Origin of the sequence: Pseudoalteromonas sp. MT33b, from assembly GCF_014117385.1 — a bacterium.
Lineage (GTDB): Bacteria > Pseudomonadota > Gammaproteobacteria > Enterobacterales > Alteromonadaceae > Pseudoalteromonas > Pseudoalteromonas lipolytica.
Map to the genome: position 1 here is coordinate 57672 of NZ_CP059832.1, position 57671 is coordinate 115342.

Here is a 57671-nt window from a genome sequence, read left to right on the forward strand (position 1 = left end):
AATTGTTAAATAGTACCAAGTAAGATCGCTGGCATGAAATAGATCTTGGCGTAATTCTCTTAAAATAATGCGCTCTTTTAATTTGAGTCGCCATTTATTCGATTGATTATCGACCTTATTTTTTTCTGCCTGTGCAAGACGCAGCAAAATGGCATCTTCAAGGTTGGCGCTATCGTCTAATAATGCACTCAGAGTCGATAATACGGTATCTAGATTATTCATTGCCAAGTGTGCATCAGCCCATAACACCACCAAACTCACTGGTGAGTTTTTTAAATTCACAGTCGCAAGATAATCAATTGTTTGCTCAGGCTTATTTAATCTAAAAGCCATCTCGGCAAGTACATGGCGGGTATTTAAACTCATCGTCTCTTTGCGAGCGATCTTTTTTAATGCCTGAAAACTTTCTTCAAGCTTACCCGTTTGACTTTGTGCATCTAAACTACATGTGGTCACAGTTTCAATACTTGCATGGCCAATTAAGTTTAAGCACTCAGACTTTGCGTCGTCGAACTTACCTTGCACCATTAATATCTTTGCTGTTAATAATGCGGCATTCACATGATGAGGACTTAGCTCTTTTACTCTGGCTAAAAAGGCTAAAGCCTCGTCAAATTGATGCTCGCGTTGTAGTACACGCGCGTAATAATAAAGAATTTCGGGATCGTCGCTTGTATTGACTTGCTGTTCTAAGTAGCGTTTTAGGAGCCCTTGCTTACTTTCTGTTTGGCCCGCGTATTGTGTTTGTTCAAATAACGTTGCAAGCTCTTGAAGTGTCAGGGTAGCAGCAAGAGGGGTGCTTGATGTGGCAATAACGTCGTTATCGTTTGGAATGTAAGGTTCTGCGTGAGCGAATGTGTTTACAAAAATAAACGACCAGATTAAATATTTCATTGTTGCTCCTTATAAAAGCCATCCATGGCCAAATTTCTAAACCTTAGTTTCCAGTAACTAAATCATCGAAGTTTGCTTCAGCACCGGTGTTTAAGAACACACGACCATTGAGGCGTAATGGTTCGTCAGAAGCAGCTTGATTAAATGCAGCACGGCCAATAGCAGCAAAATCAACCTGTAATGCTTCAATGGTAATACTGACAGTGGCAGTTACTTGGCTGTTTACACCGTCACTGACAGCAAATTCGAAGCTATCAGCGCCGGTGGTCTCTGCATTAGGGGTATAGGTATAGCTGCCATCACTTTGCACAACCACACTGCCTAATGTGGGCTCTGATACAAGACTGTAAGTAAGAGCATCACCTTCAGGGTCAGAGCCCTCTAGCATGTCTTCGATAACAACCTCTGTTTGCGTTGTTACCATTGCATCAGTTGCACTGGGTGCCTTGTTAACTGGAACAGGCTTCATATCATCTTTGTCATCATTATCACTGTCATTACAGCCTGCAAGAACACCAGCCATAATCATCAGTGTGATTGTAGAGCGTTTTAAATTACGCATCGTAGCTCTCCTTATTTAGAACCAGCAATTGGAGTCGCAAGGTATGGGAAGCTCGCATCCATCATGGTTGCATCTAAAGGGGCACCATCTGTGAACGGTACATTACCTACACTCGCATCGTCTGATGTACATAAGCCTAAGTCGGTGTCAGTGCCATTTACTGGGATTGGGTAACACAAGCGGCCCATTACGACACGCAGTGCAATATCAACCACGTCATCACCTGGACGGCGACCATTAGGGAAACCTGCAAGGTCATCGCCCGCAACACCAAATGCTGATTGTTCAGTTTGCGGTGTTGCCGCAATCGCTGTATTTAGACGCAGCATTTCAGACGGTGTGACTGTGGCTAGTTGGTTTACACCTGGGAAGCCAGTTAAAAATGCAGTGACTAAATCATTACGAGGGAAATTAGTCGGCGCGAGTGTTTCAATATTTGTGCCTAAGGTGCTGTTCACGGCATCTTTAAATAAGATGTTAAGCAGCTCAGGCAGTGATGGATGCGTTACATAATCAGCAAATTGACCATCGTCAGCAGGTGCTGAGGTAGAGAAGGTGTCTTTGTCTTTTAAGCCAATAACAAGTTCATTAACCAGTGGGCTACCCAAACGTGATACTTGAGTTAATGCACCACCGTTAACCGCTGTTTTAGCAAATGACGCATTTGGATTTAAAATACGCGCTTGCGGAAGACTTGCTGTTGTCCAGCTACCAATCGTGCCATTACCTTCACCTGTCACACAGGCTTTAGGTACTTCAACAGCAATGGCTGTCACATTTTTCATTGCTAGGTCGTCATTATCAGCTGATTGTGTGATGCCACCAGGAAAACCACCGCCATCACCAGCACCCGGAGCACTATCACCTTCGACAGGGACATAATTTACAAGGTCAAAAGTTTTACCTAGGTTAACAACAAATGGGTCTTTACGTTGACCTACAAACACTTTACCCATACCGTCGCAGCCTGGGATTGCCACGCTGTAAATGTACTGGTCAGCGTATTCTTTGTAAGCACTCATTGAAGAGAATGTTTTGTTACCAATGTAATCAAGCGGTTTGTAAAATTCATTACTGCTATTCATTGAATTTGTTAGCATTGTTTTAGAGCCAGTACGTTGTGGGCCTTTTACAATGCTCACTGTATATGACTCGCTAAAGTTAACCGCTGCATTATTACCGGCCGCTACACCGCCGACATTCTTTAATGGCACTGCAATCGTGCGTTGATTGCCTTCTGGGCCGACTGTTAAAGCAACACCCATGTTGTCATTAGGTAACATGCTTTTGAAATTAAAAGCAAAGGTCATATCTTCGACAGCATCGCCGTCATTATCGATATGAATGCTGTAGGTTGCATCTGGGTCCATCGCAAAATAATTTGGACCGCCGTAAGCATCTTGAAGTGGAATATAGTTTGCGATGAACGTGACATAATCGCCACGGCCTTCTTCGTAACTATTAAACGCGTAAAAGTCTGTTGAGTCTAATGTTGGGAAGCGTGTGATGTTCGGTGCTTCTCGGTGACTAGATGCCTCTGTAGGCAAGCTGAACAGGGTACTACATACTACAATAGCAATTAGAGATGGAGTTACGTTCTTCATGACTTTTTCCTTAGTTTTAAAATTAAGTCATAGTGAAATACGGGCGAAGAATTTAATTGGATGCAATAATTTGAAAATTTTTTAACAAAAATGCAAAAAGCCGTGCAATGCACAGCTTTTAGATTTAAAGAATAACCAATTCGGTGGTGTATAAAACCTCGGTTGGGGAGCCATTAGGCGATCCTCCCAAGGGTTCTAAGCTAACAGCCAGGAGTGCAATGTCATTCGCATTAAATTGGGCATTTTTAGGTAGCTCAATTCGGCCTGACTTGGGCAGTAGACCTAAGGATATGGGCGCTTCTTGCCCTTTTAAAATCATCCATAACTCATAATCTTTGTCTGTGCGTGGTATAAGTGCTGTCGATGCTTTAATTGCAAGGCTGTCGTCTTGGACATCAATAAACCAAAGTGCAGATTCGGCTTGATTCTTAAAAAGTGCAATTTGTTGCGCTTGCGATGTAACCGACTCATGAGGCTGCCAAATAATAAGCGCAAGGACAATACTCGCAGCGGTGGCAATAAGCGACCATGCTTGTAGTATCGTTGAGCGTGGCTTTTTGGTTTTTAATTGCAAAGGCACAACGTTGGGGTCGATACGACTGGCAATTTTTTCCCATACGGCTTCATCGGGTGGCACAGACTCAATTGAACTTGCTAAGTTATTGAGATGTTGCTCCCACATCCATGTTGCTTCTCTTGCACGGGTAGAGGTTAACATTAAACGAGCAAAACGGTCGCGAGCGGGGCCTCTTAATGTCCCAAGAACATACTCGGCTGCTAACATATCAATAAGTGTTTGGTTTTCATAATTCATAACGTTAGGCACCTTTGTAGTTGTTGTAACCCACGTCTGATCCAGCTTTTAACTGTGCCAAGAGGGGATGCAATGTGATCAACAAGCTCGTGATGAGTCAACCCTTTATAATAAGCCAAGTGAATTACTTGTCTTTGCTGTGGATCAAGTTGTTCGATACAGTCGACCAACTTTGAATCATCTTCGTAAGCAACTTGAATAGACGTTAAATCTTCTTGTTCTTGCTCATCAGTTAAGCTCTGTTCTTTACGCACTTTGTGGTGGCGTAATAAATCGAGGCAACGGTATCTGACTATGCTTATCATCCATGACATAACAGCCCCTTTTGATACTTGATAGTCACTGGCATTGTGCCAAATTTTTACAAAGGCATCTTGCAATACTTCTTCAGCCTGAGCCCGATTACCCAGCATTTTTAAGCTAATGGCAAATAACTTAGCGCTAGTTGATTTGTACAAACTTGCAAAGGCATTTTTGTCACCTTTCGCTGTTGCACTCAGTAACGCTAATAGTTGATCGTTGTCCATAAAGTTCCTGTTTTTCTTGTTGTATAGAAGTAACGGTTTACTCACCGGTTTAGATGCACGAAACATTATTTTTAGAAAAAAGGATGTGAAATCAATGTTAACCCACCTCTTTTCTATTAATTAGGTTAGCAGGGATGTGCTTATTGGCAAATTTATAGGTTTCAAGTTATTCATAATGTGTAAGTTATTCATATGTTATTGAAAAAATGTCCTAAACTTATTTATATATAAATAGTAAATCTGCTAAGTTATTGATTTAAGGTATATCAAAAGGCGTGGTGTACTTTAAACTCTGGAGTGAAACTTGCTATGTATAAATAATTACAATAACAAGGAGTGATTATGTGGGCAGCATCAACCTATTTAGTTTTAGCCGTAGCGTTTATTATTGCTGCGTTGCGTGTAGATACGGTGTACTTTGCGCTATTTTTTTATTGGACAGCGCTTTCATTATTATTAGTGAGCGCGGCTTATTTTTTTGATATCGCGCGAATATTCCGTAAACGTGAAAATGGCATTATTCCCATGTATATACGGTGGGCGTTTATTCCATTTTTACTTGGCGCACAACTTTATAACGCGTGGTCTAGAAAACACGATAAAGTGCCGCCACTTCAACAAATAAACGAGCATTTGTTTTTGGCTTGTCGATTATTTCCATCTGACATAGACAGTATGAAAGAAATGGGGATCACAGCCGTTTTAGATGTAACCTGTGAGTTTGATGGCTTAGAATGGTCGTCTACTCAAGAAAATATCCGTTATCTAAATATTCCAGTACTTGATCACAGCGTGCCAACCCGCGCACAATTAAATCAAGCCATTAATTGGATACATCATCAGATTAAAGAAGACAGACGCGTTGTAGTGCATTGTGCATTAGGACGCGGTCGTTCTGTATTTGTTATGGCTGCTTATTTATTGAGTCAAAACAAAGATGCAGATGTGCACACGATACTTGAGCAAATTAAAGAAACACGTGAGACTGCAAATCTTAATAAACGTCAATTACGTCATTTAATAAGACGTCATAAAGCCGGTGATTTATTAATTAAAAATAAAGCTGTACTTATTGCTAACCCTGTATCGGGCACGAAATTATGGGAATCTAAAAATAAACAAATTACCGCCCGATTATCACAGTACTACGATTTAACAGTACACACGACAACGGCCGAAATTAGTGGCATTGATTTAGCAAAAGAGGCCATTAAATCACAGCCCGATGTAATCATTGCATGTGGGGGAGATGGCACTGTGACAGAGGTTGCAAGTGTGTTGGTTGATACCCCCTGTAAATTAGGGATCATTCCATTAGGTACAGCAAATGCGTTAGCGCATGTTTTAATGGGCATTCGGTCAAAAATAATTCCTGTCGAACAAGCCTGTGAGCTCATTATTGAAGGGCAGGCGAGTCGTATTGATACTGCACTGTGTAATGGCGAACGTATGCTATTGCTTGTAGGGATAGGTTTTGAGCAAAAGATGATAGAAAAAGCGCATCGTGATGCAAAAAATGAATCGGGGCAATTGGCCTATTTACAAGGTTTTTGGCACGCGCTCGGCGAGCATGAAGCTCAAGATTACACCGTAAAACTTGATAACAATGAACCGCAGTCAATTCATACCACAAGCCTGATTATCGCCAACGCAGCACCGTTCACCACCCTGCTAGCGCAATCAGCAGGGCAGCCTGATCATAAAGATGGGTTACTAGATGTTAATTGGCTTACCCCAAGTGCAGACTCGAAAGCCAGTACCTTGAGTATTGCTGAGTTGGTTTTTTCAAGCATTACTCAGACAAGTTTTGCAATTAACAGCCATCACACAAATGCTAAGCGTGTCTGTGTTACGGCAGAAAATGAATTAAGCTATGTAATTGATGGCGAGGTGAAAACAGCTGAGGAAATCGTTGTAGAAATATCACCGAAATCGCTTTCGGTGATAATGGCAGAAGAATAATTATTTTTTAATGCTTTTCCACTGGAAAGTTGCCATATCGTCCTCTTGGGTATTGAAAAACGTATCGACATAAAGTTGCTCTACTTTTTCACGTGCCCAAGGCGTTTTACGTAAAAATTTTAAACTTGATTTTACACTGGGATCATTTTGAAAGCAGCGAACATCGACATGCGCAGCGAGGCCTTCCCAGCCAAATTTTTCTTGTAGCTTAGTGACGATATCGGCAAGTTTTACGCCATGCAAAGGATTATTAGGTTGATTATCCATACTAAATCTTAGGTTACTTATTACCGCGCAATAGTAACCTATCTCGTCACTAGATGCTAATTGACACGAATTGTTTTCGCCTGCTTAGGGTAAATAATATCGCCGTTTTCATTCAATCGATACCACATGAGATCACTATTAGACAGATGGTCTGTTTTTGTAGCGCATATAAGCATGCTGTTCGCTACAGCAATAATCGCACCCTCGGTATAGCGTTTATTTTCATACCAGCATACCTTTGCGTTGGTTAATGCACTGTCACCATCTAGCACCACTAACGGAGTGTCTTTCGCTGTTGCTATATGAGAAAACACTAAAAAAAATAATAAAAAGATTGAGATACGTGTAAGCAAATTTCACCCCGCAGTAGCAGTTTTTAATATCTTCACTAAGCTTAAGTCTATATGCTATAAAAACACAATGATGGAAATAATAAAAAGGTGAACATATGCAATTTGATAAAAATATGATTGACGAATTAACACTCCTCGCTAAATTCCCGCGAAATTCAAAAATGCAAGGTATTAAGATTCATTCTGATGCAGATTCTTCACTGATTGATGCAGCGAAGCGCTTATACGATAAAGGAATTACTGATAGCAGCGATGGAGGCTACCTAACCGATTTAGGTCTTGATTTAATAGAACATGTTACATTGATCCACTCGGCTTTAAAATAGCCACAACTGCTTAGATAAGCCTAAATCCGCCCACATTTAGCCAGTTTATTATTAGTTTTTTGCTAATAGTTAACTGGCAAATTCACTAAACCATACTATCATTCAGTTTTCATTCATTTAAATTCATTTTATTTAAATAAAGGGACTCGTGATGAAAACGAATAAACTCAAACTTGCACTTCTAAGCAGTACAATTACTTTATTATTAGCTGGCTGTGGTTCGGACAATGATGAAAATGAACCTGAAGTCGTCGACACTCCCCCCGTCATTCAACTTGATAGCACTGCGAGTGTAAAAGAGGGTGAAAGCACAGAATTATCAGCAACGGTTACCGATGATAACGCGAGTATTAGCTACAACTGGGTACAAGATTCAGGCCCGAATATTACGCTAACGGGAGCAGACACAAACTCTATCAGCTTTATTGCGCCAGCACTTGATAACGACACAGAAGCTATGTTTACGCTTACGGCTACGGACTCAGCAGGCCAAGCTACATCAAAATCAATTACGGTGAGTTTGTTGAATAATGTTGCCCCTAAGGTCTCTGCAGACTTTGGCTCTGCACAAGAAAAGTCGATGGCGACACTCTCAGTAAATGCGACTGATGACGATGGCAGTATTAGCAGTTATAACTGGGAGCAAACAGCAGGGCCCACAGTTACGTTGAGCAGTGCGACTGAACAACAAGTGTCATTTACTTTACCAAGTGTTGCCGAAGATACCGAGCTTAAATTCAAAGTAACAGTTACAGATGATTCAGGCGATAGTACTGAATTAGAACAAAGTTTCACTATAGCGAGTATCGATAACACGTATACCTTAGCGGGTTCAATTACGGGTGATAAGTTTAGTAATGCGACCGTTAATGCAACTTTACTCGGTACTAATTACACACAAATGAGTGATGCTAACGGTGATTTTACGTTTACGTTTACTGTTGACGATGATGAAACGAATCTGTTTAGTCGTATTAATGCTATATCTGCGACTAATTCGAGTCTTGAATACAGTGCATTTGTTTCCGATTTAACTGCCAATGCCCAAGTACAAGCAGCACCCAAAATTAAGGCTAATTTTGCCCATGGTGATGAAGGCGCTAATACGGTAAGTTTAAGCGCTGTTTCTACGGCGTTAGTTGCGCTTATTACAGCGGCAAATGAGGGGATACCACCGGCTGACCTTGAAAGCTTTTCATTGGTAGAAAAAGGGGTTGATCCAGATGTGTTGATTGAAGCTGCAGCCGTCGTGAAATATGCGACCGAAAATGAAGTGACCCTTCCAGAAGGAACGGAAAATTTAATTGATCTTATTGAAAACCCAGACGCTTATAACGAGTTTGTCGCCGCTGTTGAGCAATCAAACCCAGGCGCAATCGAAAATGAAGTTGCAAAAATAATAGCAGATCCAGAACTAACCCCACCTGTCGATGAATCATCTCTACCTGCTTACTATGTAAGAACATACCCTACAGCAAAAGGGTTCCTTTCACGTGGTGGCCAGCAATACACATTTGAAGAAAACGGTATGGGCAAATATGTTCATAGTAGTGGCGCTGTTAATTACAATTGGGCACTTACTGAAGGTGTGATCACACTTGATTTTACTAGTGGTCAGGGCATTATCGGGTTCCTTTCTGTTGATGTCGGCGTTGCAGGGCTTTCTCAGCAACAAGTTGATGATCTTTTCAATGCAGGGATTTATCAAGTTGAAGTCACCTACTCACCTCAAACAGCGACGCTTAAAAGGATTGTCGAAGGTGAGAGCATTGATAGTTATCGCTTAACAATGTCACAAACGGCTCAAATGACACCTATTTACTTGGGCGAAAATGTGATTGAAACACCTGAATTTAACGTTTCAAATGAATCAGATGTCTCAATGAGAAAGCCATATTCAGGCTCTGACCTTGCGTTTAAAGCTGAAGATATGGGAGGCACTTGGGCAATACAACATTATCAAAGTGATAGTGATGATGGGGTTGTCGGATTTGTTTTAGACCCATACGTTTTTTCTGCTGATAATACGGGTAAATTACAAGATGCAGAGACAGCACTTCAGTGGCAAATCGAAGAAGGTGTGCTTAAAGTTACTTTCCCTGATCAGCGATATCAAGAAAGCCGAATTATTGACCAGTTAAATGGTGATTTACAATTACTGAATGTTGCATACTCCGCAGAGGGCGCTGTTATCGCAACTGAAGTTATGTATGGCTTTAAGGTTGACGAAACGAGTGCAGCCGCCGTTGATGTAACAAATGAGCCCGGCAATTTCTGGCAGACTATGATAAATCAGTGGACAAAAGCAAACTGGAAAGATGGCAAGCTTGAGTTTTATTATGAAGGTAACAGCGATAATGGCTTTAATGTGTTTGGCTTTCAGTTAACAAAAACGGATAGTCGCCGTTTAAATCTAGTCAATGGCACCGAGCAAGATTATACCTTAGATGGCGTAAATGTAGGTTGGATGCAAGAATCTAGAGACGTCACGATTAACTATTTTGGTAATTTTTCATGCAGTGATGATATGTCTAAACCTTGTCGTAAACGTGAATGGGAGATATTAAAATCTCAACCCGGTGTTGCCGGTGAACGATTATACGTAAAAGAAAAAGACTATTATTTGTTAGATGAAAATGGTTGGTACAATAGCCAAGGTGCGCCTTCTTTAGTGATTGCTCCACGGATTAATATCTATGAAACAATTCCTGAAAATTATTGGATGCCAGAGACGATGAAGTCGAGTGGAGCACCTAGCTTGTTTAATACAACCAGCAGTTCAACAAACTATACGATACTTTCACCTAATAAAGATAAATCATCCGTTAACTAATCCTTGCAGCAAAAGGCCCGATTAAATCGGGCCTTTTAATTTATATTGAATCGGGTTGATTCTGCGGGGCTGCATCAATAAATGCATCAAGTGTATTACAGTGTTCATACACAGCGGCGATTTTTGGATATTTTTTCATATCAACGTTAAAACGCAGTGCATTAAATACTTGAGGCACTAAACAGACATCAGCTAAGGTTGGCTCATTCCCTACACAAAAACGATTACCCTCATCTAACATTTTTTCTATGCTGTCGAATCCGACCTCAACCCAATGCTTATACCACGTGTTCTTAGCCTCATCATCGACACCAAGATCATTGGCTAAGTATTTTAAAACGCGTAAGTTATCAATTGGATGAATATCACAGGCTACGGCGTAACAAAGATTACGGATCTGTGCTTTTTGCCATGCATCACCCGTCAGTAAAGGGATTTCTGTATGGGTTTCTTCAAGCCATTCTAAAATAGCTAATGATTGCGCTAAAACCCCGTACTCGGTTTCTAACGCTGGCAAAAGGCCTTGTGGGTTTTTTGCCAAATAGGCATCGCTTTGCTGTTCCGATTTTAATAGATTTACGGTTACAAGTTCATGATCAATGTTTTTTAAATTAAGGGCGATACGAACGCGGTACGCCGCAGATGAACGAAAATAGCTATAAAGTTTCATTATACGTCCTGTTTACCTGTAAAGTGTTTTTTAATAGTTCGCCAACAATCTGTGTAGTTTGCTTGGCGCTCTTTACCTTCAAGGGCATATTTTGTTGGTGAAATAACGTAACGTGATTCAAACATAAATGCGAGTGTATTTTCATAGCGTTGTGGCTGTAAATCTGCATTCGACGCTTTTTCAAATACATCAGCTTCAGGCCCATGTGGTGACATACAATTATGTAGACTTGAGCCGCCCGGTACAAAACCGTGCTCTTTGGCATCGTAAACACCTTCAATTAAGCCCATAAATTCACTCATAATATTGCGATGATAATAGGGTGGGCGGAAAGTGTTTTCTGCTACCATCCATCGTGGAGGGAAAATAGCAAAATCTATATTTGCGACACCCTCAGTACCTGAAGGTGACGTAAGGACAGTAAAGATTGATGGATCTGGGTGATCATAGCTTACGGTATTCATGACATTGAAACGCGCTAAATCATATTTATAGGGCGCACTATTACCCGTCCATGCGACCACATCGAGTGGTGAATGACCAATATCACAACGGAACATGTTACCGTTAAATTTCGCAACTAATTCAAAGTGACCTTCGATATCTTCAAATGCAGCAACAGGGTAGTGGAAGTCACGGTCATTAGCGTAACCGTTTGCACCAACTGGACCACGCTCAGGCAATATATACGCATGGCCATAGTTTTCACAAATATAACCCCGCGCAGTCTCCGTTAATAAATCAACTGCAAACTTAATGCCTCGTGGAATAACGGCAATTTCACCGGCACGCACTGTTAATTTGCCGCACTCAGTTCTAAGCAGTAGTTCGCCTTGTTGAGGAACAAACAACATCTCGCCATCTGCATTGTAAAAGTAACGGTTATCCATAGACTTGTTAGCGACATAAATATGAATACCAATACCTGTTTGTGCATTTGCGCTACCATTTGCCGCCATTGTGACTAGACCGTCGATAAAGTCAGTTGGTTCTGTTGGGATATCAATCGGATCCCAACGTAGCATCGTCGGTGGTGTTGGTACTTCGGTGATTGGTGCAGTGCGAATTAAACCATTATCAATTGCTGTATAGTCGCCTTGAACAACCGAAGGACGAATACGATAAAACCATGTTCTGCGATTATCTGCACGCGGTGCTGTAAAAGCCGTTGTGCTAAATTGTTCAGCGTATAAATCGTAGTTTACTTTTTGTGGGCTGAACTGACCAATTGGTAATGCACCCGGCAGTGCTTCGGTTTCAAATTCATTACCAAAGCCTGTCATATATTGTAATTCGTTGTTATTCATCACTAGACTCCTGAAAGGTTTTAGGTAAGATACTCTCATGTGAGAGTAAATTCAAATAGGATAGAATTTAACTCTGTAAATATTTTTTGACAGTAAAAAAGCCATGACAAAAGAGATGAAAGCGACATTTGATTTAAACAGTTTTCTGCCCTACACACTCAACAATATTGCAACGCAAATGAGTGAACAATTTAGTGAGCTATATCAAAGCCAATTTGACTTAACCGTGCCACAATGGCGCATTATTGCCAATCTAGCCCAATACGGTCAGCTAAGTGCAAAATCGTTATGTGATTTGGCACACATGGATAAGTCTACGGTATCAAGAGCGGTTAAACGCTTATTAGAAAGAGACATTATAAGCGCCCAATCTGATCCACTCGATAAAAGAGCAACCTTACTGTCATTAACACGTGATGGCAGCGATATGGTTGAAAAAATTAGTCCGGTGGCATTAGATTGGCAAGCAGAGATGCTAAAAGACATAGATGAACATGAATATGAAAACTTTATCTCAACGCTGAATAAAGTTTACAATAGCCTCAATAAAAATGTTTAATTCTGTAATCTTAGTGCTGCTACATATTGATTTAGTGAATCGATACGGATATGATAATCGATATCATTTACAATTAGAAATTTGGATGCTCTCCCTATGAAATTAGCGTTAAACACAATGAAGACTTTTGGCCTTAGCCTTGTATTAGCATCAGCATTTATTACGCAACCAGTATTGGCAAATGGCCCAATTGGCGAGCACGTTAATCACCTTAAAGCAAACTTAAAAGATTATTCTGATGATGTTGAGTGGATGATAGCAAAAGTGGATGCTTTAGTGACAGAGTATGAAAAAAATGGCGCTAAGGCTGTTAAAAGCGATGATTTAATTGAGTATTGGGAATCAGTAAAGTTTCACAGTGCCATCGAAACTAATTACGTTCCAGTTTATGCATCTATTTGGCAAAGCATTTATGGTATTAAAATGGCCATCGATGATAAAAAACCTGCAAGCGAAGTACGTCAACACCAGCAGGCACTAGATGCGGCTCTATGGCAGGGGCTAGGGGCTGTTAAATTAGCCGCTGATTTTCAACAAAAAGGCTTATTGAAAGCGGTAAAAGCGACGGCCTCTGAAAACATGACGCAAAGCGCCACTATTGATGAAATTAAACATAAGTTAGACCGCGTTGTGGCAAAATATGCTGAGCGTTTAAGCGACGAAGCGACTCAAATTGTACACGATACTTACCTTCACTTATTTGAAGGCGTAGAAGGTACTCTAATTGAAAAAGACGCAAAACTTGTGGAAGTACTTGAAAAAGATTTTAACGTCACACTTCCAAAAGCCATTTCAGACAAAAAAGACGTTGACCAAGTTAGAAATGTGGTTATTGATATGCAAGAAAAACTTGATCGCGCTAAAGTGCTATTAGAAGAAGCTGAAAAGTCACGTAAGGATGTATTTTAGTGAAACGCAGAACCTTTATTCAAGGGCTGGCTGCGTTAGGGGTAGTGGGCAGCATGCCATTACCTCTTTCTCGTGCTTTTGCCGCAAGCCCAGTAAGCCCAATTTTAGTGAATGACCTACCAGCCCTAGAGGGCGATCTGACTTTATACCTAGGCCGTGGTGAAGGTGGTTTATACGAAAACGTATTGAAATCAATCGAAAAGAAAAACCCAAAACTTAACCTATCGATTCGTCGCGGGCCGACAGCAGCGCTTGGAAATATGATTGTTGCTGAAGCAAAAGCAGGCGTGAAACGGGCTGATTTATTTTGGGCTGTGGACTCAGGTGCAATTGGTTTAATTACTGATGCAGGACTCGCCAAACCGTTACCAGGCGATTTAGAATCGCAATTACAGCCGCAATTTCGCTACCCAGGTTGGGCACCCGTGACAGGGCGTATCCGTACCTTACCCTATAACACGAAGCGCCTCACCAAAGAGCAAATTCCAGATAGCATTATGGCGATAGCCGATAGCGATTTATCAATTGGCTGGGCACCCGCCTATGCATCATTCCAGTCATTTGTAACTGCAATGCGCATTCTTGAAGGCGATGATAAAACCGCTAAGTGGCTTAAAAAAGTCCAGAAACGTTCTAAAACGTATGCCGGTGAATTAGGTGTAGTGATGGCTGTTGAGCGTGGTGAGGTTGATATTGGTTTTGCAAATCACTATTACACACTTAGATTAAAGTCGGGCAAACCTGATGCAAATCTCGATCTTGCCTTCACAAATCAAGACGCGGGTTGCTTAGTTAATGCCTCGGGTGTACTTTCATTAACCGATAACCCGAATGCAATGAACTTTATGCGCTATTTATTAAGTGCAGAAGTACAAAGCTACCTTGCTCGCGAGGCCTATGAAATTCCGCTTATTCAAGGGATTGAACAGCCTTCTGGCTTACCTGCTTTATCAGCAATATCACCACCGAAAGTTGATTTAACACAATTGGCAGATTTAAGGCCAACACTTGACCTTATGCGAAGTAGCGGTGTTCTATAATGCGCATACCTGCTTCATATCCTATGGCGCTGCTTGCAGCGCTTTTGGCGTTAGCGCCTGTTTATATTCTGATCACCTTAGCCAGTGATGCAACAGCTATTTTTGATAGTCATAATTTAAAAATTCTTGGTAATACCTTATCCCTCATGGTGTTAACCGTAATAGGCTCAATTTTAATTGGGGTTCCTCTGGCATTTATTAGTGCCTATGTGCAGCTTCCTTTTAAGAAGTTTTGGCTGGTGTTGTTTGCAGCGCCGCTTGCAATACCAAGCTACATCGGTGCATTTACGCTCTACGCAGCGTTTGGTCCAGGTGGTGAGATAAACCAGCTATTAGGGTTTGAAACCCCACCTATGTATGGATTAACAGGTGCAGCGATTGTGATGACGCTGTATACCTTTCCATTTGTAATGCTGACTACACGTTCATCATTGCTCAGTCTTGATGCAAGCATGGTTAACGCTGCACGCACCTTGGGTATGTCGATGACAATGAGTGTGTTTAGAGTCATATTACCGCGAGTAGTTAATGGGATTGCTGCCGGCTCTTTACTGGTGGCTCTGTATACGTTGTCGGACTTTGGCACGCCAGCTATGATGCGACTTGATACGTTTACCCGTGTGATTTATGTCGAATATAACGCGTTTGGTTTAAGTCGCGCGGCAATGTTATCACTGCAACTAATGGTAATTGTCGGCTTTTTATTGTTTATGGAGTCGCAAATAAAAACGGCCTCAGAGCGTCATGGTCGGCCATTAATGTTATTTCCAACGAATGGTCAAAAGTGCATGATGCTATTAACTTTTGCACCCATTTTGATTTTGGCGATTTGCTTACCGCTCGGTATTTTTTGCGTGTGGTTAGCGCGTGATGGCTTTGCTAATTTTGACTTCAGTATTGCATGGAACTCAGCGTACGCCTCGGGCCTAGCTGCCATTGTTGCTGTAATAGTTGCTGTGCCTGTAGCGCATGCCGCACTGACCGGTAAAGCGGGACGTATTATGGAGCGCGTGACTTATTTTGGTTTTGGTATACCGGGTATCGTAATGGGAACTGCGCTGGTTTATGGTGGATTGCAATTACCAATGTTGTATCAAACTCTTGCTTTATTAGTCATTGCGTATGTATTACGTTTTTTACCGCTAGCAGTTGGTTCTGTTCGCACCAGTACTGAGCACTTAGATTCAAGCTTGGTTAAGTCTGCAAGGGTGTTAGGAGCAAGTCCTCGTGAAGCATTTTTACGCATTACCTTGCCTTTAACCTTACGTGGTATTATTGCCGGGGCTGCGCTTGTTTTCTTAGAATCGATGCGTGAGCTTGAGGCGACGTTGTTACTTGGCCCAACAGGGTTTGAAACCTTATCTACGTATTTATGGCGTGTTTATGAAGCGGGCTATTTTGGTCGCGCAGCGATTCCAGGTTTGCTTCTTGTCGTGATATCAGCGTGTGGTTTAGCTATAATGCTGTCCGGTGAAAAACGCAGTCAATTAGAACATTAAGGATCAGTTTAATGCTATCAGTTAGTAAGCTGTCTATCGATTATGGTAGCAATCGAGTGGTAAGTGATCTTAACTTGTCACTAGGCAAAAGTGAGATCCTCATGCTAGTTGGACCAACTGGCTGTGGTAAAAGTACAATATTACAAGCACTCGCAGGGCTTATCCCTATCAGCGAGGGTGAAATTAACTTAGGTTCGTGGCGTGCAACGCCAAAACAAAAAGTTCCGCCTGAAAAGCGCAAAGTGGGTATGGTTTTTCAAGACTTTGCGTTATTTCCGCATTTAACAGTGCAAGAAAATATTTGTTTTAGACTGACAGATTCAGCTAAAGGAGATCATTGGATTGCATTATTGGGTCTTGAAAAGTTTCGCAACAAGAAACCGGCCACGTTATCAGGTGGTCAGAAGCAACGTGTTGCACTGGCACGTACACTTGCGCATGAACCTGATTTTGTTTTATTGGATGAACCCTTATCAAACCTTGACGCGGCATTAAAAGATACGTTGCGATGGGATATTCGCAATGCATTGAAAAAAGCGGGTGTTCCCGCTATTTGGGTTACGCATGATCAAGAAGAAGCATTATCTATTGGTGATAGAGTTGGTGTATTGAAAGAAGGGGTTATTCAACAACTCGACACACCAGAACGTTGTTTTAGTTTACCTAGTAATCGTTTTGTTGCTCGTTTTCTTGGTGAGGCAAGTTTTATTTCTGGAAAGTCGTTAGGTGATATCGCAACAACTGACCTAGGGAATGCACCTATTATTAAAATAGATCATGACTCAGCCGATGTTGATGTACTTTTGCGCCCTGATGATGTTCATCTTATTCAAAATGCAAGTTCAACCAATGGCAAGGTGACATGGGTGCGCTATGAAGGTGGCAGCCGTTTGTGTGCAGTGAAACTTGCATGTGATACGGTTGTGACGAGTCGCGTAAGCCATGAAGTGATTGTCCGCCCTGATGATGAAGTTCATGTGTCAATCAACACCACTCATCCCCTTGCGGTCTATGCAGTTTAAATAAATCATTTATGCAGGTCTTTAAGGCCTGCAACTTCTCTTTCCTATTCAATTTAATACTTGTTCGCACTCATACTTAATCATTTTGATGGGTTAAACCGGTTGCTACTTAGGTAAAGATTTGTGATTTGCGACTGCATGGATGCAGGAGGCAGTGCAATGCAGGAGCAATTGCCGAGAACACCTAAATAACAAAACTTTTGCCTTGTTATCATCGAGGCTTGTTGCCTCAGAATAGCCCATTTAATTAAGCGTAATGGTATAAGCTTTTCTTTTAGGCTCTTTAATTTATAAATTAGCAACTAACAAGAATAACGTTTAAAACGTAAAAAGCCCGCCAGTAGGGGCGGGCTTTAGGCTTTATTTTATAACAAGACTAACTTGTTATTAGAATGTGTAACGAACGCCTACACGCATTTCCCAAACAGAAGCACCACTTTGCGTAGCTGTTTTGCCATTGTTAGGGCTGAAGTCAGAGTAAACATAACGACCCTGATCATCGATTGATGTCTTAATCATACGGTTACCAACAAAGTTACCTTTCTTAAGTACACCCCAGTCATCATTTAGAAGGTTTGTTAAGTTATCGATAACGAAGAACACTTCACCTTTGTGACCGTCCATGAACCCAGGTACTTCTTGAGTCATTTTGAAGTTAACTTTAGTGAACCAATCTGCATTTTGGCGGTTACGAGCTGAAATAGTACCGCGCTCTAAACCATTTGCAGAAATCCATTGGTTAAACTCATTAACTTCTTCTGGTGTCATGTCGTAAACAACATTTGGATCATCAACTTCAGGAATATACATTAACTGACGACTACGGTTTGAGTTGCTGTCACCGAATACAGAGTCACTGCCGTTAAACGTGTAGCTATAAGGTAAGCCTTTGTATGTTTCACTGAATAAGTTGAAGCGCGTGTTATAACCATCAAACAGCTCAGTTGTGTAACCAAGAGTCATAGTAAAACGATGCGGGATTTCGTAATCAGAAGTACGGGCACCTGGGTTTTTAGGATCAAATGTTGCCATGTTGCCGTAGTTCGAGCTCGCTACAGAACTTGTCATTGGGTTAACATCTGTAGAGTCTGTATAAGCATACGCAATTTGCATGCTAATGCCGTTATCAAAACGCTTGCTCATAGCCGCAGAGATAATTTGTGATTCACCGCTGTCGCCATTAACGTTTGTTAGTAATAAGTCACCGCTACGGCCTTCAATAGACTCAAGAACTGGACGACCATCAAATGTAGTTTCACCTGAATCACGTAACGCAATATCTTGTACAATTGCAGCATCTTTACGTTTTGTGAATAAGTAATCTACAGAGAAAACATACTCGTCTTCAGTTGTGTACGTTGCACCAATAGAGTATTTCCACTCAGATGGCATTTCAAAGTTAGGATCCACGGCATTAACTGATGAATCGCCTGCACCGATTTGAGTGTTAGCAACTTTATCAAATAAATCTTGTGGTACTTCATAACCTGGAGTGCCGCCATTGACGTTTGGTGTGTCAAATAAGTCTAAGCGTGCTTGTCTTTTCGCTTCATCTAGGAAGTAAACACCGTCTACGTCTTTAATACCAGTACTAATGTTCGTGATACCGTCGTTTGAATACGAGTTAGATAGCCATACGTTCGGGTTACCACCTGAGAATAAACCAACGCCTGCACGTACTTCTAATGCATCTGTTGCATACCATTCAAAACCAACACGAGGCTGAATTAAATCAATACCATCAAATGTTGACTGATTGCTGAAACCGTAACGATTAGTAAAGTTTTCGTTGAAGTTTGGCTCATCATCACTTGTGTAGCGGTCGTAGCGTAGACCGAATGTTAATGTTGCGTCTAAATCAGTGAAGCTGTATTCATCTTGTACATAGAAAGTATGTTGAGCATACGAGAAGCTTGCTGCAGCGTCTGTTGGATCATTTGTCGATGCCGCGTTGTTGTAGTACAAGCCACTCGCGATTCCATCTTCGAAATCATCTACTGAGTTAAAACGCCACTCACCTTGCGTGTGCTGTACGAATTGGTTGAACACGTCAAGTTTTTCGTATTCATAGCCGCCAGTGATAGTGTGTTGGTCTAGGTAATAAGTACCCGCAAGTTTCACTGTTGTTGTTTCGTAGTCTAAATCGTTTGATTGACGAGAATCATCTGGACCAATGTAAACTGTACCGCCATCAGACGTACTAATCTGCATTTCACCGAAGCTGCTTGCTGCATCTAAAGATTGTACAGTCGCATCTAATTCAGATTTACCAACGCGGATTTCTGTTGAAAATTGATCAGACCAATCTGAGTAGATTGAACCGATTAATGATGTGAACTCAGCACCTTGCTTGAAGAAATGATTTTCTAAAGCAACAGTATCGCTGTATGCATCAGACTGAGACAGTGTAAAACCATCATTGTAGTTGTAAATTAAGTTTGCACGGTGTGCATCGTTAATGTTCCAGTCTAGTTTTACTAAGATTTTTTCATCTTCTACTGGAGCGCTTGATGGCATACCGCCTGCGTTATAGCCGTATACATCTTGAGCGATTTGCTGAACACGAGTAAGATCTGCAGCAGAAACACTGCCTGTATCTAAACCAGCGTATTCATACTGTTTAACACCTTCAAGCTTTTCATAAGATGTGAAAAGGAAAAGGCTATCTTTAATAAGTGGTAGACCTACGTTAAAGCCATAACGTTTTTCAGTGTAGTTACCTGGGTCAACTTCTCTTCCTTCGATTTTGTCACCTTTCATAGAGTCATTGGTGTAATCGAAGAACATACCACCGTGAACTTCATTGCCGCCTGATTTAGTAACGGCATTGATGTTACATGATGTGAAACCACCGTATTGAACGTCAAAAGGTGCAAGTTCTACTGCAACCTGTTCAATTGAATCAAACGAGAAAGGTGCACGGATTGTCGGGTAACCGTTTGAGCTTAGGCCGAAGTTATCGTTCATACGAACGCCGTCAAGCGTTAAGCTGTTAAAGCGTGGGTTACCACCACCACAGTTAATTGAACCACGGCTATCATCAATTGTTACACGTGGGTCAATACGTACGATGTCACGTAAGTCACGGTTGATTGCTGGTTGGTTTTCTAAATCTTCAAGTGTAAACGTTGCAGCTGGACCTGTACCACCCGACATACGGCTGATAGGACGACCTGTAACAACGATTTGTTCTACATCAGTTTGTCTTTCTAACGTAACATTAACAGGGTAGTCAGCACCAACTTGTAGGTTAATGTTGTTAAACGTTTGATCTGCAAAAACGTCAGAATCTACAACAACGCGGTAAGGACCACCTACACGAAGACCTTTCGCTGTGAAGTAACCCGCATCATTCGTTTCAGTTTCTTTTGTTGAACCTGACGGTAAGTGTACGATTGTAATCTTTGTGCCAGCAGCAGGATTACCGTTTGGCCCTTTAATCTGACCCTTGATAGCAGATGTTGTTTCATTTGCTAACGCTGCACCACTTACACCAACACATGCTGCAATAGCAAGTGACAGGGCTGTTTTGCGGAGTTGGATTTTCATTATGTTATTTCCCGTGTTAAAGGTTATGTTTCATTTATAGTTTGCTGTCAGTTGGCATCTTTAGTGCCTTTACTAACGGTTTTGCTGATTTATCAAACAACGAATTTAATAAACCGGCCAATCTGATCCCACCTTGTTGTAGGCGAGTTTTTATAACTGGTACATTTTTATAGATATAACTATAACTTATGTTTGTTTCATTTTCTTTATAGATTGATTTTGCAATATTATGAGATTCTATTAACCAATCGCTTGGAGAGCTTGAGAGGTAATCTGCTATAAGTTCTTCATTTTTTGTGTCTATAAATTGCGCAAATTCACTATAGGACAAGTTTTCGTTTTCAATTAACTTTGTGTCCCATAAGCTATGTAAATTGGTATTCTGACCGAAGAATGTGACAGAAATATTATTTCCGCCGCGGTCTTCGCCTCTACCTGCATGAAAAGGTTGGTGACTATCGCCGACCAAATGAACTAAAAAGCGCAAAGCGAACTGCTTTTCAGCAATAGATGCATTGTCATTTTTTAATACTGTAATTGAGTATTCAATGCCTTCTAAAATATCTGTAACAGAGTCTTTATTATGGTGTGCGTGTTCATCGTACTTTGGCTTTGCATCGCCTTCATCAAAGTTTATGTAATGCCAGCGTGATGATTTCTTTTGCCAAAATGTTTCAGGTGCTGAGCGCATTTCGTCGGCCCAGGTAGCAATTTGAGGTAATGATTCACCGTCTAATAGGGGAGTTAAAGCCTGGCGAGTGGTGTCGGTAATATGGTTTGCAGCTACTTCACCTACAATACGGTGGCCGTTTTGCCCCCATGCGTGAGAAGGTGAGCTCATTGACATAGATAAAATGCCAGTTGATATGAGCAACATTGTTTTTGTTTTTTGTAACATTGAGTCAGTGTCCGAATAAATGCGTTATTAAGCACGATTCCATAATGTTAATTCTCCTGAATTTCAGCTGAAATAGAAAGGACTCAATAAGATTCATAATTTCTTGTTCATAAATTCATAAAATCAATAGGTTACAATGTTTAAGTAAAGTTACCTATTGCAATGAGTAAGAATAATTGTTCAAATAGAGACAACAGTGCGTTGTTGGCTATTAAAATTGAATTTGAAAACAATACTAATAAAAAAATCATCGATTGTTACATTTTTGTTTCTGTCTCTTATTTTGTTTTTTTGCATCGGAACGATGCAGAGTAAAGCACCGATTTCTGATATTGACGCTTTCATAGAAACTTCGTATCAATGTGCAACAAAGTCAGATGTTAATCTTAATGAACTTGTTGTTTATTCATCAGGTAAAGTGCTTGCTGAGGACGTTGCGAAAGTACTGTGTAGTGATGACACTATTAGTAAGCAATATGGAACGGTTACTTCTTACTGGGGCTATAAAACCTCAGACACAATCGAGTTTTTAGGTAAAGGAATTGCTGATCTTATTCTCGCTAAAGAGAATCTTATAAATGCGTTTATGGCAGAATCGACCTATAACTACCAAGCTGTAGTTGGGTTTCCAAATTACACCGCTTATTTAATTTCAAGTACTGAAAAACCACGTGTAGAGAAAAGTTACTTTCTTGATAAACGTATTGGCCTGTTAGATTATCCGACAAGTCGTTCTGGTCATATACTACCGAAGCAATTATTCAAAAAGTTAGATATTAACCTTGAGAATTTAAACATTGTTTATGCCAGCTCTCATTCTGAACTGAGAGAATTACTTGCCAGTGGTCAGGTCGATTTGATTTCTTCATATTGGCAAGATTCGGATCAAGCAAAGTTTTCCGCAAATTATATTACCCCGATTAGCGATAATATTAGTGGTAGTCGCTGGTACTTAAAAATGGAAAATGAAAATACTGATCTACTTTGTGCTGTGCAATTACGCTTAACAGAATTAGCGCGCAGCCAGAATTCACACTACTTTAATCATGTAGAATCATTTTGGGAATGTGATGCTGAAAAGCAAATAAAACGCAGTACAGGGGAAAACAATGCTGCCAACTAGAGTAAAGTTTGCTTATGCAGTGGTTTTCTGTGTCGCAAGTATTATGATGTTTGCGAGTTATATTTCTGCAAAATATAGTGATAACCGTGCGAATAATGCGTTAACAATCGTTAAAATAGAAAATCGCATTGCACTTGACCTGAACTACTTAAATTTACCCGATGACTTTCTTAAACATTCGGGTAGTAAAGACATGGTGCTTAATTATATTGAGCAGTTAAATAGCCAGTTATCTGCCTCTGATGTGTTTGTTTACTCTATTGAGGGAATTTCAGAATACCCTGCGCGTGCAGATTTGATTGTGAAACAATTGCATACACCACAAAAATCTCTCAGTGTTAGTTTTGTCGTAGACTCCTCGATATTTGAAAAAAATGACATTGTTGTATTGATTTTAGTTTGTGGATTTGCAGGATTGTTTACCTATTTACTCTTTTTGAGTGAGCGCACTAAGATAAAAATTGCGAAACATACCCCTGATGTTGAAAAACATACTCAATTGCAACCAAAACTGATTGTTGACCTTAAAAGTAAAACATTGTCAGCAAATTGCGACACAGAAAAAACCGTTGCTTTAGCGAATAAGCCGCTGTGTTTTTATTTGGCCCTAGTTGAGTTTTGTGTTGAAAACCCAGACGTCATACTTAATCAAAATAAAGATGTTCCCGATGAGTTGTTAGCACTGGCTAATAAGTATTTTTACCGGTTAGTAGAACTTGGTCACACCATACGCAAACGACCAAATTTCACGAATAGTTTAGAAAAAACATTAAGTGAAATACGCGCGGCCCTTGATGAGGTTTGGCAGGAACTCCCAGAAATTAAAGACACCTATTATCCACCTAAAGCACATGGGGAAGGGTCTCGCTCTCGTCTACACCATTATGGTTTAAAGGGCATTACGCTAGATGACATTGAAGTCATTGGAAAATAACAACCACAAAGTAGCTTATAAGAAATAAAAAAGGGAAGTGCATGTTACTGACTTCCCTTGCTTTATTTACTTTGCCCCTAATTAGGCGCGTAATCAGCCGCTTTTAGAGGACTGTTTTGTTCGAAGTAACGTTTCAATGCCTGTGCATCGGTATCATCAGTACTAACGAATCCGGCTTTTTTGGTAAGCGTTGGATAACCATCACCGCCTGAGGCATTGTAGCTATTGATACTCATACGGTAGGTTTTAGTCATTTCAATTGGCGCACCATTAATTTTAACATCGGATAGCTGATTGTTTTCGCGTTTAAAACTAAGCTTATGATATTGTAAATACGCACCTGAGTCGGGTGGGAATGATGTCACAACGTCAAGGTAATCAAACAGGTCTTTACCTGTTATATCAATGTACGTAATTCTATTTTTAAACGGGTGTACTTTTAAAATATCTTTGTAGCTTACATCACCTGCGTGAATACTATCTCGGATACCACCGCCACTAATTATGCCAAAGTCAGCTCCGACAGATTGCATTTGTGCTGCAATAATCACGCGAGCTAGGTTTACTTGTTGATAACGCACTTTATTACGATCTCCTTCTAGTTTGCTATCAACTTCACCTATTTTCCCTGCAATTTGGGCTGCGCCTTTTTCTTGGTATACAGCAAGCATGTTTTTGAGTGACTTATCAGGCTCTATATAATCACCTGCTAGCTGTTTTTTACCCTCTTTATTTTCAACATATAAGTTAACAGGAATAAGTGAATAGTTAAGGAGAGTCAATTCGTCACCTTCTAGTTTAAATTCGGCTTTACCAACATATTTACCCCATTCATGGGCTTGCATAATCCATGTCCCATTTTGTTGATCTGGTTTACAAGCCTTTCCTGGTGCAAAATTAACATCTGCGACATTCTCTTCTGACATACACACAGGCTCTTGAGAGTGGCCGCCTACGATAATATCAATCATACCCTTCGGTAAATTGCGCGCCATTGTCACGTCGCCGGGTGCATTAATACCATAGTTTGCATCGACATAATGGCCCATATGCGTAACAGCAATTGTAATATCGGGATTATATTGCGCCTCTATTTTAGGGGCTAAGCGGGTTGTCACAGTGACCGGATCTTGAAAATCTAGCCCGCCAATGTATTGCGGATTACCAATCTTTGCCGTATCCGTGGTCGTTAAACCAATGACGGCTATTTTAAGGCCATTTTTTTCGAATACTTCATAAGCCTGATAGGCTGTTTTTCCGGTTTCTTTATCAAAAATATTGGCAGATAAGAATGGAAAGTTTGACCACTGTTGTTGTTTATCTAAAACAGCTAATGGGTTATCAAACTCATGGTTTCCAATTGCCATTGCATCATAACCAATTGCAGACATTCCTTTAAAATCTGGTTCAGCGTGCTGTAAGTCAGATTCAGGAATACCAGTATTAATATCGCCACCAGACAATAATAATACGGCGTGTCCATTGTTGACTGCTTCTGCTTTTAATCGATCAATAAGGGTCTTACGAGCAGCCATGCCGTATTCACCTTGTTCATTGTGCCAAAAACGGCCATGGTTATCGTTCGTGTGGAGAAGTGTAAGGTATTGAACACTATCAGTATGATTTGAAGAGCTACTACATGCAGTGAGTGTGACAAGTAGTGAAGATAAAATAAAAAAGCGCATAATATGTTGCCTGATAAAAGCATGAGGTTAATTATGCGCTTAGTTTAAACGACTGAGGTTTAAATTAAATGACTTTTATACGTTTTTATTGCTCATTTGTGTATTTAATTGTCCCGTCGCCGCTAATTGTCTACGTTGTAACTCTTGTTCAGCATAATGGGATTTTTGGTGGTTATTACCAACCATCCAGTTAAGGAAGCTTGCTGGGAGCTTATTGTATGGCTCACCTTGGTGTAAGCCAAAATCGCAGATTGCGGTTTCTTCATTAGCCATAGTGGTGTTCCTATGTGTTCATTGTTGTCGTGTAGATACTAACAAACTCAGTGTATTTGATAAGACGATTTTGCTTTTAAAAGCAATTTTTATATAACTAAAATGAATACGCGATGTAAATAAGTGTAACTAAGTTGTGATTGATTTGATGTGTTTTGTGTAACTGTTTGGTCTGCTATTTTACGACAGCTGTTTTTTGTTTAGTCTCTTGGCAGTTTTATAATAAAAATTATCAGGAATGATTAATAATGAAAAAGCACTTGGTATCTTCATTGTTATTTGCTGCGTGTTTCCAAGCAAATGCAACGGTTGTAGAAATGCAAACCGATCACGGCACTATTACTATCAACTTATATGATCAACAAACACCGGTAACAGTTGAAAACTTCTTAAGCTACGTTGGCGATGGCGCGTATGATGGCAGTGTTATTCATCGCTCTGTAGATAACTTTGTTTTGCAAGGCGGTGGCTTTAGTTATGATACTGATTTTAAAGAGATTGAAACGAAGCCTGCAATAAAAAACGAACCTGAGTTATCAAATGTGAAAGGCACAATAGCGATGGCCAAACAAGGCGGCAATGCGAATAGTGCAACAAGCCAATGGTTTTTTAACTTAAAAGATAACAGCGCGAATTTAGACGTACAAAATGGTGGTTTTACTGTGTTCGGTGAAATTACAGCAGATAGCCAACAGGCAATTGATGCAATTACGTCTTTGGTCCATTGTGGTGAAATTCCCGTTGTAGGCCTTAATAAAGAGCAGTGTCCAGATACGACATCGGGTTTTAATGCTGAGGACTTAGTGACGATTAACAGTGTTATTATCGTAAATGACGACCCTAACTCATCTGCATCGCTGCAACCTAAAGAAAACACCTTAATTGACAATGTTGATTCTGGGGATGGGACCAGTGGCGGAAGTTCAGGGAGCATGGCATGGCTGCTATCTCTTCTTGCCTTTGCAGGCGTGAGTCGCTTTAAAAAATAAACACCTATTTCGGTAAGGCGTTTAATTCGCCTTACCGAGTATGGACGCTAAAAAACGCGAGTTAAAATGACCACCCACATAGATAGCATTACTAAACTGCTAATAACAAAACTGTAATAACGCACTTTTAACGTATTTGATGTTAAATGAATATAACTGTGCACAACACGCAGCAAAACATAAACCCACGCTAATGCCACAAACATATAACCTACCGCATTTAACTGTAAGGCTGTTAAACAGGCAATAAAGAACAACACAGGCATTTCGAATTGATTAATAAAATTTCGATCGGCGACACGCACATCTGAGCCGGCTTTTTCGAGCTCCATGGTAAGAAAATCTTTCATTTCAATTGTTTTTTGCTTTGCAGCACGAAAACGACGATTACCCATTATGAACATAATAATGAACGTAAGTAAGACCTGTGTGAACATTGCTACAATTAGCCACTTTTCCATAGTTCATCCTTTGTTATAGTTATAGTTGTAAAATTTAAGTCGTTAGTCCTGCTTTTTTCACAATGTGTTACAAACTTTTAGGGTTGTTTCGCTAAAAAGCATTGAATTGCGACCTATGAAAACTCATGATAAATAATAATTAATGTAATATCTAATGGATACAATAAAATGACAAAAATAATAGGGCTTAGTGCGATTGCATTTGCAGTTTTAGCAGGCTGTTCTTCTACTTCTACACCACCGAGTGTTAATACCAGCCTGATCCCAGACTCGTTGGTTGTTAGCCCAAACGATAGCCGTGAATACAAAACACTTAAATTAGACAACGAAATAGATGTTATTTTAATTTCAGATCCCAGTGTTGAAAAATCAGCGGCAGCCTTAAGTGTGGGTGTTGGTCTTTTGCATGACCCTATGTCACAACAGGGGATGGCACATTATTTAGAGCACATGCTATTTTTAGGAACCGATCGTTACCCGGATACTAAAGGGTACAGTGACTTTATGACTAAAAACGGTGGGGCACATAATGCTTATACGTGGTTAGATATTACCAACTATATGTTTAAAGTGAATAATGATGCATACGATGAAGCATTAGATCGTTTTGCAGATTTCTTTAAATCACCCAAGCTATATCCTGAATACACCGATAAAGAAAAAAATGCAGTAAATGCGGAATGGTCAATGCGCCGTGAAATGGATTTTTTTGGGCAATTTAAGTTAGCGCGTAAAATGATGGGTTCACACCCAGCTAATCGTTTCTTAATCGGAAACCTTGAAACTTTAGGGGATAAAGAAGGCAGTAACTTACATCAGCAAACAGTTGAGTTTTATAATAAGTACTATTCATCTAACATCATGAAAGTTGCAATGATTTCTAATCGTCCGCTTGCTGAAATGGAAGCTAAAGCAAAGCAATATTTTGCAGACATTGAAAACAAAAATATCGAGAAACCCACTGTCACAGCTAAGTTAGACTTTGACCAAGCCGGTGGCAAACGTGTTTATTACTCGCCAAATGAAGATGTTAAGCAACTTCAGTTAGAGTTTACGATTGCTGATAACAGTAATCAGTTTGCCGTTAAGCCAAACCGTTTTGTTTCTTACCTGCTGAGTAATGAAATGCAAGGTAGCCCCGCTCAAATTCTACGAGATAAAGGCTGGGTTTCTCAATTAACAGCGTCTGCTGCTCCGACACAATATGGTAACTATGGCAGTTTAACTGTGAACGTTGAGCTGACAGATGCAGGCATGCAAAACCGCGAGGAAATTGTCGCTACCATCATGCAATACATTGCATTGATAAAAGAGCAGGGTGTTGATAGTAAATACTTTAATGAGATCCGCACTTCTTTAAACAATGAATTTCAGTTTTTAGAAAAAGGCGATGAGTTTGGTTATGTAAGTAATCTAACTGATAGCATGCAAAAGTTCCCTGTCAATAATGCAATTAATGCACCTTATTACTACGCTCAATTTGATGCTGAAGCCGTGCAGAATGTGCTGTCTCAACTAAATGAAGATACTTTGCGTATTTGGTATATATCTAAGCAAGAAGAAACAGACTCACAGTTACACTTCTATGATGGTAAATACCGTATTGAAGATATTAGTGAAGATGAAATTAAACGTTGGAGTCAACCAAGTGAATTTGCACTTGCCTTACCAACCGTCAATCGCTTATTACCCGAAAGTTTTGCTATTAAAACGGGTGAATTTAAGCAGCAAGATCATCCTAAACTCGTGTTTGATAAGCAAGGCGTAAAAGTATGGCGTCAAGCAAGTCAGCAATTTGCTGAGCAACCTAAAGGCTTAGTCGAAGTTTATTTCAATACACCCGATGCATTAGTTGACGCAAAATCACAGGTTCTCTACTCAATTTGGGCTGATGTCTATAATTTACAACAAAGTAAACTAAGTACTGAAGCTGCTGTTGCGGGGATGAGCCTTGGCTTACAGCCAAGTAATGGATTGATTTTATCACTCAGTGGCTTTACCGATAAGCAAGACGTTTTACTTGCACAAGCGTTAGAAAATCTGCAATTAGACGTGTCTCAAGAAGGGTTTGCACAAGCGATTGACCGCTTTAAGCGCGATTTATTAAACCAGCAAAAGCAATTTCCGTTTTATCAAGCTTTTGGTGAGTATTCTAAATTAATTCGCAGTGGTAAGTTTGATACTGAGACATTAATTGCCGCAGCAGATGAACTCACTTTGGCTGACTTTGAAAGTATTAAACAATCAACCCTAGCAGCTAATGACTTACGTGTATTCTCATTCGGTAATTATAATCAAAAAGATGTTGAGTCAATTGCAAATAAATTGATAGCCATTTTACCAAAGGGTCATAAAACGACGGAGTTTGCGCGCAGCAAAGCGTGGTTACCACAAGAAGGTGAGCGCATAGTATTACAAAAAGACATTGATGTAGCTGATGTTGCGATCATCGATATGGTCGTTCATCCAACGCCGGGTTATAAACAAAAAGCACAAGCACAAGTGTTGCAAAACCACTTCAGAACTGTTGCTTTTGATAAACTGCGCACCGAAGAGCAATTAGCTTATGCGGTGGGTGCATTGGCTCGACCTATTGAAGATTACTCTGCGCTTGGTTTGTACATTCAAACACCTGTTAAAGGGCCAAAAGAGATGCAAACGCGTTTTGATGAGTTTAAAAAACAATACGCTGTAGAGCTTGATAGTATGACAGAAGAGACATTTGCTCAGCTTAAAAATGCCACCCTCGTGTCGCTAAAAGAGCAACCAAAGAATCTCAGTGATGAAATGTCGCCACTTATTAACGATTGGTACCGTGAAAACTTTAACTTTGATTCGAAAGAGCAGTTAATTGCTGAAGTTGAAAAAGTGACGTTGGCTGACTTGAAAGACTATTACAAGCAAACCATGTTAAATGATAAGGCGCCGCGTTTAAGCGTGCAAATGCGTGGTAGTAAGTTTGCAGACAAACCATTCGCCGACTTCGAAAATCAAACTAAAGTGACTAATCTAGAAACCTATTACAAAGGAATTAAATTTCAAAAGTAAGTTATCTGGTGTGTCATTACAAAAGCCCAAGCATTTGCTTGGGCTTTGTAATTTTAGGCAACGAGTAAGAACCCGATAAAGGCTGCCGTTGCTGCTATAAGGGTATACGGTAATTGTGTGACAGCATGGCTGACTAAATCGCAACCCGAGCCTTGTGCTGCTAGTACAGTGGAGTCAGAGTAAAAACATGCTTGGCTGCCAAATGACGAAGCCGACAGTAATGCCCCAATCACCAATGGAATATTGGCGTCAATTGCGTATGCTAATGGCATAACTATAGGGATTGTCACTGCAAATATTCCCCAGCTAGATCCCGTGGCAAAGGCAAGCACAGCCATTGCTAAAAAGACCACCGCAGGTAGATATTGTGCTGTCATATAGGGGCTTAAAGTATTTATCACATACTGTGGAAGCATAAGCTGGTCACAAACATCTTTAAATATAAATGCCGCCACGACTGTGCCGATAGCTGGGATCATGCTTTTAAAACCATCAAGCATTCGCTCAATAAGCTCCCCTAATGACATAAGTTTTTGCAACATATAAAACGGTAGTACCACAGCAAAAGTTGCCAGTAACCCTTTGAATACATCGATATCAAAGTACACGGTAAAAGCAACTAGCAAGATGATAGGGACCAAGAAATTATACAATTTGCCGTTAGTAGCCGCTGTTTCGAAGTTTTCTTCAGCTGCCTTTACTGCGTATTCATCCGCAGTATGAACGTCGTTATATTGGTTGTTCGACACGGCTATTTCGTTGTGCATGGCACGACGTTGTGCTTTTTTCATTGGCCCAAATGCAGGGATCACATTTAAGCTAACGAGCAATACGACAATAACGGCAAACCAAGCGTAAAACATATACGGAATCGCTTGGATATACACGGCAATGCCTTGACCTTCAGCGGCCACATTGTTGTCGACTAGAAGCCCACCAAAAAACACGGCCCATGTTGATAATGGCACAAGTACGCAGATAGGGGCTGCTGTCGAGTCAACGACATACGCGAGCATTTCACGGCTGATTTTAAATTTATCAGTGATGCGTTTCATTGTCTCGCCAACAGTCAGCGCATTTAGGTAATCATCAATAAATATAATTACACCCAAAGCAAACGTCATAAGTAAAGAAGAGCGTTGCCCTCTTGCAAACTTAAGTGCTAACTCGGCAAAGGCAGTTGCCCCTCCGGTCCTGACTAACAAAGCGATTAATGCACCAAAGCCACCACAGACTAAAATAAGCCAAGCGATAGTTTCATCTTGCATCACCTTAAGAGAAATATCAGCAAAGTTTGCTAATATAGCGGTAGGTCCCAACATGGCTAAACCAAAGAGGGCACCAATAAGTAAAGATAAAATAGGGCGGCGTAAAAATACGGCCAAAACCACCACCAATATTGGCGGTAGTAAACTTAACGCAGAAGGTTCTTGCATTATAATTTTCACACAGTTAAGCAAAAGTCTTTTGCTTACATAAATCAAAAGTTGTTTTTTCAACTCATGTCACTGCTTTACGCGAACACACTTTAAGGCCGCTTTACGGTAAGTGCCTGCGTTGGCTGGCGCCAGACAGTATAGAGGATATACTGCTATTGTTTTGCCCAAAACATCGCGTGAAAAATAATCCTGAATTTTAATTTAGTCAATAAGAATTTTTATCTTATCTTAATTAATTTAAGCAGTGTATTCATGTTAGGCTTAAGTAAAATTTTACGAAGGGTTTTTATGGCTTTTTCAGATACATACAGGTTAAGTAGTCATGCTGTGATCACGAATGAGCAGGGCCAAGTATTATTACTTAAAGCAGACTATGGGCAAAAAAGTTGGGGATTACCGGGCGGTGCCTTAGATCAAGGTGAAACAATACATCAGGCTTTAGTGCGTGAATGTAAAGAAGAGCTCAACTGCGACATTCAAATTGGCTATCTGAGTGGGGTTTATTACCACACAGCATTTAACTCTCACGCATTTATATTTCGTGCCTATTTACCTGAAAATGCGGAAATTATGCTCAGTAGTGAACACACAGAATATGATTATTTTGATATAGACGCATTGTCGACCGTTCAGAAAGAGCGTGTTCTGGATTGTTTAAATTTTACATCAGATGTAGTCAGTAAAGTATTTTAAGGGAACTTAAATGTTTGATATCCATTTACGTGCTGGGCAACCGGGTGACGAGCAATTTATTCTCAGTCTTTTAAATCAACCCTCTTTTATCAAATACATCGGTGATAAGCAGATTAAAACGTTGGCACAAGCACAGCATTATATTCAACAGACCTTTATTAACAGCCACCAGCAGTTCGGTTTTGGCAGTTATGTTGTTTGTTTAGCGGATGGCACAGCGATAGGAATGGTGGGCTTGTTTCAGCGTGACGCACTGGCTATTCCAGATTTAGGGTTTGCTTTGTTAGCAGAGTATGAAGGGCAGGGAATTACCACCCGTGCGGCTGGTTTATTGTTAGCAAAAACGCACGTTAAGGCACTTAGAGTATTGGTGGCAATTACGTCACAAACAAATAGTGCATCGCAAAAAGTACTACAAAAACTCGGATTCGAGCAGGTGGGTGATGTCATTATTAATGACGATCACCAACCACTCACTTTACTTTTAAAGAGCAAGCTTTGAGAGTTCATCGCCTACTTGTTGATTCACTTTAAGCCACGTCGTCTCAAGTGTTGCAACGAGCCCTTCATAATCATTATCGTGTAAAGGTGTTAGCTCGTTAAAGTAGTTAACAGCCTTTATTTTTCGACCAGTCTCTGGTGTTGTGTAATATAAACGCCAAAGACCTGCGATATTTGCGTTACCTTTTTCGTCGCCATTAAAGTGATGAAGTTCGTATTCAAGCTCGTAGTAACGTTGTTGATCGACATCGGTAATAACCGGTAATCCTTTTATTACCATCCAGTTTGTCAGCTGTGTGTATAGTTGCTGATGCGCACTGGCTGTCAGCATTAAGTCAGGCGATTCACTCCACAGGTGATAATTTGCTGCGTTAACACGGTTATTATCGAGAACCATTGCAATACCGCGATTATTCAGTGCGCCTCGCAATTGAACAGTATTAACTCTTAGCTGAACGTGTGTATTGTCACTCGAACGCTTCATAGCCACGATTGGCTGCGAAAACTGATAATACTCGATGGTTGAGAATGACGTTTGGCTACAACCAACTAACAGTAATGCTGCGCCTAAACTAAATAAAGCGAGATGTTTATTGTTCATTATTGTTTCCTCGGAGTGGGATCAGCTGGGAGTTCTTTATCAAAAATCAGCATGTTAGGTTGTTGATTCAAACCTCGGGTAAGTGGCTGTAGCTCTTCACTTAAGCGCTTAAATTCTGACAAGGTTGTTTGTAATTGCTGGTGGAATGTTGAGCCTTGCTCATAACTTGCCATTGTTTTTTCGAACTGTTTCATGGTTTTATCAAATTGCTGCATGCTCTTGGTCATTTCAGCAAAGTTTCGATTAATATCACCGGGTAAATCTTGGGTATCTTGTTTATTAAGAAGATCCCGCATGTCATGAGCGAGCGCTTGGTATTCTGAAAAGGTTTCTTGCATTTGCGCTAAACTGTCTTCAATTTTTAAATTATTCACTTTATTAAGCACATCAGACACTTGGTCTGCAAGCACCGTGATACCACTCGATACACTCGGGAAAACAGTATACTCAGCAATCGTTGTGAGTTCTGCAGGCTTCGCGTTGTCGTAAATATCAAGATCAACGTACACCGCACCCGTTAGTAAGTTACCTGGTTTTAAGGAAGCGCGCAGACCATTTTTAATCCAGCCGTTGAGGCTTGAATGCCAAAACTCTCGTGCCGCTGCACTGTCATGATAAAGCCGCCCATATTCAATTTTTATGAGCGCAGGAACGGCTGTGTTATCGGTTCGAAAGTGGGCAGGTTTACCGTTTATGATGACACTGGCGGGTGCCTCAACCACACTGCCTATCCGCATTCCTCTGTATTCAACGGGAGCGCCGGCTCTAAGGCCTCGAATTGATTGCTCAAAGTCTATTAAGTAGTAATCAAAATCATAAAAACGCTCTTCTAAAGCGGCTTTATAGCTATCACTTAACGAGAAGCTATGCCCATTGCTGGCTACTTCACCGGGGGCTTGCTGCTCTGGTCTACCGACAGAGATACCGCCTTTCAGCAGTTTACTTAAAGAGCCGGTGTTAACATTTATACCATCGGCAGAAAGATCAATTTCAATGCCTGAGTTAACCCAAAAAATGGAGTTGAGTGTTATTAAGTTCTGGTACGGTTCGTTAATAAAAATACCGTATTTCATTGCCTGATTTTTCCAGTCAAATGTGGCTGTTTCTATTTGACCTATTTTATAATCTTTAAAATAGATGCCCGTACTCACATCAAGCACTTCAGCGTTGTAGCTCAGTAAAGTAAAACGTCCGCCTTTGACATCTTTGCCAATTAATGCCGGTTCTTCTTGTAACTCAAATTTTTCAGTGAGTTTTTTACTTTCGCCAGGAGAGAACTCTAAGTAAACGCCAGAAAGAAGCGTGCTCATGCCGCTGATACCCGTATCATCAATGCGCGGCTTTACAACCCAAATTTTGGCATCTTCGGTGAGTAAGTCTTCGTAATGTTTATCTATTTGAGCGCGAGCAATAACACTGTTCTGTTTGTCTGAGAGTCTAACATGATCGATTTGGCCTATTTTTACACTGCGAACTTTAATCTCTGTTTTACCAGCTACAATCCCCTCCGCATGAGGCATTTTAATAAAGACGGTTGTCCCTTTATTTACTTGATATTGATATAACATCCATGCACCAATTAGCAAGGCAATAACGGGAATGATCCAAATTGCCGATATATTGGGCGCTGTTTTTATTTTAGCGGTTTCGCTCATACCAAGGTCTCTTGTTTCGCTGTTTTTAAGTTTTCAGGGTTATCCCACAATAGTCGTGGATCAAATGCATGGGCTGCTAACATTTGGCAGATCACCATGGTTGTAAAAAAGACGGTGCCGATACCGGGTGTCACTGACATTAAGTTTCCTAGTTGTACTAAGGCTACTAAAATAGCGACAACAAATACATCTATCATTGACCATTTACCAATAAACTCAGTTAATTGATAAATTCGAGTGTAACTTTTTGTTTGCCTATTCGCTGGCCGTGCCACCATAAAACATAAAAAACTCATTACCAATGCTTTAGCCAAAGGCACGACTACACTGGCTAAAAATATAATCATTGCAATAGGGTAGGAGCCACTGTTCCATAAAATCATCACACCGCCAATTAATGTCGACGGGGTTTCATCACCTAGGCTCGTTGTGTACATAATGGGAAAAATATTGGCAGGAATATAACACGCGATAGACGTTATCAACCAAGCTGCCGCTTTTTGAACACTATACGGGTTGCGAGTGAAGGTTTTAGACTCACAACGCACGCAAATATCTGTGTCTCCTAACTGACCACAAACATGGCATGCACGCAAGCCTTGATCGATGGCCCTGGTGTTAGGCTTTGTTTGTTCGATGTAAACTGGGGGTTTGATTTGTTGCCATAAAGCGTGCTTGTTGAGCTTTGCTATCGCACTTACGTAGCAGATAACAAAGGCGGCATACGAGTAAAAGCTAACACCAAATTCAATATCAGCCATCGACATTATTTTAACCATACTGACCATGACACCAATTAAGAAAATTTCAGACATGATCCAAGGTTCTAAAGCAAAGGTCATTTTTAACAGTCGTTTACCCCATAAATAGGGCAATGCCTTTAGTAACCCTAAGTGCAGAGGAATAATCAGTAAAAGTAAAAACATCGGTAAGCCGATGATGCTTACATCGATAAAGAGGCCTAGAAAGTCACTGTCGTAATTAAATAATATTCGCGCAGCATCAGGCAACGTAATTGTTTGCGTTATGCCACTGCTGGTAAATGATAAGAATGGGTAAAACATACTGCTTAATAGCATCACAATGGCGCTTAAGCTCAGTGCAACAATGTGGCTATCTTGATTTGCTTGTGAAGATAACAGCTTTGTATTGCAATGCGGGCAGACTGCTAATTGTTTTGCTTTAAGGTCTGGGATCTCAATGACATGATCACAACTTGGGCATGCTGTTTGCAAACTTAAGGGTCTCTTAAACAAGAACTTAGTTAATTCTGCATCAATTAAGGCTTAAATACAAATGCAGAATTGTTTTAAATAAGTTAATATATGTACAAATCTTGAGTGTATTTTATGCAATATGTTGTTTAAGGTGAGCGGTGAAGCAATTACTTTTCTTTTTAATGCTGTGTATTAATTTTAAAGCTTACTGCTTATCTTCTCAGCATACTGAGAAGGCGCTCGTGATTGCTGCAAGTGCCTATCTACCTCCTTATATGATGGAGCGTACCAACAGCGGTATTCAATTAGAAATAGTCAAAGCGGCACTTAAATCACAGGGCATCACTCAGCTTGATATCCACTACATGTCGAATAAGCGTATAGAGCAGCAGCTTATTCAAGGCAAAATAGACATCGCCCTAAATTTTCCTGCCACGGTACATGCTGACGTATATAAAAGTGAGGCATTGCTTTATTATCAAAATGTTGCGATTAGTCTAGCTGCCAGCGAGTTTACAATTAATAGCGTGTACGACCTTGCAGGTAAAAGTGTGTTGGCTTTTCAAAATGCGACAAACTTTATCGAACCGCCCTTTAAATCAATTACTCATATTTTACGCTCTTACGACGAAGTGATAAACCAAGAGGCACAGGTTGATCATTTAATGAAAGGCTGGGTCGATGTCATTATTCTAGAGCGTCGTGTGTTCTTATATTATCTAGAAAAATACAAGCAATCAGCCAAGCATCTTCCTTTTGTGGTCCACCCTATTTTCCAACGTGCGCCAAGACCCGCTTTTTTCAACAATAAGGCACTTAAAGAGACCTTTAATATTGGCCTTGGAAAAATAATTGATTCAGGCGAATATCAAGCGATTATTCGCCTTGATGGTACTGAGTACGCAAAGCTCAGCACGGATAAGTTAAGCAAATAAAGCGACAGTTTGGCGACTGAGTGCGATAAGCTTGCCATCTTCACGCCAAATGCAGCCATCTTCTAAGCCATAACCCCCTTTACTGTGATGGGTGATTGCTTCATACCCAACCCATGCATTAGGTGCAACTTCGGGCTCATCTAAAAATTCAATGTACCATGACATACTACTGGCAGGTGCAGGTTGCTTGAACATTTGTAATAATGTTGGCGGCCAGGCATCTGTTAGCGCAATAATATGTGCCTCAGCCATTTGTGAAGGCCCCTGTTTAAACTTCATCCAGCCTCCAAGGTGTGAGGTATCGGCAGCAGAAAATGGCATATTACCATCTTGCAAACACAGCGATACGTGTTGGAAAAACGCAGGCATCATCCCTTCTTTATAAGGGAGGATGAATCGCTCATCTACTGGTTTGAGTTGCATTGTTTTACTCACATCAACGCGCACCGCTGATTCTCGATTGGCTCCAAAGCAGGCTTGGGTAATCACACATACATCACCATTTTGAATGACTTTGGCAAGTACTTGTGCGCTGTTTTTACCTTCGCGCAATACCTCAACATCAATGGAAAAATCAGTATCAGCCAATAATGGCCCTACAAAGTTGGTGCTCAGTGATAATAAACGACGCGAGCTATCAATATGCTGACGCATAGCTTGATATAATAAAGCGGCCGATAACCCCCCAAACGCGGTACGACCCTGACACCAGTTTTCGGGGAATTGCATGACTTTGGTTTTATCTTTACCAAGCTCAGTGGCTTTAGCGAGTAACTGTTCAAAATGCATAAATATCCTTAACATTTATTATTATGTCGTTGGTTATAGCACAGTAAAAGTCATCAGACCAGTTTGTTTGGCACGCCGTTTGGCTTAGAAACCGCCGGTTTTTGCGGAAAAAGTATGCATTTAGAAAATATTTCAAAAAAAAGTAAATTTTTTTCATTTTTATAGTTGAATTCAGTTTGCTGCACCCCTATTTACTAGTCATCGAACGTTTTAACGAATTTTGAAGTTGGAGAAGATTCATGGGTAGAATTATTGGAATCGATTTAGGTACTACTAACTCTTGTGTAGCAGTACTAGACGGTGATAAAGCACGCGTAATTGAAAACGCGGAAGGCGATCGCACAACACCATCGATCATTGCATACACGCAAGACGGTGAAACATTAGTTGGTCAACCTGCAAAACGCCAAGCAGTAACAAACCCAACTAACACATTATTTGCTATCAAGCGTCTAATTGGTCGTCGCTTTGAAGATGAAGAAGTGCAACGCGATATCGGCATCATGCCTTTTAAAATTGTAAAGGCTGATAACGGTGACGCATGGGTTGAAGCACGCGGTGAAAAACGTGCTGCACCACAAATCTCTGCTGAAGTACTGAAGAAAATGAAGAAAACAGCAGAAGACTTCTTAGGCGAAGCGGTTACTGAAGCGGTAATCACTGTACCTGCTTACTTCAATGACTCACAACGTCAAGCAACGAAAGATGCGGGTCGTATCGCAGGTCTTGAAGTAAAACGTATCATCAATGAGCCAACAGCCGCTGCACTTGCATACGGTATGGACAAAAACAAAGGTGAAAACGTTGTTGCAGTTTACGACTTAGGTGGCGGTACTTTCGATATCTCAATCATCGAGATTGACGAAGTTGAAGGCGAGCACACATTTGAAGTACTTGCGACTAATGGTGACACACACCTAGGTGGTGAAGACTTTGATAACCGTGTAATCAACTACTTGGTTGAAGAGTTCAAGAAAGATCAAGGCATTGACCTTAAAAATGATCCTCTTGCAATGCAACGTGTTAAAGAAGCAGCTGAAAAAGCGAAGATTGAACTTTCTTCTGCACAGCAAACAGAAGTTAACTTACCGTATGTGACTGCTGACGCATCAGGTCCTAAGCACATGAACGTGAAAGTAACACGTGCAAAACTTGAGTCACTGGTTGAAGACTTAGTTACTAAGTCAATCGAGCCACTTAAGCGTGCACTTGCTGATGCTGATTTATCAGTTAGCGACATTAATGACATCATCCTTGTTGGTGGTCAAACACGTATGCCACTAGTGCAAAAAACGGTTGCTGAGTTCTTTGGTAAAGAACCACGTAAAGACGTTAACCCAGATGAAGCGGTTGCAGTAGGTGCAGCGATTCAAGGTGGTGTACTTGCAGGTGACGTAAAAGACGTACTACTTCTTGACGTATCTCCGTTATCACTTGGTATCGAGACGATGGGCCAAGTAATGACGGCGTTAATTGAGAAAAACACGACGATTCCTACTAAGAAATCACAAGTGTTCTCAACAGCGGAAGATAATCAGTCTGCAGTAACGATTCACGTGTTACAAGGTGAGCGTAAGCGTGCTAGCGATAACAAATCACTAGGTCAATTTAACCTAGAAGGTATTCGTCCAGCGCAACGTGGTACACCACAAATTGAAGTTACTTTCGATGTTGATGCTGACGGTATCTTACACGTATCTGCGAAAGACAAAGATACAGGCAAAGAGCAGAAGATCACTATCCAAGCTTCTTCAGGTCTAAGCGATGAAGAAGTTGAAAAAATGGTACGTGATGCAGAAGCTCACGCTGAAGAAGACAAGAAATTCGAAGAGCTAGTCGCGACTCGTAACCAAGCTGATGCAATGGTTCACGGTACACGTAAGCAAATCGAAGAAGCAGGCGATGCATTACCTGCAGAAGATAAAGAAGCAATCAAAGCTGCAGTTTCAGAACTTGAAGCGGCGATTAAGAGTGACAAGAAAGAAGAGATCGAAGCGAAGACGCAAGCGCTTGCTGAAAAGTCACAAAAGCTTATGGAAATTGCACAAGCTAAAGCACAACAACAAGGTGGTGCTGACGCAGGTGCACAACAATCTTCTGCTAAGCAAGACGACGATGTTGTTGATGCAGAGTTCGAAGAAGTGAAAGACGACAAGTAATTGTTCGTACCGCTTCTGCCTAGCTTAAAAGAGGCTGCTTTATTAGGCCAATTAAGTTAGGATGAATGATTGAGGCGCGCCGGCGATTTCGCTTGACGCGCCTTTTGCATGTATATGGATGGTAAAGCGATACCCTTTATCGGTTTACTTTCATGCAGTGAAAACTGCAGTAAAAAGAGTAGTGTGATAGATATGTCAAAAAGCGATTATTATGAAGTTCTCGGCGTTAGCAAAGATGCCAGCGAACGAGACATCAAAAAAGCGTATAAGCGCTTAGCGATGAAATATCATCCAGACCGTACAGCAGGCGATAAAGAGCTTGAAACGAAATTCAAGGAAGTAAAAGAAGCCTACGAAGTACTTACTGATGACCAAAAACGTCAAATGTATGACCAATATGGTCATGCTGCCTTTGAACAAGGTGGTGGCGGTCATGGCGGTGGCTTTGGTGGTGGTCACGGTGACTTTGGTGATATTTTTGGTGATGTGTTTGGTGATATTTTCGGTGGCGGTGGTCGTCGTCAATCTCGCCAACAGCGCGGTGCTGATTTACGTTACAACATGGACTTAAGCCTTGAAGAAGCTGTTCGTGGTAAAGATATAGAAATTAAAGTACCGACATGGGTAAGTTGTAAACCGTGTGATGGTAGTGGCGCAAAAGCTGGCTCTAAACCAAAAACATGTACAACGTGTCATGGTGCAGGCCAAGTGCAAATGCGCCAAGGGTTTTTTGCTGTGCAGCAAACATGTCCTACCTGTCAGGGTACTGGTCAGATTATTTCTGATCCCTGTGATAGCTGTCATGGTCAAGGCCGCGTCGAAAAGACTAAAACATTATCAGTTAAAATCCCAGCGGGTGTAGATACAGGTGACCGTATTCGTCTTTCAGGTGAAGGTGAAGCGGGGATGCATGGTGCCCCTGCGGGTGATTTATATGTTCAAGTCTCTGTTCGTGAACACCCAATTTTCCAACGTGATGGCAATAACCTGTATTGTGAAGTACCGATTGGTTTCACAACGGCAGCATTAGGTGGCGAAATTGAAGTGCCGACGTTAGACGGTCGTGCCAAACTGAAGATCCCAGCAGAAAGCCAAACGGGTAAAATGTTCCGTATGCGTGGTAAAGGCGTTAAGTCTGTACGCAGTGGTGCTCAAGGTGACTTAATCTGTAAAGTAGTGATAGAAACGCCTGTTAATCTTAATGAACGTCAGCGTGAACTGCTTGAAGAACTTGAGCAAAGCATGGGTAAAGATGGTTCTAAAAATCGCCCAAAAGAAAAAGGTTTCTTTGACGGTGTGAAGAAATTCTTCGATGATTTAACTAAGTAATTTTAGTTAGCTGAATATAAAAATGGCGCTTATTTTTAAGCGCCTTTTTTATGCTTGTTTTAGTGATCTAAGAACAAATAGTTTTGCCAGCTTTTCATTCTGATTAACACTTTTCGCATAACAGAAACATGCTCAAAATGTTCTGAATACACGGCCACTTCGGTACTTGTGCCTTGTGGGAGATGATATTCACTCATATCGTCGGTAATTTTCAGTGTCACGATTGCCCGCCCTTCACGTGCAAAAAACTCACTGCCCATTAGTGTACCTTGTGCTTGAACTTGTCCTTCACCTATTGCTGGTAGTACATCAACGACTTCACCTGCAAAGGTTTTGCCGGGAATGGCTTTAAAAATAAAATCAGCTTTATAGCCAGGCTCTAATCTAAGTAATGAATTTTGTCTAAATGCGGCCACGTAACGAGTGTCTTCTTTGTGTACAAAGGTCATCACTGGGCGCAATGGCATAGGGACGGCAATCATCCCTGGGCGAAGAGTTAATTGGGTAACGTAACCGTCTGTCGGTGCATAAACACGAGTGCTATCAAGGTTAAACTGTGCTTGTTCTAAATGGGCTCTAGCTGCGGCTATTTTGGTTTGTTCACCATTAATTTCTGATTCGTACGCAAGCTTCTGACGTAACTCTTGTGCTTGTGACGCTTCGTAGTTTGCTTTCGCTGCGAGGTAGACTCCTAGTTTATTATCAACTTGGCCTTTTGAATAGGCACCGCTTTTTGCCCCTTTTTCATAGCGTTCGTATTCTTTTTTACTTCGCTCGAATTCTGCTTTACTCATAAGAGTACTTGCTTGTGCTGACTTATATGCGGCTTCTAACCCTAATACTGATTGCGTCGCATCTTGCAATCCAGCCATTGCCTCATTTAGTTTAGCTTTATATAAGGTGTCATCTAAGCGAAAGAGTAAATCCCCTTTTTTAACCGGCTGATTTGCATTTACCGCAACCTCTTCAACAGTGCCTCTAACGTTTGGAACAATGGGGGTGGTTACATAGACACTGCTTGCCATGTTCGAGTGTGGATGATTGTAATTCATCAATAAAATGAGTGTGCCAATTAAAACGACACCGCCGAGTACAGCGGTTGGCACTGTCCATTTATTTAGGGGGATCTTGAATACTTTAAATATGCCAATACATAGTGCGGTATAAGATAGTATTAATAGTAAATCCATATTTTACTTCTCTTTATTATTCGATTGGGCGTTTATTTGTGCCTGTAATGCAGCGACGGTCGCTGACAAGCTAGCGACTTTTTCGGCAAGTTCTTCTTGTTCTTTTTGAATTTGGTTAAACCCCCAGCCTCTGTCGTCGCGCCATAAGGTTGCCCACACCCACAGCAAAGGCCATAACACATGCAGTGTAAACAAGCTGACCCAGCCAGCATAATGAATGGCATCTTGATGAGGGTGATTACGTTTTTTGGCAATCTCGTAGGGAATATCATGGATGGCTATTACGCCATAAAATATTACTACAGTAACAAACACCAGCATAACTAGTGCAAAGTAGTCTAAAAACATGTACTTTCCTTCGTTCTTTCGTTAGTAGAATTTTATAATACGTTAAATTTTATTTTTTCCTAGTTTCTATTTTTATACAAAACATTAGTTTAGCACCACATAGTAGTCTGTATCGGCAAGACACCGACACAGAGTTACATCCTCTGAGAATGCAGTTTTTTGAATTTTTCCCTTATCAAGCCCTAGGGTATGGCACTTATTTTGACAGGCAATATACGCATTCCAAGCTGTGTATTCGTTGCAGATAAAGTTTATGGTGCTTAGTAATGTAATGATAACTATGCACTGCTTTATAAGATAGAAGCAGGTGTGTTTCGACATGATACTGACCTTGCTTGGTGCTCATACCTTTAGTGTAGCGTATGCAGGAATTTTTATTGGTCATTAAAGAACGGTTTTTAATGTGTTTGCTTCTTTCTCTATAACAAACAGTTATGATACTTTTTAATGAAACAGCATTGGTTTTTTAAGGATTAATAGATGACACCTGCAATTAACTTACTCAAAAAAAAGGGAATTAAGTTTAATGTTCTTAGCTACGACCATGACCCCAATAACACACAATACGGTCTTGAAGCGGTTGAAAAGTTAGGCTTACCGGCAGAGCAAGTATTTAAAACGTTGGTACTTGAAGATAACGACAATCATCTGCTTGTTGCGGTGTTGCCAGTTATGCAGCAAGTAAACCTTAAAATGTTAGCCAAAGCGGCCGGTGTAAAAAGGGTGCAGATGGCTGCTCAGCAAAAAGTTGAAAATAGCACAGGTTATATTTTTGGAGGAGTTAGCCCGCTTGGTCAGAAAAAGCGACTTGCTACGTTTATCCACCATTGTGCATCAAACTGTGAGCTTATGTACGTGTCTGCAGGAAAACGTGGTTTAGAGGTTTCGATTTCTGTTCACGACCTCAGTCGCTTAACAGGGGCTAAGTTGGTTGATTTTTGAACATGTCTGTTGTTTTTTCTCTATTTTAGGTATTTTTTATTTGATATAGAGTGCATTCTGTATAAGCTTAATTTGCCTTATTAATGTTAATAACGGTTTATCTAAAAGGATTCAGGATATGAAAAAATTAATTGCTATTTCTGCACTTTCACTACTTCCACTTTCAACTGCAATGGCCGACCAAGATATTGGTTGTGGTTTCGGTTCAATGTTATTTGCAGGTAAAGACGGTAAAGTTGTTAAAGTACTTGGTGCAACAACAAATGGTATTTCTGGTAACCAAACATTCGGTATTACATTTGGTACGCTAGGCTGTGATGGCACAGGCACAGTAACTGCATCAACGAAAGTTGCAACGTTTATTGATGGCAATATGGAACAACTTGCACGTGATATGTCTCGCGGTGAAGGCGAAGCACTTGAAACACTTGCTGAAGTTTGGGGCGTAGAAAGCCAAGATAAAGCGGCATTCAATAAATTAGTGCAAACACAGTTTTCGCATGTTTTCACATCAGAAAATGTGACATCTCAAATTGTACTTGAAAATCTAAACACACTTGTAGCAAATGATGCACAACTTGCATCTTACACTTTGTCTTAATTGACGTTTTTCTTTATAAAGCCCTTTACGGGCTTTTATTCTCTTATGCATAGACTTTTATTGCTCTGTTTAGTGCTCTTTAGCAGCGCTGTTTTTTCTAGTACGGTTACAAAAGATATCGCTTATAACCCTTACTGGCTTAAACTAGGACATTATAATCAGCAACGTTTTTCTTCGTATGAAAGTGAAGTAGACAGTAATGCATTTTTCTTTTCGCCTGTAGGTAAGAGCGATCCTCATGCTGAGCTTATTGCCACGATAAAAGCATTTGAGTTGGCTGATAATAATGAGGCTCAATGTCGTTTTCCTGCTCGCTATAGGTGGCTGAAGGATCATTTTTTTCCGCAGTGGCCTGAACTTTTGTGCCCTGAGATAGATGTTTGGCAACAGCTTATAAACCCTAAAGGTATAACCTTGGTGTTTCCAACTGCGTTTATGAATGATCCCTCATCTATGTTTGGTCATACGTTACTGCGCATAGACGCAAGGGATCAAACTCGCAGTCGTGAACTAATAGCTTTTGCGGTAAATTTCGCTGCTGAACCAGATGCAACAGATAATGCGGCGCTTTACGCTTTAAAAGGCGTTATTGGTCAATACCCCGGTAAGTTCACCTTAATGCCTTACTATAGAAAGGTGCGTGAATATAATGATCTCGAATCGCGTGATATTTGGGAGTATCCGCTTAACTTATCAGAGCCAGAAATTCAGCGTATCTTGCTTCATTTATGGGAGATGCAGTGGGCTACATTTGATTATTTTTTTATTGATGAGAATTGCTCATATCAGCTATTAGCCTTGTTACAGCTAGCGCGTGATGATTTGTTTTTAACCTCGGAGTTTTCTACACACGCAATTCCCTCAGATACAGTTGCTGCATTAAAGCAATATGGGTTATTACAGCCCCCTAAATATCGCGCAGCGTCGGGCACCAAGTTACTTAATTATGAAAGCCAGTTAACCGATGAACAACTTGTCATGGCACAAGCATTACGTGATGGAAAACCTTTGCATGATTTATCACTTTCGGCTAAAGATGCTGTGCCAGTACTCGAAATGGCCTATGAATGGCTTAATTATCAGTACTATGATCAAGGTCTTGCTCGCGACGAAATAGCCCCACGATTAACGCGACTTCTTCATCAACGAAGCCAATATCATGTTGTTTCACCCTTTGAGCCACCCCAAATACCGCGCGTTAGTCCCGAGCAGGGACATGGCTCTGCGCGTATTGGTGCTGTGGTTAGCCACTATGAAAATAGCGCCAACCGTGTTGGTTTAAGTTATCGTGTTGCTTATCACGATTTATTAGATAATGCAGGGGGCTTTATACCCGGCGCCCAAATCAGTTTTTTTGATGTAGAGGCGAGTATTGATAACAACGAGCGCCTTTTTTTAGAGCGTTTATATGTGATAGATGCCATGTCTTTAGCACCTGACAATCGACTTTTTGATTCTTGGTCTTGGAATGTCCGCGTTGGTTATGACCGCCAACCCACGTTAAAAAAGCGAGCTGGCCGTAGCTTTATTCAAGGTGGATACGGTAAATCCTTTGGTGATGCCAACCATTTTCAAAGCTATATTTTAGCGTCGTCTTTGTTGCAAACAGGTTCGTTAATTGATTCGCTTTCATTTGCTTTAGGCAGCGAGGCCGGTGCTATATGGCAAGTGACAGCGTCACAAAAGTTAGCTTTATCAGGCCAAGCATTATGGCTGTTCAATGAGCCCCGCAGTGACAAGCACATTGAGTTTTCTGCGCATTGGCAAATTGCCTTAGCGCAAAATTGGGGATTCAGAAGCTCTTTTGTATATCAAGATTGGCAAGTATCAGAGCAGCAATTTAAACTACAGCTACTGCATTACTTTTAACAGTGTATTTTTGGCAAGTTATACCAGCGTGTTGTGTAATGGGGTGATAAATACTCTCGTTTCATATGCCAGTCAGCGCTAGACGTTTCACTGGCTATGGCTAATGTGCCGATGCCAAAGCGGGCATTTATTTTGTCTAAGCATTGCATTAACTTGGGGTTATCGATGGAGGCTTGAAATAAGTCGGGTTGTTGGAACATGTGGCTTGTAAGCTCTAGTGCGCCAACACCACATTTGTAAAAAAGCACATTGGGTTTGTATAACTGCTCGAATACCTCGCTAATTGCATTAGCAAATACACGGCTGTCGGCGGTGGCGATATTGAACTCATAAATATACGATTTTTTGTAGTAGCCTTGTTGGTGTGGTGAACTGGCGACAAATATCAGTAAACGTTGAGTCAGCGACCCTTGAGCGCGTAGTTTACGCGCTACAATAGCGCTGTGATTAATCAATGCGGTTTTTAGCGTTATGGGATCTGTTACGCGCTCACCAAAGCTACGTGTTGAAAAAATTTCTTTTTTATCTTGGCGTACATCATCCCAGCTCAAACAGCGTTTGCCACATAGTTCATTAACGGTACGCTCAAGTACTACACTAAATAAGCGTTTCATTTTTCGGGGGTCTTGCTGTGCAAGATCAAGTGCGGTGTTAATGTTCATTAACTTTAGCTTTTTAGCTAACCGTTTTCCCACGCCCCATACATCTTGTATATCCATGGCGCGTAAAATATTGACCCGTGAAGACTCAGAATCTATGACGGCAACACCATCAAACCCCGGTAGTTTTTTGGCCGCATGGTTTGCTGCCTTTGCAAGTGTTGCCGTAGGACCAAACCCTACGCCCACGGGCAGTTTTGTTTCACGCCAGACTGTACGTCGAATGGTATGCCCATAACGATACCAATCAGTTATGAGTGGATTAAAACCGTTAAAATTTAAAAAAGACTCATCAATCGAATAAATGTGTTGGTTATCACAAAAGCGACCTATCACATTCATCATACGCTCGCTTAAATTTGCGTAAAGCTCATAATTAGAAGAACGGATCACAACCTGATGATCAAAGAGGTATTGTTTAACTTGAAAATAAGGTTGAAACTTTGGGATCGCAAGCTTGCGAGCAATAGGGCACACAGCACAAATACAGCCATCGTTGTTAGTTAGAACCACAACGGGTTTACGACGAATCGACGGGTCAAAAACTTTTTCTGCACTGGCATAAAACGCCACTGCATCAACTAAGGCGTACATGATAGTAGTTCTTTGCTACTGCGGTGCATACGAATAGAGCGGGTAACAACACCTTCGAGTTGAAATTCATCAGAATCTCTTAACTGCACTGCGGGGTACTTGGCAGAGGCTGACAATAACTGTGCATTGTGTTTGTCGAGTAATTTACAAACAAATAAACCGTTTAAGTTTGCGACGATTACATCGCCATTTTTAACATCTTCAGCGCGATCAACAAGCAATAAGTCGCCATCAAAAATACCGACACCTTGCATTGATTCTCCCGACGCAATACCAATAAAAGTCGCATCGGGGTGCTTAATTAACAGCTGATCTAATGATAAGCCAAGTTCTTTGTATTGAGCCGCAGGTGATTCGAAACCACATACGCCTGCTTCAATATAAATAGGAATAACACGCATAAAAAAACCACTATACTGTATGTTTGTACAGTATAGTGGTTTATCGTAATCTTGCCAATGTGATTAACGGTCGATACGGTTAATATTTTCGATCATGATTGTGGCTGTCGAAATGAATTCGCTGATTTGTTGCTCTGTTAACCCTTGGCACAGAGTCTTGTCTACCTCTTGCTCGGCGACCTCTAGGCGTGAGAACAAAGCACTCCCTTGTTCTGTCAATGATAAAATTAAGCAGCGTTTATCATTTTCATCAGCGCATTTTGTAATTAATGCGAGTTTGAGTAGTTCTTTAATAAGCCGTGCTATTTGTGCTTTGTCACGGCCTGTTTTAGCGACTATATGATTAGCAGTACAGTGGTTGGTTTCAGCAATAATGTGTAAACAGCGCACATGGAGGGCATTTAAACCTAATTCATTCGCGTTAATCGCATTACGTACTGTGACACGGTAGCTCTGCGCCAGTGTAAATAAAGCTGAAGAAAGTGATGTTTGTGACATGGTTTACCTAGTTAGTTGACAAAGTCAATTAAAAGTATATAGTTGATTATATCAACTAATGGGGCAGTGTAAAACTTTATAGGAGACAAACATGGCAAAAAAAGTTCGTCGTGCAAATGTATTAAATACCACGCGCATTTCGCCGCACTTACAACGGATCACGGTTGGTTCACCAGACTTTGTCGATTTTCCACTCGATGCGAAAGGCGCTTACGTAAAAGTGTTATTTCCGCATCCAGGTGAATACCACGTAGAACAAGATCTAAACGCTGAGCATCCTGCAATTATGCGCTCTTACACAATTCGTGATATTGACCCTGTAACACGTGCTATAACACTGGATTTTGTTATTAATCAACATCAGGGAACTGCGACAAATTGGGCAAAGAACGCATGTATTGGTGATGAAGTAGGGATTGCTGGGCCAGGTCCTAAAAAATTGACTGATTTTGAACAGGCTCAATATTTAATGCTTGCAGACCTCACATCTATCAATGCTATCAATGGTTATCTGCACGTACTTCCAAGTAGTGCGCATGTTGATGTGCTCATTCATATTGAAGATAAAGACGATATTATTGAGCTTGAGCAAAACAAAGCGGCTATTAATCACAGTGTTCATTGGCTTGTCACCAATAAGCCAGAAACAGAACTTTTAGACCAAGTAGCACAATTATGTGGCGGGTATAACACCCAGCCTTTGGTTTTTATGGCGCTTGAAGCAAATCTTGTTAAAGAGATTAAACGCTTAGTAACCAGTCGCTTTTCTGTAGCGCGTGAGCACATTGTTGCATCTGCATACTGGAAACGTGGTATTGATGCAGATGGACTAAAAGTGGAAAAACAGCAACAAAGCCGTGCTTAATTAGCATTTGAAAAAAGCACATTCGCACTCATTATAACGTTATCAACCCCATTATGGAGAGCTTATGTCTGAATTAAGCGGTATGCCTTTTTCATTGCTTGAACTGAGCCCAATGAAAGAGAACGAAACAGTTTCACAAACCCTTGCTAATAGTGTTGCCTATGCACAAACTGCCGATGAGCTAGGCTTTAATCGCTTTTGGATGGCTGAGCATCATAATATGCGTGGCATCGTATGTGCGGCGACATCAGTACTTATCGGTCATGTTGCAGGAAAAACGCAGCGTATCCGTGTCGGTGCGGGCGGGGTCATGTTACCTAACCATCCTCCTTTAGTTGTTGCTGAGCAATTTGGCACGCTTGAAAGTCTATATCCTGGTCGTATTGATTTAGGCTTAGGACGTGCACCCGGTAGCGACCCCATTACAAGTCGCGCGTTGCGACGCGATGAGCAGCGTGCTGAGCATTTTGCAGACGAAGTCACCGAGTTACAAAGTTTATTAGGCCCCTATAAAGGTGACTCACCTGTTAGGGCTATTCCCGGTGAAAATACAAATGTTCCTATTTGGTTATTAGGATCAAGCTTATACAGCGCTCAATTAGCAGCGAAAAAAGGGTTGCCATATGCATTTGCAGGTCACTTTGCGCCACGATTTGTTCATGATGCTATAGCGTTGTACCGACGCGAGTTTCAACCATCAGACGTATTAGATAAACCTTATGTGATGCTTGGGTTACCCGTTGTGGCTGCTGATACTGATGAGCAAGCACAGTTTCTGGCTACAACTTCAAAGCAGCGAATATTAGCCTTAATGCGCGGTCAAGCATTGTGGTTAAAAGAGCCGATTGCAAGTATGGATGGACTGTGGTCACCTCAAGAAAAAATGCAAGTTGAAAGCTTTTTAGGGCTTGCTGTTGTAGGTAGTCAAGCGAGCGTTAAGCATAAGTTGAGTATGATTAAAAAAGAGCTACAGGTTGATGAGTTTATTTTTACTAACGACCTGTACGAATTGAGCGACAGACAACACGCGCTGACGATACTTGCGAACATAATGAGTTAATCGGTTACGGTGCGTAATGACGTAAATTACGCACCACACTGTGTGTCTGTTTTCTCATAATTAAACGGTTTTTTGAATTGAACTGATTTAATTATTCTATTTTAAGGATTTAAATAAACCCAATACACTGTCAATATTAACTACAACCCTAGGAAGGTGCACCGTGAAATCTCAAACAATTGCCAACGTCGAGCCACAAACAAAAACAGCATTAATTGCTGAGGGGGGCGGGCAACGAGGGATTTTTACCGCAGGTGTATTAGATGCATGGTTAGAAGAAAACTACGATCCATTCGATTTATTTATTGGCACATCAGCAGGTTCACAAAACTTAACCAGTTATCTAGCCAGACAAAAGGGTTACGCAAAACGCCTTATTAGAGGGCTGTCGCGGCATAAACGTTTTTTTCAACTGGGGCGTGGCTTAATTGGCAAAAGTATTGTTGATCTTGATTGGTATTTTGATAAAACCAAAGAAGTAAACCGCGCCCTTGATTTCAAAACAGCAACACAAAGTTTAGGCCAACGAGAGCTGTTAATAACAGCCACTCATGCAATTGATCGTAAGCCCTATTACTTAACACCGACAGGTGAAGACACGCAGTGGCTTGCATTACTAAAAGCGTCTAGTGCACTGCCATTCTTATATAGAGATGGGGTTAACTTAACGCCTTGGTTTACGACCAAAGCTGCTAATGATGCCATTATTCAAAGTGCAAATACTGACTTAGCAAATAATGTGTTTTTAGACGGCGGCTTAGCTGCACCACTGCCTGTTAAAGAAGCTTATAACCGAGGCGCTCGCGATATTGTGGTTATAAGAACGGTTGATAAAGACTTTCAAGTGCAATCTGAATGGGTCACTAAATTGAGGTCACTCGTGAGTGTGTCTGGCTATTGCCCAAAAACAATCGATTATTTATTGCAACATGAACAAGCGTATCAAGATGAACTTGATTTTATAGCCAATCCCCCAAGCGATGTACGTATTACGCAAATATTCGCAGGCGACAAACTGCGCAGTAAATTATTAGGGAGCACAGACTCTGACTTGCGATTTGATCATAAATTAGGATTAGCAGCAGGCCGTAAGTTTTTAGAGGGTACGCACTGCAATTAAACACATTACTTACTTGAGATATTTGTAAATAAAGTTAAAGTGGTTAGCTAACTATTCACTTTTAGTGATTTGTTATTCTAAAAAATAACAATAAAAGGCTAACCATGTTCAATTCTGCTGTCGGTGCTATTAATAATCTATTGTGGGGAGACGGCCAGCTCCTCATCTATATTCTTCTGTTTGCTGGTATTTGGTTTTCAGTACGGCTAAAAGCCATTCAGCTTCTTAAATTTCGCCATATGTTCAGTTTATTAAAAACTAGCAGCAGCACAGATAAAAATTCTATCAGTTCGTTTCAAGCATTGTGCACCGGGTTATCTGCGCGAGTAGGAACAGGTAATTTAGCCGGTGTTGCGGTAGCAATATCGTTAGGCGGTAGTGGTGCTATCTTTTGGATGTGGGTTATCGCGATACTGGGAATGGCAACAGGTTTTGCAGAGAGTGTTTTAGGTCAAGTATATAAAGTAAGAGACGCTAATGGCGACTTTAGAGGCGGGCCTGCTTATTACATTGAACAAGGCCTTGCGAGTCGGTGGCTTGCCGTGTGTTTTGCTTTTTGTTTATTCCTTGGTTACGGCTTCACATTCAGTGCGATGCAAACTAATACCATAACAGATGCCCTGAACTACGCTTTTGAAATCCCCACACTGTATTCAGGGATTGTGATCACACTTTTAGCGGGAAGCATTATTTTGGGTGGCTTCAAAGCAATCGCCCGATTTGCAGAGCGTGTAGTGCCCGTAATGGGCATTTTATTTGTACTGGCTGCGGTGACTATTACCCTATTAAATCTAGGCAAGGTACCTGAAATGATTGAGGATATCTTACTTTCTGCATTTGGTTTACAAGAAGCGGGCGCTGGGGCCATGGGCGCCGCAATTAAAAATGGTATACAACGAGGACTGTATTCAAACGAAGCCGGTGCAGGCAGTGTGCCTCATGCCGCAGGTTGTGCATCGCCAATACCTAACCATCCTGTAACGCAAGGCTATATTCAAATGCTTGGTGTGTTTTTCGACACTATTGTGCTGTGTAGTTGCACTGCGGTGATCATACTACTCGCTGATATTGATATAACTGGCGAAATGGAAGGCATTCGCCTAACGCAATCTGCGATGACAGCGCATATGTCTGCTGGTGGAATTTATTTTGTAGCTGCGGCCATTTGCTTGTTTGCATTTACCTCAGTTGTTGCAAATTACGCCTACGCAGAAAGCAATCTTCATTTATTTAAACTAGACAATAAATTTGGGCGAACAGTGTATACCGGCCTTTACTTATCGATGATGATTTGGGGAGCCTCAGCGACTCTTAAACAAGTATGGGATTTAGCCGACATCGCTTTAGGGTTGATGACAGTGGTAAATGTTATCGCTATCATACAGTTAACACCCACTATATTGGCAGTGACCAAAGATTACAACACGCAACGTGCCGAAGGAAAAGACCCCGTATTTAACGCCGAACATGTTAAAGTACAAGGACACACTGAGCCGGGTATTTGGCGTCAAAAACAAAAATGATGAGAAAAGCAGTACATGATTGATATTTACGCAGGGCCAACCGCTGCAAAAACAATACGAGAGCAGGGACTCTCTGCAGATCTTTTTAGTACATTTTTAGGTGCGAGTGGTGGACCTAAATGGTTTACTTTGTTCGGTCTAGATAAGTACCTATTCGGCGAGTTTTTTAAACAGCGAACACAGCCTTTAAATTTAGTAGGTTCAAGTGCTGGCGCTTTTCGTGCGGCCTGTTTTGCGCAAAATGATCCTGTGGCTGCAATATCACGCTTAGCTAAATCGTACTCCGAAACACGCTATTCCTCTAACAAAGCAAAGCCAACTGAAATAACAGAAAAAGCACGATTGCTTCTGAACTATGTATTTGCTGAAAACGGTATTGAAGAAATTATTAATAACCCCGTTTTTAAGGCGCATTTTATTGTTGCTAAATCAAATGGTTTTACGGCTTCAGAAAACAAAGTTATGCAGCTAATGGGGTTATCAAAAAGTTACCTATTTAACAGAGTAAATAGACGGTTGTTGAGCAAACAATATGAACGTTTCGTGTTTCAACCTGCGAATAGTAATCTGTCCTTTAGTGACAATAATACCTTTAATACTCAAACAGTTGAGCTTACAGAAGCTAATCTAGCCGATGCTTTACTTGCATCAGGCTCAATTCCGTTAGTAATGCAAGGCATTAAAAATATACCAGGCACACCGCAAGGTATGTACCGAGATGGCGGTATTATTGATTACCATTTTGATTTAACAATTCACAATGAAGGGTTAATACTTTATCCGCACTTTAATAATAAGCCAAAAGCAGGGTGGTTTGATAAAAACCTAAGCAGGGGGATCACACCGCGTAATTACGATAATGTGGTGATGGTTACACCTTCAGCAAAGTTTATAGCGTCATTACCCTACAATAAAATACCAGACAGAACAGACTTCACAGTACTTGATGCCGACACACGTATAAAGTATTGGCAACATGTTCTTAGCGAAACCGAACGATTAGCAGAGGCATTTCATCTGCTATGTAATAATAACGATTTTAAAATAAACATAATTACTTAAATTGATTAATGAGTGCGGTTTGCTCCGTTACTTTCGATAATAATCCTTCGCACAATTGCTGGGCAGAATGACCAAGCGAAGTGCATTCATGCGCAAAATCTTGTGCTGCTGATATATTGGCAGCAATTGCTTGACTGGCTGCTAATTGGTCACTAATTGCTTGTGAAATAATACTATTAAGTTCGCTTAATTTAACCGATTGTGCGTTGATATGTTGTAAACTTTCGCCGCTTTTATGGGCAAGACTCACGCTTTCTGAAGACAACTTGAGGCCATCAGACATCGCATTTTGTGCTTCTTTAGATGCCCCAGTGAGACGATTTAAAACAGTATTAATTTCTTCGGTTGATTGCTGAGTCCGTGAGGCGAGGGCGCGTACTTCACCCGCAACGACAGCAAAACCTCTGCCTTGTTCACCAGCACGTGCTGATTCAATCGCGGCGTTTAATGCTAATAGATTCGTTTGTTCTGCTATGGCATTTATTTCCGATAAAATGGAGACAATATGCTTATTACCCTCCACTAAATTCACAACTTGCTCGCTGGCTGAGTGAAGTTTTTTGTCCAGCTCGTTTATTGAATTAATCGTTTGTTGTACAGCTTGTGACCCTTGCTCTGTTGATTTCATCGCCGTTTCGGCTGCTTGGCTTGTGTCTGTTGTACTCGATGATAAATCGTTTATCGACGCTGACATCTGCTCCGTCGCAATAACAATTTGTGACACTTCGTCAGCTTGTTTACTTAATAGTTCAGTAACATGGTGTCCAGTTTCAGCGCACTGTATTGCATTATTATTCACTCCCATTGTTACGTCATTAACACGCCCGACAATCGCTTTAAGTTTTGCTTGTTGCATTTCAAATGCTAAATTCAAATAGCCAATGTCATCATTTGTTCCTGAGTATAAGTAAGCCATAAAAGGATTATTGTATATGTCTTTTGCTTTACTAATTAGCTGTATGTAGCGCCTACGCCAAAAGAACATCAGACTATTTATAGTCGCTAAAACGATGAGTAATACCGTATTCAATATTTCAAAGCCATTGCTCAAAACAGAGGCAAAAGCCGTAACAAAACACGCGGCTAAAAGGATGCTAATAAATAAAGTTACATCATACTTTTTTGATAACGCGCGAGATTTTTGTCCATCATTGATTTTTTTATATTCACTGCTGGCACGTGCTACAACATCATCATTTGGTTTAGTACGTACTGACTGATATTCAATTGTTCGATTATTTTCATCCCTGATAGGAGTCGCAAACGCATTAACCCAATAATAATCACCATTTTTACAGCGATTTTTAACCGGTCCCATCCAAGATTGGCCATTTTGTAAATGTTTCCACAGGTCAGCAAAAGCAAGTTTTGGCATATCAGGGTGTCGAACAAGATTGTGTGGCTTGCCTTTCATTTCATCTAAATCATAACCGGCGATTTTGCAGAAATCTTTATTCGCATAAGTGATATGACTTTTAAGATCGGTTGTCGAAAGGAGAATATCTGATTCAGAAAATTTCACTTCGTTGTTAGTTATTTTTGCTTTTATCACGTAGAAATCATCCAAGTGTGTCGTTAGCTATCAATAAAATTCATCAATTTATCGGTTGAAGTTTAAACATTATTTATAAAAAAAAGATGTTAACCAGTACCAATAAATTGACTGTTGTCTTAGATCAATTTAGCGCTAAGTCAGTGAAAAATAACTAGGAAAATTCTGTTTTTGTATTTTGAAGGTAAATACTTTTTAATTATTTAAGGGATTAAAAAAGAGAACTCACTATAATAAAAAAGAATACTCCGAATCAATTATCTTTAAATCAGAGTATATTTGGATAGTTTATTTTATAATGCTAAGCATGTGCGCCATGCTTAGATTTTATATTTAGGGGCGGAGTCTTGTGTCGTTTTCACATGGATCACCATCATAGTCTCCATCCATGTCTGTATTAGGGCAGTTTTTAATAAAAAAAAGTGCTTCTTCAAGCGAGGTCATCTCACTACAGTATTGCCTGCCATCACAGACAAATTTGCTCTCATCTGTTAAATAGGGTCCGTTACGTTTACGAGTATACTTTGTCCGAATGGGGTCAATGACTTCGCTCTGTAATGTGTCTATTGGCGAAATGCCGCCATAATTTTTTGCATAATATTCCCAACCAAACAATCCAATAATGATTAGTAGCAATAATTTTCTCACGTGACTTCCTTTTAGTATTGTCATAAAAATGAGTGTATTTATAGTCAGCGAAAGCTTTCGCACACCTAACTAAAATGGCTTACTATGATAGGGAGGTTATACAATAATTTTAAGTGATATTCGGATTTGAGAAAGAAATCTGAAATTTCGCAGAAGCTAGTGTATTAAGATATAGCAATTATTTATATCCCATAAATTACGGTACGTAACAATGTAGAAAAGGGCGAAAAGCCCTTTTTTATTAGTTGGTTACTAAAACTGTCAAGGTTGACAGTGTGTCAATTGGAAGATTTGATCGGACAGAATTTTCGCATATTTAATCGGTTCTCTTCAGTTGGATTCTGGCGGTACTCTTTTATGAAAAAATCACAAACTCTAGCATCTTCAATTTCTTTTTCACGCTCTTTCCTAGTTAAAGGTTTTTTATAAGAAGGCTGCTCTAAAGGTATCTGAATCTTCTTAGGTTGTGATGCTTGGCTAAAAGCTTTAGTGGTAGCATCTGAAATAAGCTTAAGTTGATACATAGTCCAAACTTGATCAACGAGCCAAATGGTAAGACCTGATAGCGTCAAGCAGGCATATAGCTTTAAATAATTAATTTGCATAACTAGTCCTTTAGTAAAAGATTTATATTTACACTAATTCAAAACTGAAAAATAAATAAGGTTCAACTTAAGTGCTAAGTTGATAGAAATATCTAGTGCTATTGTTGGTATTGATAATGATTGTCATTATGGTATAATAATTGTATAGATAGTAGAATACTAGATCTCACCTTTCTCCAAATATCCTAATTTATACTCTACGTGCTTTGATGAGATTAAAGCTCATTAAACTCACAGAGAATTAGCAACACTTAAATTCATTAATTTCAATAGATTAGCTTGCTCAAGCACCAGTTGCGCATGCTGATGTTTATTATTGTTATGGAGTAGTGTTAACTATATACAAAGGTTAGTGATATAGCTTTCTGTTATATCTTATAATTAAATGTTCTAGTGGTTTGCATGTAAAAGTATTGACATGCTATTATAGGCTTATCGTTTGGTAATTGTACAGGAGGTGTAACTAAGAAAAATATTTTAGAGTAGTAAAAACAAAAAAACCGAGCATTAACTCGGGTTTCATGTGTACGAAATAAATTCATACCAGTGTAGGAGCTTGGATTATGGACTAGATTCGTTCAAATGTCAAATCTGGGATTGCTCTAATATTAATAAAGAATAGGAGTAATCAAATTTGATTATTTTAGAGGATATAATCCTTAACTTTTTAAATGTTGAAGACCGCTTTGCTTCAATAGTAATAGTATG

General features: G+C 40.5%; 52 protein-coding genes and 1 pseudogene (2 of these 53 cut by a window edge). 26 read left to right on the forward strand and 27 right to left on the reverse strand.

The features are described 5' to 3' along the window. The 5 genes from H3302_RS16355 to H3302_RS16375 form a co-directional block, all read right to left on the reverse strand. On the reverse strand, positions 1 to 894 hold the 5' portion of the coding sequence (locus tag H3302_RS16355) for a lipopolysaccharide assembly protein LapB (protein ID WP_182396599.1). 105 nt of this gene lie to the left of the window's left edge; only the first 894 of its 999 coding nucleotides appear in the window; it begins with the start codon at positions 892 to 894; its stop codon lies beyond the left edge, outside the window. A gap of 43 nt (positions 895 to 937) precedes the next feature. Then, positions 938 to 1456 carry an Ig-like domain-containing protein gene (locus tag H3302_RS16360; RefSeq protein WP_065979148.1) on the reverse strand — a complete coding sequence of 173 codons (519 nt, stop codon included), beginning with the start codon at positions 1454 to 1456 and terminating at the stop codon, positions 938 to 940. An 11-nt stretch (positions 1457 to 1467) separates the two neighbouring features. Continuing rightward, positions 1468 to 3060 carry a DUF4331 domain-containing protein gene (locus H3302_RS16365; RefSeq protein WP_182396600.1) on the reverse strand — a complete coding sequence of 531 codons (1593 nt, stop codon included), beginning with the start codon at positions 3058 to 3060 and terminating at the stop codon, positions 1468 to 1470. 124 nt (positions 3061 to 3184) lie between these two features. Then, on the reverse strand, positions 3185 to 3874 hold the full coding sequence (locus H3302_RS16370; RefSeq protein WP_036972750.1) for an anti-sigma factor domain-containing protein: 690 nt from the start codon (positions 3872 to 3874) through the stop codon (positions 3185 to 3187). Next, on the reverse strand, positions 3871 to 4401 hold the full coding sequence (locus H3302_RS16375; protein ID WP_036972749.1) for a sigma-70 family RNA polymerase sigma factor: 531 nt from the start codon (positions 4399 to 4401) through the stop codon (positions 3871 to 3873). The genes H3302_RS16370 and H3302_RS16375 overlap by 4 nt, the downstream gene beginning before the upstream one ends. 342 nt (positions 4402 to 4743) lie before the next feature. Here H3302_RS16375 and H3302_RS16380 point away from each other — a divergent pair, with 342 nt between their 5' ends. Further along, on the forward strand, positions 4744 to 6363 hold the full coding sequence (locus H3302_RS16380) for a diacylglycerol kinase family protein (RefSeq protein WP_036972747.1): 1620 nt from the start codon (positions 4744 to 4746) through the stop codon (positions 6361 to 6363). Here the strand turns inward: H3302_RS16380 and H3302_RS16385 are convergent, their stop codons facing one another. Both H3302_RS16385 and H3302_RS16390 read right to left on the reverse strand, forming a co-directional pair. Beyond that, positions 6364 to 6630 carry a VF530 family DNA-binding protein gene (locus tag H3302_RS16385; protein WP_036972744.1) on the reverse strand — a complete coding sequence of 89 codons (267 nt, stop codon included), beginning with the start codon at positions 6628 to 6630 and terminating at the stop codon, positions 6364 to 6366. A 56-nt stretch (positions 6631 to 6686) separates the two neighbouring features. Then, positions 6687 to 6983: a DUF1496 domain-containing protein gene (locus tag H3302_RS16390; RefSeq protein ID WP_051501899.1), complete on the reverse strand. Its 297-nt coding sequence runs from the start codon at positions 6981 to 6983 to the stop codon at positions 6687 to 6689. A gap of 95 nt (positions 6984 to 7078) precedes the next feature. Between H3302_RS16390 and H3302_RS16395 the strand changes: the two genes are divergently transcribed. Together H3302_RS16395 and H3302_RS16400 are read left to right on the forward strand one after the other, a co-directional pair. Then, positions 7079 to 7309 carry a TIGR02647 family protein gene (locus tag H3302_RS16395; protein ID WP_036972742.1) on the forward strand — a complete coding sequence of 77 codons (231 nt, stop codon included), beginning with the start codon at positions 7079 to 7081 and terminating at the stop codon, positions 7307 to 7309. 151 nt (positions 7310 to 7460) lie between these two features. Then, positions 7461 to 10142 (forward strand): PKD domain-containing protein, encoded by a 2682-nt coding sequence (locus H3302_RS16400; protein ID WP_075593338.1) that lies wholly within the window; start codon positions 7461 to 7463, stop codon positions 10140 to 10142. A 40-nt stretch (positions 10143 to 10182) separates the two neighbouring features. Here the strand turns inward: H3302_RS16400 and maiA are convergent, their stop codons facing one another. Continuing rightward, positions 10183 to 10812: a maleylacetoacetate isomerase gene (gene maiA, locus H3302_RS16405; protein ID WP_065979152.1), complete on the reverse strand. Its 630-nt coding sequence runs from the start codon at positions 10810 to 10812 to the stop codon at positions 10183 to 10185. Further along, positions 10812 to 12119: a homogentisate 1,2-dioxygenase gene (gene hmgA / locus H3302_RS16410; RefSeq protein ID WP_065979153.1), complete on the reverse strand. Its 1308-nt coding sequence runs from the start codon at positions 12117 to 12119 to the stop codon at positions 10812 to 10814. Before hmgA ends, maiA begins: the two co-directional genes overlap by 1 nt. Positions 12120 to 12222: 103 nt before the next feature. Here hmgA and H3302_RS16415 point away from each other — a divergent pair, with 103 nt between their 5' ends. From H3302_RS16415 to H3302_RS16435, 5 genes are all read left to right on the forward strand, one after another. Beyond that, a complete protein-coding gene (locus H3302_RS16415; protein ID WP_074989146.1) occupies positions 12223 to 12678 on the forward strand; it encodes a MarR family winged helix-turn-helix transcriptional regulator in 456 nt (151 codons plus the stop codon). A 96-nt stretch (positions 12679 to 12774) separates the two neighbouring features. Further along, positions 12775 to 13587 carry a hypothetical protein gene (locus tag H3302_RS16420; protein ID WP_036972731.1) on the forward strand — a complete coding sequence of 271 codons (813 nt, stop codon included), beginning with the start codon at positions 12775 to 12777 and terminating at the stop codon, positions 13585 to 13587. Further along, entirely contained in the window at positions 13587 to 14627 is a 1041-nt protein-coding gene (locus H3302_RS16425) for an extracellular solute-binding protein (protein WP_182396601.1), read from the forward strand. Before H3302_RS16420 ends, H3302_RS16425 begins: the two co-directional genes overlap by 1 nt. Next, entirely contained in the window at positions 14627 to 16126 is a 1500-nt protein-coding gene (locus H3302_RS16430) for an iron ABC transporter permease (protein WP_036972726.1), read from the forward strand. The genes H3302_RS16425 and H3302_RS16430 overlap by 1 nt, the downstream gene beginning before the upstream one ends. An 11-nt stretch (positions 16127 to 16137) precedes the next feature. Beyond that, complete coding sequence (locus tag H3302_RS16435) at positions 16138 to 17148, forward strand: ABC transporter ATP-binding protein (protein ID WP_036972724.1); 1011 nt, start codon at positions 16138 to 16140, stop codon at positions 17146 to 17148. Between the two features lie 387 nt (positions 17149 to 17535). On the opposite strand, the gene H3302_RS16440 is transcribed toward H3302_RS16435, so the two are convergent. After that, the gene (locus H3302_RS16440) at positions 17536 to 20697 is read right to left on the reverse strand and encodes a TonB-dependent receptor (protein WP_118844958.1); all 3162 of its coding nucleotides are present in this window, start codon (positions 20695 to 20697) and stop codon (positions 17536 to 17538) included. A 34-nt stretch (positions 20698 to 20731) separates the two neighbouring features. Next, the gene (locus tag H3302_RS16445) at positions 20732 to 21595 is read right to left on the reverse strand and encodes a S1/P1 nuclease (protein WP_180311843.1); all 864 of its coding nucleotides are present in this window, start codon (positions 21593 to 21595) and stop codon (positions 20732 to 20734) included. 217 nt (positions 21596 to 21812) lie between these two features. On the opposite strand from H3302_RS16445, the gene H3302_RS16450 reads away from it, so the two are divergent. Both H3302_RS16450 and H3302_RS16455 read left to right on the forward strand, forming a co-directional pair. Next, on the forward strand, positions 21813 to 22718 hold the full coding sequence (locus H3302_RS16450; protein ID WP_036972989.1) for a hypothetical protein: 906 nt from the start codon (positions 21813 to 21815) through the stop codon (positions 22716 to 22718). Then, positions 22705 to 23652 (forward strand): hypothetical protein, encoded by a 948-nt coding sequence (locus tag H3302_RS16455; protein ID WP_036972710.1) that lies wholly within the window; start codon positions 22705 to 22707, stop codon positions 23650 to 23652. The genes H3302_RS16450 and H3302_RS16455 overlap by 14 nt, the downstream gene beginning before the upstream one ends. Before the next feature lie 77 nt (positions 23653 to 23729). On the opposite strand, the gene ushA is transcribed toward H3302_RS16455, so the two are convergent. Then, positions 23730 to 25337, reverse strand: a complete 1608-nt coding sequence (ushA, locus tag H3302_RS16460; RefSeq protein ID WP_074989151.1) for a bifunctional UDP-sugar hydrolase/5'-nucleotidase UshA — start codon at positions 25335 to 25337, stop codon at positions 23730 to 23732. A gap of 75 nt (positions 25338 to 25412) precedes the next feature. After that, positions 25413 to 25610: a hypothetical protein gene (locus tag H3302_RS16465; protein ID WP_036972706.1), complete on the reverse strand. Its 198-nt coding sequence runs from the start codon at positions 25608 to 25610 to the stop codon at positions 25413 to 25415. Between the two features lie 248 nt (positions 25611 to 25858). Between H3302_RS16465 and H3302_RS16470 the strand changes: the two genes are divergently transcribed. Then, complete coding sequence (locus tag H3302_RS16470; protein ID WP_182396602.1) at positions 25859 to 26599, forward strand: peptidylprolyl isomerase; 741 nt, start codon at positions 25859 to 25861, stop codon at positions 26597 to 26599. Between the two features lie 47 nt (positions 26600 to 26646). Here the strand turns inward: H3302_RS16470 and H3302_RS16475 are convergent, their stop codons facing one another. Further along, complete coding sequence (locus tag H3302_RS16475) at positions 26647 to 27060, reverse strand: MAPEG family protein (protein ID WP_182396603.1); 414 nt, start codon at positions 27058 to 27060, stop codon at positions 26647 to 26649. A 168-nt stretch (positions 27061 to 27228) separates the two neighbouring features. On the opposite strand from H3302_RS16475, the gene H3302_RS16480 reads away from it, so the two are divergent. Further along, positions 27229 to 30108: an insulinase family protein gene (locus H3302_RS16480; RefSeq protein ID WP_182396604.1), complete on the forward strand. Its 2880-nt coding sequence runs from the start codon at positions 27229 to 27231 to the stop codon at positions 30106 to 30108. A 53-nt stretch (positions 30109 to 30161) separates the two neighbouring features. On the opposite strand, the gene H3302_RS16485 is transcribed toward H3302_RS16480, so the two are convergent. Further along, positions 30162 to 31544, reverse strand: coding sequence for a Na+/H+ antiporter NhaC family protein (locus tag H3302_RS16485; RefSeq protein ID WP_074989175.1), 1383 nt, complete (start codon positions 31542 to 31544; stop codon positions 30162 to 30164). 291 nt (positions 31545 to 31835) lie between these two features. On the opposite strand from H3302_RS16485, the gene H3302_RS16490 reads away from it, so the two are divergent. Beyond that, on the forward strand, positions 31836 to 32240 hold the full coding sequence (locus tag H3302_RS16490) for an NUDIX hydrolase (protein ID WP_182396605.1): 405 nt from the start codon (positions 31836 to 31838) through the stop codon (positions 32238 to 32240). A 10-nt stretch (positions 32241 to 32250) separates the two neighbouring features. Continuing rightward, positions 32251 to 32742 carry a GNAT family N-acetyltransferase gene (locus H3302_RS16495; RefSeq protein ID WP_182396606.1) on the forward strand — a complete coding sequence of 164 codons (492 nt, stop codon included), beginning with the start codon at positions 32251 to 32253 and terminating at the stop codon, positions 32740 to 32742. On the opposite strand, the gene H3302_RS16500 is transcribed toward H3302_RS16495, so the two are convergent. From H3302_RS16500 to H3302_RS16510, 3 genes are read right to left on the reverse strand one after another with little or no spacing between them, the layout of a single operon-like run. Beyond that, positions 32725 to 33342, reverse strand: coding sequence for a membrane integrity-associated transporter subunit PqiC (locus H3302_RS16500; protein ID WP_118844964.1), 618 nt, complete (start codon positions 33340 to 33342; stop codon positions 32725 to 32727). The genes H3302_RS16495 and H3302_RS16500 overlap by 18 nt on opposite strands. Then, entirely contained in the window at positions 33342 to 34997 is a 1656-nt protein-coding gene (pqiB, locus tag H3302_RS16505) for an intermembrane transport protein PqiB (protein ID WP_036972689.1), read from the reverse strand. Before pqiB ends, H3302_RS16500 begins: the two co-directional genes overlap by 1 nt. Then, a complete protein-coding gene (locus H3302_RS16510) occupies positions 34994 to 36232 on the reverse strand; it encodes a PqiA/YebS family transporter subunit (RefSeq protein ID WP_074989155.1) in 1239 nt (412 codons plus the stop codon). The genes pqiB and H3302_RS16510 overlap by 4 nt, the downstream gene beginning before the upstream one ends. A gap of 140 nt (positions 36233 to 36372) precedes the next feature. On the opposite strand from H3302_RS16510, the gene H3302_RS16515 reads away from it, so the two are divergent. Then, positions 36373 to 37149: an ABC transporter substrate-binding protein gene (locus tag H3302_RS16515; RefSeq protein WP_230236346.1), complete on the forward strand. Its 777-nt coding sequence runs from the start codon at positions 36373 to 36375 to the stop codon at positions 37147 to 37149. Here H3302_RS16515 and H3302_RS16520 read toward each other — a convergent pair. After that, the gene (locus tag H3302_RS16520; RefSeq protein ID WP_182396607.1) at positions 37138 to 37938 is read right to left on the reverse strand and encodes an acyl-CoA thioesterase II; all 801 of its coding nucleotides are present in this window, start codon (positions 37936 to 37938) and stop codon (positions 37138 to 37140) included. The two genes, H3302_RS16515 and H3302_RS16520, sit on opposite strands and share 12 nt — an antisense overlap. A gap of 239 nt (positions 37939 to 38177) precedes the next feature. On the opposite strand from H3302_RS16520, the gene dnaK reads away from it, so the two are divergent. Both dnaK and dnaJ read left to right on the forward strand, forming a co-directional pair. After that, positions 38178 to 40097, forward strand: a complete 1920-nt coding sequence (gene dnaK, locus H3302_RS16525; RefSeq protein ID WP_182396608.1) for a molecular chaperone DnaK — start codon at positions 38178 to 38180, stop codon at positions 40095 to 40097. 192 nt (positions 40098 to 40289) lie between these two features. Further along, positions 40290 to 41426, forward strand: coding sequence for a molecular chaperone DnaJ (dnaJ, locus tag H3302_RS16530; protein WP_182396609.1), 1137 nt, complete (start codon positions 40290 to 40292; stop codon positions 41424 to 41426). A gap of 59 nt (positions 41427 to 41485) precedes the next feature. Here dnaJ and H3302_RS16535 read toward each other — a convergent pair whose 3' ends face one another. Both H3302_RS16535 and H3302_RS16540 read right to left on the reverse strand, forming a co-directional pair. Then, the gene (locus tag H3302_RS16535) at positions 41486 to 42616 is read right to left on the reverse strand and encodes an HlyD family secretion protein (protein WP_182396610.1); all 1131 of its coding nucleotides are present in this window, start codon (positions 42614 to 42616) and stop codon (positions 41486 to 41488) included. 3 nt (positions 42617 to 42619) lie between these two features. Continuing rightward, positions 42620 to 42964 carry a DUF3302 domain-containing protein gene (locus H3302_RS16540; protein WP_036972677.1) on the reverse strand — a complete coding sequence of 115 codons (345 nt, stop codon included), beginning with the start codon at positions 42962 to 42964 and terminating at the stop codon, positions 42620 to 42622. A 480-nt stretch (positions 42965 to 43444) separates the two neighbouring features. Here H3302_RS16540 and ybaK point away from each other — a divergent pair, with 480 nt between their 5' ends. From ybaK to H3302_RS16555, 3 genes are all read left to right on the forward strand, one after another. Further along, complete coding sequence (gene ybaK, locus H3302_RS16545; RefSeq protein WP_065979172.1) at positions 43445 to 43906, forward strand: Cys-tRNA(Pro) deacylase; 462 nt, start codon at positions 43445 to 43447, stop codon at positions 43904 to 43906. 118 nt (positions 43907 to 44024) lie between these two features. Next, positions 44025 to 44507, forward strand: coding sequence for a DUF3015 domain-containing protein (locus H3302_RS16550; protein WP_065979173.1), 483 nt, complete (start codon positions 44025 to 44027; stop codon positions 44505 to 44507). A 45-nt stretch (positions 44508 to 44552) separates the two neighbouring features. Further along, positions 44553 to 46376: a DUF4105 domain-containing protein gene (locus H3302_RS16555; protein ID WP_118844966.1), complete on the forward strand. Its 1824-nt coding sequence runs from the start codon at positions 44553 to 44555 to the stop codon at positions 46374 to 46376. On the opposite strand, the gene H3302_RS16560 is transcribed toward H3302_RS16555, so the two are convergent. The 3 genes from H3302_RS16560 to H3302_RS16570 all read right to left on the reverse strand — a co-directional run bounded on the left by H3302_RS16560 (position 46373) and on the right by H3302_RS16570 (position 48528). Next, positions 46373 to 47629, reverse strand: a complete 1257-nt coding sequence (locus H3302_RS16560) for a Y-family DNA polymerase (protein ID WP_118844967.1) — start codon at positions 47627 to 47629, stop codon at positions 46373 to 46375. The two genes, H3302_RS16555 and H3302_RS16560, sit on opposite strands and share 4 nt — an antisense overlap. Further along, a complete protein-coding gene (locus H3302_RS16565) occupies positions 47617 to 48030 on the reverse strand; it encodes a LexA family transcriptional regulator (protein WP_036972666.1) in 414 nt (137 codons plus the stop codon). The genes H3302_RS16560 and H3302_RS16565 overlap by 13 nt, the downstream gene beginning before the upstream one ends. A 63-nt stretch (positions 48031 to 48093) precedes the next feature. After that, positions 48094 to 48528 carry a MarR family winged helix-turn-helix transcriptional regulator gene (locus H3302_RS16570; RefSeq protein ID WP_065979176.1) on the reverse strand — a complete coding sequence of 145 codons (435 nt, stop codon included), beginning with the start codon at positions 48526 to 48528 and terminating at the stop codon, positions 48094 to 48096. Positions 48529 to 48619: 91 nt separating this feature from the next. Here H3302_RS16570 and H3302_RS16575 point away from each other — a divergent pair, with 91 nt between their 5' ends. The 5 genes from H3302_RS16575 to H3302_RS16595 all read left to right on the forward strand — a co-directional run bounded on the left by H3302_RS16575 (position 48620) and on the right by H3302_RS16595 (position 54158). After that, positions 48620 to 49393 (forward strand): siderophore-interacting protein, encoded by a 774-nt coding sequence (locus tag H3302_RS16575; protein ID WP_180311840.1) that lies wholly within the window; start codon positions 48620 to 48622, stop codon positions 49391 to 49393. Between the two features lie 64 nt (positions 49394 to 49457). Continuing rightward, positions 49458 to 50453: an LLM class flavin-dependent oxidoreductase gene (locus H3302_RS16580; protein ID WP_036972660.1), complete on the forward strand. Its 996-nt coding sequence runs from the start codon at positions 49458 to 49460 to the stop codon at positions 50451 to 50453. Positions 50454 to 50616: 163 nt separating this feature from the next. Then, positions 50617 to 51573, forward strand: a complete 957-nt coding sequence (locus tag H3302_RS16585) for a patatin family protein (protein ID WP_036972658.1) — start codon at positions 50617 to 50619, stop codon at positions 51571 to 51573. A gap of 104 nt (positions 51574 to 51677) precedes the next feature. Continuing rightward, positions 51678 to 53096: a sodium:alanine symporter family protein gene (locus H3302_RS16590; RefSeq protein WP_182396611.1), complete on the forward strand. Its 1419-nt coding sequence runs from the start codon at positions 51678 to 51680 to the stop codon at positions 53094 to 53096. Positions 53097 to 53111: 15 nt separating this feature from the next. Continuing rightward, the gene (locus tag H3302_RS16595) at positions 53112 to 54158 is read left to right on the forward strand and encodes a patatin-like phospholipase family protein (protein ID WP_065979178.1); all 1047 of its coding nucleotides are present in this window, start codon (positions 53112 to 53114) and stop codon (positions 54156 to 54158) included. Here the strand turns inward: H3302_RS16595 and H3302_RS16600 are convergent. The 3 genes and pseudogenes from H3302_RS16600 to H3302_RS16610 form a co-directional block, all read right to left on the reverse strand. Continuing rightward, positions 54151 to 55680, reverse strand: coding sequence for a PAS domain-containing methyl-accepting chemotaxis protein (locus tag H3302_RS16600; protein WP_036972986.1), 1530 nt, complete (start codon positions 55678 to 55680; stop codon positions 54151 to 54153). The genes H3302_RS16595 and H3302_RS16600 overlap by 8 nt on opposite strands. A gap of 363 nt (positions 55681 to 56043) precedes the next feature. After that, positions 56044 to 56187, reverse strand: a pseudogene (locus tag H3302_RS20020) (excalibur calcium-binding domain-containing protein); the annotation flags it as partial. Positions 56188 to 56636: 449 nt separating this feature from the next. Next, entirely contained in the window at positions 56637 to 56963 is a 327-nt protein-coding gene (locus H3302_RS16610) for a hypothetical protein (protein ID WP_182396612.1), read from the reverse strand. Positions 56964 to 57597: 634 nt separating this feature from the next. Here H3302_RS16610 and H3302_RS16615 point away from each other — a divergent pair. Continuing rightward, positions 57598 to 57671, forward strand: the beginning of a protein-coding gene (locus H3302_RS16615) for a hypothetical protein (protein WP_182396613.1). 139 nt of this gene lie beyond the right edge of the window; 74 of the gene's 213 nt are visible here — the first part of the coding sequence; the start codon lies at positions 57598 to 57600; its stop codon lies off the right edge, out of view.

Coding starts and splice junctions, on each gene's coding strand:
- H3302_RS16360 (WP_065979148.1), bottom strand. CDS start 1,456: ATGCGTAATTTAAAACGCTCTACAATCACACTGATGATTATGGCTGGT.
- H3302_RS16365 (WP_182396600.1), bottom strand. CDS start 3,060: ATGAAGAACGTAACTCCATCTCTAATTGCTATTGTAGTATGTAGTACC.
- H3302_RS16370 (WP_036972750.1), bottom strand. CDS start 3,874: ATGAATTATGAAAACCAAACACTTATTGATATGTTAGCAGCCGAGTAT.
- H3302_RS16375 (WP_036972749.1), bottom strand. CDS start 4,401: ATGGACAACGATCAACTATTAGCGTTACTGAGTGCAACAGCGAAAGGT.
- H3302_RS16380 (WP_036972747.1), top strand. CDS start 4,744: ATGTGGGCAGCATCAACCTATTTAGTTTTAGCCGTAGCGTTTATTATT.
- H3302_RS16385 (WP_036972744.1), bottom strand. CDS start 6,630: ATGGATAATCAACCTAATAATCCTTTGCATGGCGTAAAACTTGCCGAT.
- H3302_RS16395 (WP_036972742.1), top strand. CDS start 7,079: ATGCAATTTGATAAAAATATGATTGACGAATTAACACTCCTCGCTAAA.
- H3302_RS16400 (WP_075593338.1), top strand. CDS start 7,461: ATGAAAACGAATAAACTCAAACTTGCACTTCTAAGCAGTACAATTACT.
- maiA (WP_065979152.1), bottom strand. CDS start 10,812: ATGAAACTTTATAGCTATTTTCGTTCATCTGCGGCGTACCGCGTTCGT.
- hmgA (WP_065979153.1), bottom strand. CDS start 12,119: ATGAATAACAACGAATTACAATATATGACAGGCTTTGGTAATGAATTT.
- H3302_RS16415 (WP_074989146.1), top strand. CDS start 12,223: ATGACAAAAGAGATGAAAGCGACATTTGATTTAAACAGTTTTCTGCCC.
- H3302_RS16420 (WP_036972731.1), top strand. CDS start 12,775: ATGAAATTAGCGTTAAACACAATGAAGACTTTTGGCCTTAGCCTTGTA.
- H3302_RS16430 (WP_036972726.1), top strand. CDS start 14,627: ATGCGCATACCTGCTTCATATCCTATGGCGCTGCTTGCAGCGCTTTTG.
- H3302_RS16435 (WP_036972724.1), top strand. CDS start 16,138: ATGCTATCAGTTAGTAAGCTGTCTATCGATTATGGTAGCAATCGAGTG.
- H3302_RS16440 (WP_118844958.1), bottom strand. CDS start 20,697: ATGAAAATCCAACTCCGCAAAACAGCCCTGTCACTTGCTATTGCAGCA.
- H3302_RS16445 (WP_180311843.1), bottom strand. CDS start 21,595: ATGTTACAAAAAACAAAAACAATGTTGCTCATATCAACTGGCATTTTA.
- H3302_RS16455 (WP_036972710.1), top strand. CDS start 22,705: ATGCTGCCAACTAGAGTAAAGTTTGCTTATGCAGTGGTTTTCTGTGTC.
- ushA (WP_074989151.1), bottom strand. CDS start 25,337: ATGCGCTTTTTTATTTTATCTTCACTACTTGTCACACTCACTGCATGT.
- H3302_RS16465 (WP_036972706.1), bottom strand. CDS start 25,610: ATGGCTAATGAAGAAACCGCAATCTGCGATTTTGGCTTACACCAAGGT.
- H3302_RS16470 (WP_182396602.1), top strand. CDS start 25,859: ATGAAAAAGCACTTGGTATCTTCATTGTTATTTGCTGCGTGTTTCCAA.
- H3302_RS16475 (WP_182396603.1), bottom strand. CDS start 27,060: ATGGAAAAGTGGCTAATTGTAGCAATGTTCACACAGGTCTTACTTACG.
- H3302_RS16480 (WP_182396604.1), top strand. CDS start 27,229: ATGACAAAAATAATAGGGCTTAGTGCGATTGCATTTGCAGTTTTAGCA.
- H3302_RS16485 (WP_074989175.1), bottom strand. CDS start 31,544: ATGCAAGAACCTTCTGCGTTAAGTTTACTACCGCCAATATTGGTGGTG.
- H3302_RS16490 (WP_182396605.1), top strand. CDS start 31,836: ATGGCTTTTTCAGATACATACAGGTTAAGTAGTCATGCTGTGATCACG.
- H3302_RS16495 (WP_182396606.1), top strand. CDS start 32,251: ATGTTTGATATCCATTTACGTGCTGGGCAACCGGGTGACGAGCAATTT.
- H3302_RS16500 (WP_118844964.1), bottom strand. CDS start 33,342: ATGAACAATAAACATCTCGCTTTATTTAGTTTAGGCGCAGCATTACTG.
- pqiB (WP_036972689.1), bottom strand. CDS start 34,997: ATGAGCGAAACCGCTAAAATAAAAACAGCGCCCAATATATCGGCAATT.
- H3302_RS16520 (WP_182396607.1), bottom strand. CDS start 37,938: ATGCATTTTGAACAGTTACTCGCTAAAGCCACTGAGCTTGGTAAAGAT.
- dnaK (WP_182396608.1), top strand. CDS start 38,178: ATGGGTAGAATTATTGGAATCGATTTAGGTACTACTAACTCTTGTGTA.
- dnaJ (WP_182396609.1), top strand. CDS start 40,290: ATGTCAAAAAGCGATTATTATGAAGTTCTCGGCGTTAGCAAAGATGCC.
- H3302_RS16535 (WP_182396610.1), bottom strand. CDS start 42,616: ATGGATTTACTATTAATACTATCTTATACCGCACTATGTATTGGCATA.
- H3302_RS16540 (WP_036972677.1), bottom strand. CDS start 42,964: ATGTTTTTAGACTACTTTGCACTAGTTATGCTGGTGTTTGTTACTGTA.
- ybaK (WP_065979172.1), top strand. CDS start 43,445: ATGACACCTGCAATTAACTTACTCAAAAAAAAGGGAATTAAGTTTAAT.
- H3302_RS16550 (WP_065979173.1), top strand. CDS start 44,025: ATGAAAAAATTAATTGCTATTTCTGCACTTTCACTACTTCCACTTTCA.
- H3302_RS16555 (WP_118844966.1), top strand. CDS start 44,553: ATGCATAGACTTTTATTGCTCTGTTTAGTGCTCTTTAGCAGCGCTGTT.
- H3302_RS16560 (WP_118844967.1), bottom strand. CDS start 47,629: ATGTACGCCTTAGTTGATGCAGTGGCGTTTTATGCCAGTGCAGAAAAA.
- H3302_RS16565 (WP_036972666.1), bottom strand. CDS start 48,030: ATGCGTGTTATTCCTATTTATATTGAAGCAGGCGTATGTGGTTTCGAA.
- H3302_RS16570 (WP_065979176.1), bottom strand. CDS start 48,528: ATGTCACAAACATCACTTTCTTCAGCTTTATTTACACTGGCGCAGAGC.
- H3302_RS16575 (WP_180311840.1), top strand. CDS start 48,620: ATGGCAAAAAAAGTTCGTCGTGCAAATGTATTAAATACCACGCGCATT.
- H3302_RS16580 (WP_036972660.1), top strand. CDS start 49,458: ATGTCTGAATTAAGCGGTATGCCTTTTTCATTGCTTGAACTGAGCCCA.
- H3302_RS16590 (WP_182396611.1), top strand. CDS start 51,678: ATGTTCAATTCTGCTGTCGGTGCTATTAATAATCTATTGTGGGGAGAC.
- H3302_RS16595 (WP_065979178.1), top strand. CDS start 53,112: ATGATTGATATTTACGCAGGGCCAACCGCTGCAAAAACAATACGAGAG.
- H3302_RS16610 (WP_182396612.1), bottom strand. CDS start 56,963: ATGCAAATTAATTATTTAAAGCTATATGCCTGCTTGACGCTATCAGGT.